The organism is Grimontia indica, from assembly GCF_000333895.2.
Classification (GTDB): Bacteria; Pseudomonadota; Gammaproteobacteria; order Enterobacterales; family Vibrionaceae; genus Enterovibrio; species Enterovibrio indicus.
Window position 1 is genome coordinate 1 of sequence record NZ_ANFM02000022.1, and the last position, 57,671, is coordinate 57,671.

Here is a 57,671-nt window from a genome sequence, read left to right on the forward strand (position 1 = left end):
AAATTTGATTGTAGAATAACTACTTATCGAAATTTTCCGCCTTGCTCTCGAGCATTTTCCCTGCGCTATTTCTGATCTGTGATTGGTATTACTTTCAGGTTTCACCGAAATAAAGAAAGGGATGCAAATGCATCCCTTTTTCGTTCTAGTGGTTATAGGTTCAGATTACTGGCAGCTTGCCGCGCCCAGTTCTTTCCAAACACCCCATTGGCCAGTTGTGCCAGGTTCTTCGTTGGTGGTCCACCACTTGGCAGAGTACTCAACACCTTTATGAGTCACAACGTCACCTGAGTTGTAAACAGTACCTTCCGCCCAAGCGTTAGGACAAGTCACTACAGGCTCATCTTTCGCGACGACAACCGATACGGTTGCAGAGTCGGTCAGTTTGCCATCTGATACGGTCACTGAGAATGTCAGAGTTGTATCTACTGAGTAGCTACCCGCAGTGAAAGTCAGTGAAGCGCCGTTTTGTGTTGCAGTCACACCCGCTGGAACATCCCAGGTATAAGTCAGTGCATCATTGTTTGCATCGCTCGAACCGCTAGCATCCACCAGAACCACATCACCTGCATTCGCTGTAGCTGGTGCTGTCAGCACTGCTACTGGTGCTTCGTTGACTGGATCAACAACTTTTGCTTTAGCAGTCACCACAACGGTATCGGTTGCGGTTGCGCCTTCATTGTCTGTTACAGTCAGTGAGAACACGAACTGGGTATCAGTAGTCACGGCTGGGATATCCGCAGATGCGGTTGCAGTGCTTGCGCCAGTCAGTGTAACTGAAGGGCCTGAAGTTTGTTTCCAGCTGTACGAAACAACTTGTCCGTCAGTATCTTTCGACGCTGAGCCATCAAGCGCTACAGTACCCGCTGCGTTAACGGTAACATCGGCGCCAGCATTGGCGACAGGTGCTTTGTTAACAGGGTCAACAGGGCCACCTTTAAGTGACTCTTGCATTGCGTTCAGGATATCACCGTTGTCTGCATCGATTTCCCAAGCAAACAGACCCGCGAAGTTGTTTTGGCGGACGTAGGCACCTTTAGCCATCACAGAGCGCTTGTTGTCGTAAGTGACAAGATCACCGTTTGATGGATCCCAGGCCCAAGGTGCTTCAGCTTGTTCATCATAACCAAGAACAACACCAGCTTTGTTCTCGTAGTCAGTCACGATATCTTTGTAATCGATAACACCCGCTTCCCAAGAACCCGCAATTTTGCCGTTACCTACACCCGTCATTGGGTTAGTTGGATCTGACATGCTTGCTTCAGTTACACCTGTCCAGCCACGGCCGTACATCGCTGCACCAATAACCAATTTTTCAGGTGGAACGCCTTTTTCAAGCAGCAGATTTACGCCGTTTTTCGTAGTGTATGCAGGGCCTTTACGTGGTTTACCTTCTGCATCGACACCTTTACCTGCACACTCGTCAGCAGACATATGGCTGCCACAATCCAGTGCTGCCTGGTGACCTACAACATTGTTCCAACCACCGTAGTAGTCATAAGTCATGGCGAAGATGTAATCCATATAAGGAACAGCATCTACATAGTTAACATTGGCAATCTTGTCGTAGCCAACACCAACCGCTGAGGTCAGTTCGTACGTGCGGCCAGTTTCAGCAGAAAGCTCGTCCAGCATTGCACGTAGTTCTTGCATCAGTACCGCGTAAGTGTCGCCATCTTTCGCCGGGTCGCCTAGGTTCGGGTTAGCACCCAGACCGCCTGGGTATTCCCAGTCGATGTCTACGCCGTCATAGAATTTCCAAGTTTGCAGGAATTTCTTCACCGAAGCCACAAACTTGTCACGCTTAGCTTTATCGCCAAACTCGTAGAATGGGTCAGACAGTGTCCAGCCGCCGATAGAAGGCAGGATTTTCAGATCAGGGTAACGCTGTTTCAGCGCCATGATCTGGCCATAGGTGCCTTTGTAAGAAGAAGAGTAGCTCTGGCCTGATTGCGGGTGAGGCATTTGAACTGCCGCCCAAGGGTCGTGAATAACGACTTCGTAATCTGGTAAGCCAGCACATGCTCGGTTCAATGCAGCCAGCGGGCCATCATCAAGAGAAGGGTTGTTACCACAAATTGGCACGAAGCCATAAATGATGTGAGTCAGATTTTGCGCTGGAATTTTGTCTACTGGGAATTTGCGACCGTAAACGCCCCACTCAACAAAGTATGCACCAACAACAGTGTTTACTGGCGTGGTGTAGTTACCATTGTTAGGGTCAACGTTCATTGGCAGTGGATCAAGGTGGCTGCCATCTGTGTCTGCAACAACAATCTGTTTTGGTGCACTTTGGGTACAAGCTTGCGCAGCACCAGTACCGCTACACAGCTCTACTACCATGTCATATTTGCCGCCTTTAGCGACCTGTACAATGGCAGATTCTTTCTGGCTGGCAGATGGAGTGACTGACGCTTCATGAGCAACTTGGCCGTTAAGGAGTACTCGCCAAGTATCACCTGGTTCACCGGACCAGCGATCCCATGAAACCGGTACTTCTGCGTAAGGTTTTACAGTTACCAAGTCTTTATAAGCCGTCGCCGCATCACTGACTTCGATAATCGCAAAGTTTGTTTCACCCCAAGCAATAATGGGTGCGCCAGGTGCCGCCATGACTGGCGCGGCGGTAGCACTGGCGATAGAGGCTGCAAGTAGCCCCTTTAGAAAAGCCCGTTTGTTCATCTTAATATCCCTCGAAAATTTATTGCGAGAATTATCTATTCATCGCATCAATATGAGCCAATCTGCGCTGACTCTGTCCTGATACTTGGTAAGAAACGGATTTAAAGCAAAATCAGAGGGTAAGGAATTAGAGGTGTGGAAGATAAAAAAGTAATGAGCTCGTTACATTGCGGATTGTTTTTGAACAGGTCATCACAAAAATCGCTCACTTTATCGTCTTGGCGAATTAAGTTTGCAGGAAAAAAATAACCTCTCAGTAGAGAGGTTATTCATTTACATAATGAACTGTGTATCAACGGGTGCCTTTTGCTTTTTCTTCGTTTGCCTGCTTTTTGGCAGAAGGAATAAAGCCATGTCGGACGCGAGAGCACAGAGGTCTAGATTGGGAACCGGCAGGTCTCATTTTCGTGATCGTCTCTTTGTTTAATTGTTGATTAATTCTGGTTGTTGCACCTCAGTGCCGATAAAACAAACTTTCATTACATCGGTACAGAGACATAGTGCGCAATATTTAAGACTTTCACAATTCAATCTGTGTCACATCTCAAATTAGAACGAATAAATTCTAACCAGCATTTTTTTTATTACCGTACGTTATTAAAGCATCATAATTTGTAGTGTTTTTCAGTACCTACGTGCTCGCATTCTCATTGTTTCAAATGTGGAGCGGGCGAGTGAGTAGGTTTTGCTACACTTTTATGGCTAGACCAGAGCACATGTCGTGTTTCTGGACTCACAAATATGCACCGCAGTAAGTGTGTCATAGTGGAATCAATCAGGAGGATCACAATGGGACATAGACGTATCAGCAACAAAAAGATGAAGCAGATGCTGCAGGAAGTTCTACCGGATGATGTTGATCAGGGAAAAACTGGAACTCTCGTTGAAGGCAAAGAACAGAAAAGTGCTAATCAGGATCCTCTTCAAACACAAGATCAGCAAAAATAGCCAATTTCCCAACTCACAAGGTCAACAGACCTCAATAAGCCAGTTGATTCCAGCTGGCTTATTTATTCCCTTCGCGAATGTGCGACACATTCCTTGGCAACTTTGTCCAATATTTACCCAATAACAACTTATGTTATGCGGCGAAAATAGTTCAATAACTTTTTAAATCAACGAGTTGAAATTGTGGTTCTGTAAGTTGTTGATCTTTTTTGCTGAAGATTTCGTCGCTGAGAGGGTGTTTTTATTTAATTTTATTCAAGATGAGTGAATGTTTAAGCGCTTGATTGTTTTTTAAACAAGCCTTATTAACGATTTTTGTTGTAAAGGATACCGATAAAACCAGACTTTAATGCTTAAAAAATATGCTTTTTAGGCGATATCTACAATATTTCACTTTGATTGCATCTGAAGGTGAAGCATATGTTCAATGTAGTGCAATGAAATAGTGATAGATGCTGATAATGCTCGTTATGTTAGATATATGTGACTTTTTTTGTCGTTTTTGTGGCAAATTGCTTTGATGCTTGGTAATGTTCCAAACAATTCTCCGTAAAGAACCTATATTTTGTGGCGGTAAGCAGCTTAATTCGCTTCCCGTTTTATGGTCGCGGAGAGTGTCATGGATGCAACTGAAGGATAAATTGGAGTATCTGCATGTATAAGAACAAAATCACTCAGGCGCTGTTGCTTAGCGCTGGTATGGCAGTAGCCGCCACCTCTTTCACTGCGACTGCAGCTGACGTACCTGCCGGTGTGAAACTGTCACCTAAGCAAGAGCTCGTTCGTGGTAACGGTACCGAAGTGGCGTCTCTTGACCCACATAAAGTAGAAGGTGTGCCTGAGTCTCATGTATTGCGTGACCTGATGGAAGGTCTGGTCATTCAGGATGCCGTTGGTAACACAATTCCAGGTGTTGCTGAGTCATGGAGCACTGAAGATAACAAGACGTTCACTTTCAAAATCCGTAAAGATGCGAAGTGGTCTAACGGTGACCCAATTACAGCGCATGATTTCGAATACAGCTTTAAGCGTGTCGTTGATCCAAACACCGCGTCTCCTTACGCTTGGTACATCGAAAAAACCCAGATGAAAGGCGCGAAAGACATTATCGCCGGGAAAAAATCGATTGAAGAGCTGGGTGTTAAAGCGATTGATGATCAAACCCTGGTTGTCGAAACTGACGTTCCTTTGCCTTACTTCGTTAAGATGATGGCTCACACCACCATGTACCCAGTTCACAAGGGCACGGTTGAGAAACACGGTGATTCTTGGACTAAGCCTGGTAACTTCGTGGGTAACGGTGCATTTGTTCTGTCTGATTGGGTGGTGAACGAGAAGATCGTTCTTGAGCGCAACGAAAACTACTGGGACAACAAAGACACTGTTCTTGATCAGGTAACTTTCCTGCCAATCGAAAACCAGAATGCGGAAATGAACCGCTTCCTGTCTGGCGAAATCGATATCACATATGAAGTGCCTAACGAGCAGTTCCGCCGCCTGGCTAAGCAATACCCAGACAATGTCGTCGTTTCTCCAAGCCTGTGTACTTACTACTACGGCTTCAATACCCAGAAACCACCTTTTGATGATGTACGTGTTCGTAAGGCACTGTCTTACACTATCGACCGTGACATCATCACTAAAGCGATTCTTGGCCAAGGCCAGAAACCTGCTTACGCTTTGACTCACAGCGGTATCACTGGTTTTGCTCCAGAAGCACCTGAGTACGCGAAGATGACGCAGAAAGAGCGCATCGCTGAGGCTCAGAAGCTGCTGGCAGATGCAGGCTTCGGTTCTGGTAACCCGCTGGATTTCACACTGCTTTATAACACCAGTGAAAACCACAAGAAGATTGCAGTAGCGATTCAGTCTATGTGGAAAAAATCTCTGGGTAATTTCGTTAACGTAACGCTTGAAAACCAAGAGTGGAAAACGTACCTGGATAGCAGCAAGCAAGGCAACTTTGATGTTCGTCGTGCAGGCTGGTGTGCGGATTACAACGAAGCGTCTACTTTCTTGGTTATCGCGATGACCGAGAACGGTTCAAATGACCAGAAATATTCAAGTGAAGTGTTTGATAAAGCGATGAGCGATGCTATCCGCGTAGCGAAAGATGAAGCTGAGCGTAATGGATACTACGCGATTGCTGAAGCGCAGCTGGCTCAAGATATGCCTATCGCACCTATCTACCAATACGTACAACCTCGCTTGGTTGGAACGCACGTAGGTGGCTACCCAGACCAGAACCCGCAAGACAATATCTACTCGAAAGATATGTTCATCATCGCAGAATAATAATAGCGCCACTCCATGCGTCTGTGGCCAAGCTACAGACGCATGTTTTTTCGAACATAAGTAGGATGCTTTATGTTTAGATTGATTTTGACTCGTACACTGGAAGCGATACCAACTCTCTTGGTATTGATTACGATTTCCTTCTTTTTAATGCGTTTCGCGCCCGGAAATCCCTTTTCTTCGGAAAAAACATTGCCGCAAGAGGTAATGCAAAACATTAATGCCAAATACGGACTGGATAAGCCGTTGTTTGAGCAATACACCACCTATCTTGGCAACGTGGTACTGCGTGGTGACTTTGGTCCTTCTTTTAAATACAAAGACTATACCGTCAACGAACTGATCGCCTCTGCTCTGCCTGTTTCTGCAAAAGTAGGTTTTTATGCATTTATCGTGACCGTCATCATCGGGGTCACTGTCGGTACCATCGCCGCCTTGCGGCAAAACAGTTGGGTGGACTACCTCATCATGTCCACGTCGATGTTTGGGGTTGTGTTGCCGTCTTTCGTTCTTGCCCCAGTATTGATCTATATCTTTTCCATCGGCCTGGGTTGGCTCCCTGCTGGTGGTTGGAATGGCGGTGCCATCCAGTACATGATTCTGCCGATTGTTGCCATGTCGTTCCTGTATATCGCAACGTTTGCCCGTATTACACGTGGCAGCATGATTGAAACCTTGAACAGCAACTTCATCCGAACCGCGAAAGCGAAAGGCCTGAGCATGAGATACATCGTTATCAAGCACGCTCTGCGTCCAGCGCTCCTGCCGGTGGTCTCTTACATGGGGCCAGCGTTCGTGGGCATCATCACTGGCTCGGTGGTTATCGAAACCATCTTTGGTTTGCCAGGGATCGGAAAACTGTTCGTTAACGCAGCGTTCAACCGTGATTACTCGCTGGTTTTGGGTGTCACTATCCTGATTGGTGCGCTGTTTATTATCTTCAACGCTATCGTCGATATTCTTCTGGCGTGGCTGGATCCGAAGATTCGTTATTGAGGTTTGAATCATGATTTTAAAAAGAGAAGAAAATAACGAAGCTATCGAAAATTTCTCGGCGAAGCTGGAAGTAGAAGGTCGAAGCCTTTGGCAAGATGCGCGTATCCGATTCATGCGCAACAAAGCGGCAATGACCAGTCTGTTCATCCTTATGTGTATCACGGCATGGGTCCTGATTGGCCCAATGTTTGCGACATATACTTTCGACGATACCGATTGGTATGCGATGCATGCAGCACCGTCTTTCGGCGAAGAAGGCCATGTTTTTGGCACTGATGCGCTGGGTCGTGACATCTATGTCCGTACGCTGGTTGGTGGCCAAATCTCATTGATGGTTGGCCTGATGGGGGCCTTGGTAGCAGTTGTTATCGGTACTATCTATGGTGCTACTTCAGGCTACATTGGTGGTCGTACTGACCGCGTGATGATGCGTATTCTGGAAATTCTGAATGCGATTCCGTTCATGTTCCTGGTTATCGTATTGGTGACCTTCTTTGGCCGTAACATCTTCCTGATTTTTGTGGCTATCGGTGCCATTGCCTGGCTGGATATGGCACGTATCGTACGCGGCCAGACACTCAGCTTGCGTAACAAGGAATTCATTGAAGCGGCCCACGTATGTGGTGTTAGCACCAAGAATATTATCCTCCGTCATATCGTACCGAACGTGCTGGGTATCGTAGCGGTTTACTCAACCCTGCTTATCCCAACTATGATTCTGATTGAGTCATTCCTGAGCTTCCTTGGCCTAGGTGTTCAAGAGCCAATGACAAGCTGGGGCGCGCTGCTGCAGGAAGGTTCCCAAACCATGGAACTGGCAATCTGGCAGTTGGCTTTCCCAACGCTGTTTATGGTCACCACACTGCTTTGCTTTAACTATGTGGGTGATGGTTTGCGTGACGCGCTGGATCCGAAGGATCGATAAGGAGGAAGTATGAGCCTGTTAGATGTAAAAGATCTGCGCGTAGAGTTTAAAACCCAGGATGGGTCTGTCACCGCAGTTAACGACCTGAACTTCTCACTCGACCGTGGCGAAACGCTGGGTATCGTAGGTGAGTCGGGTTCAGGTAAAAGCCAGACCGTGTTCTCTATCATGGGTTTGCTGGCGAAAAACGGCGTTGTTTCCGGCAGCGCAAAGTTTGAAGGCAACGAGATCCTGAACCTTCCTGAGAAGGAACTGAACAAAATCCGCGCGGAACAAATCGCGATGATTTTCCAGGATCCAATGACTTCGTTGAACCCGTTTATGAAAGTCAGCGACCAGCTGATGGAAGTTCTCATGCTCCATAAAGGTATGGGGAAAGCGGAAGCATTCGAAGAGTCTGTTCGTATGTTGGAAGCGGTAAAAATTCCTGAAGCGCGTAAGCGTATCACCATGTACCCGCATGAATTCTCTGGCGGTATGCGCCAGCGTGTGATGATTGCGATGGCGCTACTGTGCCGACCAAAGCTGCTGATTGCTGATGAACCAACCACTGCCCTTGATGTGACCGTACAGGCGCAGATCATGGAGCTGTTGAATGAGCTGAAATCAGAATTCAATACTGCCATCATCATGATCACCCACGATCTGGGTGTAGTCGCCGGCTCTTGTGACAAAGTGCTGGTCATGTACGCGGGCCGAACCATGGAATACGGTAAGGTCGATGAAATATTCTACAAGCCAAGCCACCCATACACAGAAGGGCTATTGAAGGCGATTCCACGGTTGGATACGGAAGGTGAAATTCTACCGACTATTCCGGGCAACCCGCCAAACCTTCTGAAACTGCCACCGGGCTGTCCATATCAGGACCGCTGCCATCGCGTTGGTGACCGTTGTAAGAGCGAGTCGCCTATCCTGACGCCTTTTGCTGATGGACGTCTGCGCGCATGTTTTTCTGATCAGGAGGCTTGGTAATGGGTGCAATGGATAAAAAACTGCTATTGGATATTGAAGACCTGAAAGTGCACTTCAATATTGCGTCCAAGTCAGTATGGCCTTGGGCAAAGCCAACGGCATTGAAGGCCGTTGATGGCGTAGACATCAAGTTATATGAGGGTGAAACCTTAGGTGTCGTGGGCGAGTCTGGCTGTGGTAAATCCACCTTTGCCCGCGCTGTGATTGGCTTGGTGCAGGCGACGGAAGGTCAGGTTGTCTGGTTGGGTCAGGATCTGACCAAGCTGGAAGGTAACGATCTGCGTGAAAAGCGCAAAGAAATCCAGATGATTTTCCAGGATCCACTGGCATCTCTGAACCCACGTATGACTGTGGGTGACATCATCGCTGAGCCGCTGAAAACCTTCTATCCAGAACTGTCTAAGGACGAAGTGAAACAGCAGGTACAGGCAATGATGACCCGTGTTGGTCTGCTGCCGAACGTGATTAACCGTTACCCGCACGAGTTCTCGGGCGGCCAGTGTCAGCGTATTGGTATTGCCCGTGCGCTTATCCTGAAACCTAAGCTGGTGATCTGTGATGAGCCGGTTTCTGCATTGGACGTGTCGATTCAGGCGCAGGTGGTGAACCTGTTGAAAGAGCTGCAAAAAGAAATGGGCCTGAGCCTGATCTTTATCGCGCACGATCTTTCAGTAGTGAAGCACATTTCTGATCGCGTTCTGGTGATGTATCTGGGTAACGCAGTGGAACTCGCGGAAGGCAAAGAGCTTTTCGACAACCCGCAACACCCGTATACCAAAGCCCTGATGTCTGCGGTTCCGGTACCGGATCCTGTGAAAGAGCGGAACAAAGAAATTCAACTGTTGGAAGGTGAGCTTCCTTCGCCGATGAACCCGCCTTCGGGTTGTGTATTCCGTACCCGTTGCCCCCAAGCGACAGACGCGTGTGCACAGACGAAACCAAGGCTGGCAGGGCCGGACCACCATTCCGTGTCCTGTCTGCAGGTTCATCTTTAACAGATACCTGATATGAAAAAGCCTTCCAAACGGAAGGCTTTTTTATTTCTATATTTCGGCGTATTAGGCTTGCGGGTACCACAATCCTTGATTGCAGAAATCAAGCAACAGTGCCAAAAGGGCAGGGTTGTTAGCGATTGCACCCAAATCTTCGCCCGAGAAGTATTCCATATCACAGAAGACCTTCGCCGCCGCTTCACAACCTTCTGGCAGTTCAATGGTTTCGCCGTTGATGAAAACCAGTGAAGGGTTGTCTTCGTGGTAAAGCGCTTTAAGACCAGACACTTTTTCCAGATATAAACCGTCTTCCATAAACTGCTGAAGCTCATCAGATTGCCATGGTGGATCCGCTGGCATGATGTCTAGCTCGTGGCGAGACTGGCTGAGTTGCTCACCCATCCATCGCGCTTTAGCGTCTTCATCGTTGATCAGCTTCATCAGCATGTCGTTCAGCGCATTGTATTCTGCTGTTGGGATCATGCCGTGCTCATCACGGGTTTGGATATTTGGATCGTAGAAGTGCTTGTCACCCAATTCATTGGTCAGCACAAAATCTGCAAAGCCGTTAAGAAGCTCTTGTTTCTTCGGCGAGCGATAACCAACTGAATAGCTGAGTGACACTTCAATAGTATTGCCTTCGTGCGGGAAGCCCGGTGGAATATACAGGATGTCACCTGGCTCAAGGATCTCGTCGATAATCGGGTCGAAGCCTTCAATCTGGCGGAGGCCAGTATGGTGATTGGCATCTTTGTATTCGCCTTTATCACCGACACGCCAGCGACGCTTACCCATGCCCTGGCAGATAAACACGTCATATTGGTCAATGTGCGGACCCACGCCGCCTTCCGGCATAGACAGACAAACCATCACATCATCGAACAGCCAGTTCGGCAGACCGCGGAAAGGCTCTGACAACGCACGCGGCCCTGGGTGCCAATGGTTGGCTGCCTGCACGATCAGCTGGGAATGCGTGTCTGGGAAGCTTTCAAAGCTCTCAAATGGCCCATGTTGAACTTCCCAGTTACCATCCAGATTGGATACAAAGCGGGAATCGATTTCTTCTTCCATCGCCAGACCCGCTACTTCATCCGGGCTGATAGGATCTTCAAAATCGATGAAACCGTTTTTAATCACAACAGGCTCTTTATGCCAGAAGCGGGTAAGGAAATCGTTCAGATCAAAATTTAACTGATACATAGTGGGATTGCTGTTTCTTGGGATTGGGGGCAATTATATACCCTTGGGTGTAGGAAGACAGACAAAATAAAAAGCCCGAATACTGGCGTATTCGGGCTTTCAGACTGAAGCGCTAAATTACAGCGCGTCAGTCAGCTTGATTGCATCACCGATGTAGTTTGCTGGGGTCATCTCTTTCAGACGCGCTTTTTCATGCTCTGGCAGATCCAGGCCATCGATGAATGCACGCATACCTTCACCGTCTACGCGCTTACCACGAGTCAGTTCTTTCAACTTCTCGTAAGGCTTCTCGATGCCGTAGCGACGCATCACGGTTTGTACAGGCTCTGCCAGTACTTCCCAGTTCTTGTCCAGCTCAGCTTCAAGTGCTTCACGGTTCACTTCCAGCTTGCTTATACCTTTCAGGGTAGAGGTGTAAGCGATGATCGCATAGCCTACGCCCACGCCCAAGTTACGCAGTACGGTTGAATCCGTCAGGTCACGCTGCCAGCGAGAGATTGGCAGTTTCTGTGCCAAGTGGCCGAATACTGCGTTCGCCAGGCCCAAGTTACCTTCTGAGTTTTCGAAGTCGATTGGGTTGACTTTGTGCGGCATGGTTGAAGAGCCGATTTCACCTGCAATAGTCTTCTGCTTGAAGTGACCCAGTGCGATGTAGCCCCATACGTCGCGGTCGAAGTCGATCAGAATGGTGTTGAAGCGAGCAATCGCATCGAACAGCTCAGCGATGTAATCGTGCGGTTCGATTTGCGTGGTGTACGGGTTCCAAGTGACGCCCAGAGATTCAGTGATGAACTCTTCGCTAAACTGGTGCCAGTCAACTTCTGGGTATGCAGACAGGTGCGCGTTGTAGTTACCTACGGCACCGTTGATTTTGCCCAGAATCTCAACACTTTCGATTTGCTTGTATTGACGTTCCATACGGTACGCCACGTTTGCCATTTCTTTACCCATAGTTGATGGAGAAGCTGGCTGGCCGTGGGTACGTGACAGAAGAGGAACATCGCGGTATTCAACAGCCAGTGCTTTAATCGCGTCAATCACGTTGCGGATTTCTGGCAGGATCACTTGCTCACGTGCTTCTTTCAGCATCAGGGCGTGAGAGGTGTTGTTAATGTCTTCTGAAGTACATGCAAAGTGAATGAACTCGTTAATCGCGTTCAATTCTGCATTATCGGCAACTTTTTCTTTCAGGAAATACTCAACCGCTTTTACGTCGTGGTTGGTGGTACGCTCAATCTCTTTGATGCGCTGTGCATCTTCTTCACTGAATTCTGCAGCGATTTTGTCGAGTAGTGCGTTTGCGTCTGCGCTGAATGCCGGTACTTCCTTGATGGCATCTGTTGCAGCCAGCTTCTGGAGCCAACGGGCTTCTACGATAGTACGGTACTTCAGCAGACCAAACTCACTGAAGATAGAACGTAACGCAATCGTTTTCGTCCCGTAGCGGCCATCAACCGGTGAAACAGCTGTCAATGCTGACAGTTCCATGGGCTTTCTCCTGAATTAAATATTACGAATTTCTGGCTAGGATGATTTTGGCTTGCTCGATCATTTGCTTACGGCCAAAGATGAGATGGCGACGTTTGCCACCTACCTGACGCCAAAGCACTGCGCCACGGATACCTGCAAGCAACAGCGCGCGTACTTTGTGCTGTACACCGGTTTGTTGCAGTTGGGCAGGGTTACCGGTTACCTGAATACGTGGGCCCAGCGGGCTGATGGTGTCGAGGTAAATACTGGCAAGGTTGCTGATCATTTGATCATCGAGCAGTTCAAAGTGTTGGACCTGACGCTGGACGGTTTCGATGCGATCCGAAAGTTGCGCAAGGCTGTCACGGCGACCGGACAGCTTGCGTTCCAACGCGAGGAGATTGATCAGATAACGGGTAAGCTCACTGCCACCTGGACTGTTATCTAATTCATTAATCAGTGTGTTCAAACCAATGGTGAGGTTTTCTTCATTGCCGAAAACCTCCAAAGTTGAAGACGGATTCGTGAGGATAATACTGTTCAAGCTGGCACTTAGAGCGTCGTAATCACAACTTCCCTTGCGTGCTATCTCCTGAACCAGTTTGACGGATTGACAGATACCTGCGAACGCGATGGTACGATCAAACAAAGTATTAGCCACAGATGAGTGCTCCTTAAATACGCTGTTCGATGATGCCGCCACCCAGGCAAACATCACCGCTATAGAATACCGCTGATTGACCAGGAGTCACCGCTGATTGCGGTTCATCAAAAATCACTTTGATCTGGTCACCATCAATGGGTTCGATGGTACATGATATGTCTTGCTGGCGGTATCGCGTTTTTACGGTGCACTTCAATGGTTCGGTAATCGTATCACGATCTACCCAGTGTAGTTGGCCTGCCACCAAGCCTTTTGAGAATAGGCGAGGGTGGTCGTGACCTTGAGCAACAATAAGTACGTTGCGTTCAACGTCTTTATCAACCACATACCAAGGCGCTTCGTTGCCGTTGCCACCTTTTTGGCCACCGATGTGAAGACCTTTGCGTTGACCCAAAGTGTGGTACATCAGGCCCTGGTGTTCACCAATCTCGTCGCCATCAACGGTTTCAATGATGCCTGGCTGCGCTGGCAGGTACTTCGACAGAAAGTCTGTGAACTTGCGCTCACCGATAAAGCAAATGCCAGTGGAATCCTTTTTCTTCGCGGTGATCAGATCTTGCTCTTCGGCAATGCGGCGAACTTCAGGCTTTTCCAAATCGCCAACCGGGAACAAGCTGCGCGCGACCTGATCGTGGCTCAGTGTGTATAGGAAGTAGCTTTGGTCTTTGTTGCTATCAAGACCACGAAGCATTTGTGCTTTTTCGCCTTCCTGAGTCGGGAAAGTGCGGCGCACGTAGTGACCCATCGCAATGTAGTCGGCTTCCAGCACTTCATCGGCGAACTCGAGGAAGGCTTTGAATTTAATTTCTTTGTTGCACAGGATATCCGGGTTCGGTGTGCGACCTGCTTTGTATTCGGTCAGGAAGTGCTCGAACACGTTGTCCCAGTACTCTGCGGCGAAGTTGATGGTGTGCAGGGTAATCCCCAGCTTGTCACACACGGCCTGTGCATCGGCCAGATCTTCCGCTGCCGAACAGTACTCGTCGTTATCATCTTCTTCCCAGTTTTTCATGAAAAGGCCTTCTACCTGATAGCCTTGTTGCTTCAGTAGGTAGGCGGACACTGAGGAGTCGACGCCGCCGGACATACCGACAATAACTTTTTTGCTGCTGTTATCTGACATGACGAAATTTCTAGCTCCAATAAAATCGGGGGCAGAGTTTAACAGAAACCTTTACGCGGTTACAGATGAGATGTGAGTCACAATTTAATTGCGTGCTGGTGGTGGCACTTCACGCCATTCACCGGGTTGCAAGTCATCGACGGTCCAGTTGCCCATTTTGTATCTCACCAGACGTAAGGTGGGGTGACCCACTGCAGCGGTCATTCGGCGAACCTGTCTGTTTCGGCCTTCTGTCAGCGTGATGGCTAGCCAGGTTGTCGGCACGGAAGGACGATGGCGAATAGGTGGATTGCGATCCCAAATAGCGGGTTCAGCCATGACTTCCACGCCAGCAGGGAGTGTCCAGCCGTCGTTAAGCTCCACACCATCACGAAGAGTCTTCAGCGATTCTTCGGAAGGCTCACCTTCTACCTGTACCCAGTAAGTTTTGGCGGACTTGGATTGTGGCTGGGTCAGGCGTGCCTGCAAAATGCCGTCGTTGGTTAACACCAACAAGCCTTCGCTATCTTTATCGAGGCGTCCAGCAGGATAAACGTCCTTCACTGGAATGAAGTCGGCCAAGGTCGAATCCCCCGGCTCGCCCGTGAACTGTGTCAGGGTGTTGAAAGGTTTATTGAATAGAATAACTTTCGTCGGCCCTTTCGGACGCGATGGTTTATCAGTGCGTCGGCGTGAAGTGCGTCGGAAATTCGGCTTTGAAGACGGCGGTTTAGTGCCTCTTTTAGGTGTGGTTTTAAACGTCATTAAGTCGTGTCAATCAGGTCTGGTAACAAATGAGACCTTGGTATTATACATGGAATTATGTGATTGGCGTGTTGCGGGAATTACAGTATTCTTTTGCCCGCATGTTATGCCCGTTGACCTTGGGTATGTACCAGACAGAACAATTAACTGACGTGCTACAAGGACTTAAAAGTGCGTCGAAGTGCGACAGAAAATTGTTCTGTTTGGTGAGCGCAAAATAACAAATGGACGCTAGGAGAATTAAATGGAAAGTAAAGTAGTCGTGCCAGCTGGTGAGAAAATTGCGGTAGAAAACGGCAAGCTGGTCGTTCCTAACAACCCAGTTATCCCTTACATCGAAGGTGATGGTATTGGTGTTGACGTTAGTCCTGCAATGCTCAAAGTTGTAGATGCGGCAGTAGAAAAAGCTTATGGCGGTGACCGTAAGATCTCCTGGATGGAAATCTACACTGGTGAGAAGTCGACTCAAGTCTACGGTGAAGACCAATGGCTGCCGACTGAAACACTGGATTTTATTCGTGAATACAAAGTTGCTATTAAAGGCCCTCTGACTACCCCTGTTGGCGGTGGTATCCGTTCTTTGAACGTTGCACTGCGTCAGGAACTGGATCTGTACATCTGTGCACGTCCAGTACGTTACTTCGATGGCGTGCCAAGCCCTCTGAAACAACCAGAACTGACTGACATGGTTATTTACCGCGAAAACTCGGAAGATATCTATGCGGGTGTTGAGTTTAAAGCTGGCACTGCAGAAGCAGACAAAGTCATCAAATTCCTTAAAGAAGAAATGGGTGCAACGAAAATCCGTTTCGACGAGGAGTGTGGTATTGGTATCAAGCCAGTATCTGAAGAAGGTACTAAGCGTCTGGTTCGTGCTGCTATCCAGTACACTATCGACAACGAGCGTGACTCGATGACTCTGGTGCACAAAGGTAACATCATGAAGTTTACCGAAGGTGCGTTTAAAGACTGGGGTTACGAAGTAGCGAAAGAAGAATTCGGTGCTGAGCTGCTGGACGGTGGTCCATGGATGACTCTGAAAAACCCTAACACGGGCAAAGAGATCATTATCAAAGACGTTATCGCGGACGCATTCCTGCAGCAAATCCTGCTGCGCCCAGCGGAGTACGATGTGATTGCAACCATGAACCTGAACGGTGACTACGTATCAGATGCGCTTGCTGCGCAAGTTGGTGGTATTGGTATTGCCCCTGGTGCAAACATCGGCGACGGCATCGCACTGTTCGAAGCAACTCACGGTACAGCACCTAAGTACGCGGGTCAGGACAAAGTGAACCCAGGTTCTCTGATCCTGTCTGCAGAAATGATGCTGCGTCACATGGGTTGGACTGAAGCCGCTGACCTGATCATCAGCTCAATGGAAAAAGCGATCAGCAACAAGACTGTGACCTATGACTTTGAGCGTCTGATGGACGGCGCAACCCTGCGTAAGTGTTCTGAGTTCGCACAAGACATGATCGACCAAATGTAATTTGGCTCTCGATTGATTGAAAACCCGGCTTATGCCGGGTTTTTTATTTTAAAGCGGGTTTAAATTGCTATCGACAGCGTGGACACGCAAGCCATCGGGGTCAATGTCGTCATCAACCAGCCAGGGCTCTAAGCATTCACGGTTTTGAGTGCAGGGGTCAGTGAGCGCTCGCAGGAAGGATGCTAAGTCGTTAATGTCGGTCGAACCGTAGAAATAAGGTGATTTGAGTTTACTCAGGCCCATCGCCTGTTGGAAGAACATGGTCCAAAGTGCTTCATAGGTATTTGCTCTACGATCTGCCTGCTGAATATTGGGCTGTGGGCCATCGTAGGTGTACAGTACGCCAGAATAAAATGGATCCATGTGATGCCGGATGACTCCCTCCAGCGTATTGAAAGCGCCGCTGTGGCCGTAAGGCGAAGTCATTTCTACATTCAGTAATGATGGCGTCCTGAAGGCATAAGCATCGCGGAAGAGTAAAGTTTCCCTATATCTGCCAAAATCATGGGTACCCGTTTCTCCATCGCCTTTTCCACGGCCAATTTGTGGCATGGCGATATTGTGGAATCCTTCGTCTGTCATTAAATCGCCTTGGTGGCATGACTGGCAATCGAACCCACCTTCAAAGCGGTCAGCGAAGAACTTTAATGCCCCTCGTTTTTCTTGTAGGGATAAGGCGGTCTTGTCGCCTTTGATATATTGATACCATCTATTGTCGACAAAAGACTGGGAGCGCATGTATTCGCCCAGAACTTCGCGAATAATTGCGCTGTTTATTACCTCTTCTAAAGGCGCATCCTGTTTGTTAAAAGTCTGCCGGAATAAGGTTGGCCATTGATTGATACTTAGTGGCTCAAGCTCTCCACGTAGTCTGGCAGCAATTAAGTCGCGGATTTCTTGATTGCTCTTGTCCTGTGCGAATGAAAACCCCCTCATTTCTTCTTGTGGTGTGATTGGAAAACCTGCTTGCGCATGGGAAAGATTGGCACCTGCATCACTGTCAGGATTACCTATTCCCGAGTCAGGCGTGCTGATAGGGCCAATCGCCCCATGCTGAAACGGCACAGGGAGAAGTGCTTCAACTCGCCCGTCATGAAATAGGTGGCGGTCCCAGAATCCCAGATTGAAAGAGGTGGGCACATTACGCGGCATAGTAGGTCCACCATCATAGTTCACAGCCGTTGAGCGATGCTGTCGACCTGGCCCCAGTAAGTCTGGGTTGACTGAGTCTACACCTATAGCTATCGATAAGGCATCTGCACCCCCGAGCGTGGGATGATGACAGCTGACACAAGCTGTATCGAAGTTGCCGCTTTGGATTTTGCTAAAGAACAGCAGTTTCCCGAGCTGCGCTTTTGGTGTGTTAATTGAAGGGGTGGTGCGATGCTTACTAGGATCGCCAGTCAGTGAGTATTGGGCGATCTTATTCGTCAGGGCATTGTCTACCCATTGCTCGCTCTGAAAGTCGATAAAGGAAGCATGGGTGATGGATGAAAAGAGTAAGATCAGGGTTAGTACAGTTGAATAGATTTTTGTCTTCATAGGTCCTCCAACAAACATCATGTTGTGCTCTTACGGCACTAGAATGACGCTATCTCAATGTACTCGTATATCTGCACAGCAATGAGTTCCACAGTTGGGAATAGTTTTAATTTTTCAGGGATTTAACAGTCATGTTATCGACTCTGAGGCATGAGGGCAGTCGAACGGATGAAACCGGGTAGCGAAAGAGCTGGAGTATTGTAATAAAGGGGAGTGGGTGAGGGTTTCAAGGGTATGATCAGCGCAAATAAAAAAGAGCGAACGTAACGTTCGCTCTTTCAATTCTCGACCTTCCGGCAGCGAAAAAGTTTATAGCAACACTATTATTTTAAAGCTTCGTTCTCGACAGGAACGATTTGGCTGGCGTGGTAACCTTTCGGACCTTCCTGTACCTCGTAGTTCACAGTCTGACCCGCTTTTAGCGTGCGGTAGCCGTCCATTTGTATTGTGGAGTAGTGCGCGAAAATATCGCCATCACCTTCGTCAGGGCAAATGAACCCAAACCCTTTAGCGTTGTTAAACCATTTAACTGTACCAGTTGCCATGCGAAACATCCCTCTTGCATTCAAATTGCATAACTATGAGTAAAACCAACCAGTGCAATCACGTTACTCAGAAGTAATTGATGCAGTATGTTTTTACTTCAATTCCCACTCTAGTAGAAAGATTTAGACAGTCAAGCCTGCTTGCCCCCATATAACAACATTTTAATAAAAATGGCTATTGTTCTGACAGAAGGATGATGGGGGTATCATTTTTGTAAACTGAGTTGCATTAATGAAACGAAAGTTTATTCATTAAGAGGTTGATTGGTGGGCTTAATTTACAACTCCATCAACGAGAACCCTTATTGTGGCTCAACGGGGTGGTCATACCAACAGGAATATTGTGAGTAAAACTAGGGTGTTGCCAGTAGTATCACCCCTTGCGAATTAATATGTTAATACACCTATTATTCGATATTTCCAAACGCAATATGAAATCCTGAAATATTCATCTAGCAAATTAAGTTTTGATACTTCGAGACACCTTGATAAAAATGAGACCAAATAATTTTGAATTTTTATGTATGGAAAAACTGACATTGCGATTTTGCTAAATGCCAGATATTGAAGTGAAATTGAGTGACTATGATGGCGGTCTGATAGTAGATAGGGGGGTGAGCGTGATTTATGTGGTGATTTGCAGGCGAAAATCAGCGCGCCGTAGCAATGAAACGGTTGCTGGAATACAATCTGTGGATTACGTTTTAAATAGTGGTAGAGATTCTTGTGTTAAATGTCTCAATCTATGATTCTGACGTATAAATAGTTGTTTTATAAGAAACACTTGAGCTACCTTAAAGATTGTAATCCCTTATGAGTAAAAAGTACGAATGGATAGTTCCGGATTCCGATGTAAAGGAAGCGGAAGAAACCAAGGTAAAACCGCCATCATTATACAAAGTGGTATTGAATAATGATGATTACACCCCCATGGAGTTTGTAGTGGAGGTGTTGCAGCGGTTCTTTTCTATGGATATAGAGAAAGCAACACAGCTGATGCTTACGGTGCATTACGAAGGTAAAGCTGTTTGTGGCGTATTCACTGCGGAAGTTGCCGAGATGAAAGTCGCACAAGTAATGATGCATGCGAAAGAACATCAACACCCACTGTTGTGCACAATGGAGAAGGCCTAAGTCGCAAACCCGGTTTTTCTCCGGCACACCATAATGTGGTATTTGAGGGAGGTGCCTTATGCTAAACAAAGAACTCGAAGCAAGCCTTAATGGGGCATTTGCAAGAGCACGTGAAAAACGTCATGAGTTCATGACAGTTGAACATCTGCTACTGGCGCTTCTGGAAAACGTCGCGGCTCGAGAAGCTTTACTCGCCTGCCGCGCGGATCTCGATGCTCTGCGTAAAGAGCTGGAAGCATTCATTGAACAAACCACTCCACTTATCCCTGTCGACGATGATAACCGTGAAACACAGCCAACCCTGAGTTTCCAGCGTGTGCTTCAACGTGCCGTTTTCCACGTTCAGTCTTCAGGTCGTAGCGAAGTTAGTGGTGCTAATGTACTGGTCGCGATTTTCAGCGAACAGGAATCGCATGCTGCTTACCTTCTCAAGAAAAATGACATCAGCCGTCTGGATGTCGTTAATTACATTTCACACGGTACAACCAAGTCTTCCAGCAGCGATGAAGAATTACCGGGTGCGGATTTGTCGTCGGATGAAGCGGCGGTTGAAGGTGGTGGCGAAGAACGTCTCGAGAACTTTGCTACAAACCTTAACCAGCTAGCCCGTGTGGGTGGCATCGACCCACTGATTGGCCGGGACAAAGAACTTGAGCGCACCATTCAGGTGCTATGTCGTCGCCGTAAGAATAATCCACTGCTAGTGGGTGAAGCTGGTGTCGGTAAAACAGCCATTGCCGAAGGTCTTGCATGGCGTATCGTTGAAGGTCAGGTGCCGGAAATCATTCAGGACTGTGTGATCTATTCACTGGATATTGGCTCATTGCTTGCCGGTACCAAGTACCGCGGTGATTTCGAAAAGCGCTTCAAGAGCATTTTGAAACAGCTAGAGAAAGAAGATCACGCGGTGCTTTTCATTGATGAAATCCACACCATCATCGGCGCTGGTGCAGCGTCCGGTGGTCAGGTCGATGCTGCCAACCTGATTAAACCACTGCTGTCCAGCGGTAAGCTTCGCTGTATCGGTTCAACGACTTATCAGGAATACAGCAGCATTTTCGAAAAAGAGCGTGCGTTGGCGCGTCGTTTCCAGAAGATCGATGTGGTTGAACCATCATTGGATGACACGACTAAGATCCTGATGGGCCTGAAACCTAAATATGAAGCTCACCACGAAGTTCGTTACACCAACAAAGCGATTCGTGCCGCGGTTGAGCTTTCTGCGAAATACATTAATGAGCGTCATCTACCAGATAAAGCCATTGATGTGATTGATGAAGCGGGCGCACGTTGTCGTCTGGCGCCAGCCAGCAAGCGTAAGAAGACCGTGGGTGTGGGTGACATTGAGGCGATGATCGCCAAGATGGCGCGTATCCCAGAAAAATCGGTTTCTTCTACTGACCGCGACGTACTCCAGTCACTTGAGCAGAAGCTTAAAATGCTGGTCTTCGGACAGGATGATGCAATCAGCGCACTGTGTGAAGCGATCAAATTGAGCCGAGCGGGATTAGGCGCAGAGAACAAGCCAGTGGGCTCATTCCTTTTCGCAGGCCCTACTGGTGTTGGTAAGACAGAAGTGACGGTTCAGCTCGCACGCGCCATGGGTATCGAACTTCAGCGCTTTGATATGTCTGAGTACATGGAGCGTCACACCGTTAGTCGTCTGATTGGTGCGCCTCCAGGTTACGTGGGCTACGATCAGGGCGGTTTGTTGACTGACGCTGTGATTAAGCATCCGCATTGTGTGGTGCTGCTGGATGAGATTGAAAAAGCTCACCCGGATGTATTTAACCTCCTATTGCAGGTAATGGATAACGGCACACTGACTGACAATAACGGTCGCAAAGCTGACTTCCGTAATGTGATTCTGGTAATGACGACCAATGCTGGTGTGACCGAAACGGTGCGCAAGTCTATTGGCCTGATCCAACAAGACCACAGCCATGATGCAATGTCGGAAATCAAGAAGGTATTCTCACCTGAATTCCGTAACCGCCTCGATAACATCATTTGGTTCAACCATCTTGATAAGAGCATTATTCTTCAGGTGGTGGACAAGTTCATCGTGGAACTACAGGCTCAATTGGATGCCCGTGGCGTGTCACTAGAAGTCACAGACAAAGCCAAGCTTTGGTTGTCAGAGAAAGGCTATGACAAGTCGATGGGTGCGCGTCCGATGGCGCGAGTCATGCAGGATCATGTGAAGAAGAATCTGGCCAATGAACTGCTGTTTGGCTGTTTGGTCAATGGCGGAACGGTTAAGGTTGGCGTGAAGAACGACAAACTGACGTTCAGCTTCAGCGATGAAATGGAACCTGCCTAAATAGAAAACCGGACGCATAAGCGTCCGGTTTTTCAAAACGACAAAAACCCGGCATTGCCGGGTTTTTTGTATTCGCGAGACGTGAGGATTAGCGCGCGCGGAAGATGATGCGACCTTTAGACAGGTCGTAAGGCGTCATCTCAACGGTAACTTTGTCACCGGTCAGGATACGGATGTAGTTTTTGCGCATCTTACCAGAGATGTGAGCAGTGACTACGTGGCCGTTCTCTAGTTCTACGCGAAACATGGTGTTTGGCAGGGTATCCAGAACGGTACCTTGCATTTCAATTACGTCTTCTTTTGCCATTTAATCCTCTTGGGCTACCGATCAGCCAAATTTTGACCGGCAGATAATGCCTTGATTGATTGAGTCTGTAAAGTTTAGGGGCGGAATTTTACCCCTTTGCATCCGTACTGACCAGCAAAAATCAGCTATCGGTTAAGGTTTGGTCTCTTTTCTGCCGGTTGGCTTAAAGAAAACCGAGAGGTAAGCACGCAAGGGACTGTTGTCTAAAACTGGTCGCCATCTTTCCAACTGCCTGCCACATAACGCTGGTGAGGTTTGAACTTCTGTTTGTAGTTCATGGCACTGCAGGCATCGATTTGAAAACCTAAGTATAACCAGGGGATGTCGTTTGTCCGTGCCTGTTTGATTTGAGCAAGAACACACAGTGAACCCAGAGACCATGGGTGCTCCGGTTCAAAAAAGCTGTAGATGGCGCTATAACCATTCTCGAGAACATCCGTGACCGCAATGGCAATCAGCGTCCCATTCTCATAAAGATGCAGATACTTAGAGGTCTGCCAGTCGCTTTGCACAAATGAACTGAAATCCTGCTTGCTGGCAGGATACATGGAGCCATTTCTATGCCGGGCAGAGATATAGCGCTCATAGAGATCAAACCATTCAGTGTCCATCTTATCCTTAAGCTCAACTTTAAGGCGCTTCAGTTGGCTCAAATGACGTTTTTGGCTGCGGGATGGTATGAATCCAAACGTATCAACGCGAAGGGAGTGACACGCCGTACAGGCGCGACAATAGGGGCGGTATATATTGTTTCCACTGCGACGAAAACCACTTTGCACCAGAAACCCATAGCCACGGTCAGTATGAAGCTCTGGATTAAGCACCACGGCAACAGATTCTTCCTGCTCTGCCAGATAGCTGCAGGAAGACGGTGCCATTACGCCGATACGTATTGATTGGCTAGCCATGATTGACGTGAATCCATTGCGAACGGAAGAGAGAAGCATCGGTGATCTGGTGCTTCAGTTCACTGAGTAGTTGAGTAAAATCATGCCTCTGAACAGGTTCAGCGCCTAACGAAGCGAGGTGATCTGTCATCATCTGACAATCAATCAACTTGCCCCCGTGGTGTCGGAAATGTTCACAGAAATACCAAAGCGCAGTTTTTGATGCGTTGGTTTTCAACGAGAACATGGATTCACCGCAGAAGAGTGAACCGACATTGACGCCGTACAAACCCCCAATCAACTCATCTTCCTGCCATACCTCGACACTATGAGCCGAACCAAGTTGGTGGAGACGGATATAAGCTTCGCGCATTTCAGGTGTAATCCACACCTGATTTTCGCCTCGGATTAGCGCGCAATGCTGAATGACCTGTTCAAACGCCCGGTTGATGGAAACCCGGTAGCCTTGTTTGCGCACATACTTTTTGAGGCTCCGGCTTGGCACAAAAGCGATGGGGTCAATCACTGCCCGTTCCGCTGGTGACCACCAGAGCAATGGTTCATCTTCACCAAACCAAGGGAAGATGCCTTTTGAATACGCTACACGCAATCGTTCTGGCGATAGATCTCCGCCAATAGCCAACAAGCCATCGGGTTCTTCCAGAGCCGATGAAACGGGAGGAAAAAAGTCGGGGTTGTTGTCATCCAATGGCGGCAGGTAGATGGTCATATCACTTCTTTAAGGTCAAAAAAGGGAGCTAAGCTCCCTTTAGTTTATACCCAAACGCCAGTCAAAATCGCTGAATCCAGCATCTTCAGTTTGTTTGGGTATTGAGAGATTATTGAATTCGTTGAAGCAGTTGGCTGTATCGACCGCCTGCTTCTTTCAGGGTTTGGTGAGAGCCCTGTTCGATAATTCGCCCTTCATCCATTAAACACACCTTGTCCATTTCGGTCAGTCCCACCAGACGGTGTGTAATAAACAATACGGTTTTGTCTTTGGCATGGTCGAGCAGCAAAGACAGAATTTGTCGCTCTGTTTTCACATCCAAACCTTCCGTAGGCTCATCCAGCAGAAGGATAGGCGCGTCTCGCAGCAGGGCTCTTGCTATGCCAAGACGACGCCTCTCACCACCGGATAGCTGGCGTCCGCCATCTCCCAGCCAAGTGTCTAAGCCCGGACCTTCCAGTAAAGCAGATAGACCCACTTGTTCGATGACGGATGTTAGCTCTTCATCCGAGGCGTTGGGCTTTGCCATGGAGAGGTTATGACGCACTGCGCCATTGAACACGTCTACGCGCTGGCTGACGACAGCAATTGAGCTTCTCAGAGCAGACTCACGCCAAGTATCCAACGCGACACCATCAATAAAGATGCTGCCTGATGATGGATCCCACGCGCGGGTGATCAACTGTAGCAGGGTAGATTTACCGCAACCAGTTCGACCCAATAGTGCCACTTTTTCTCCGGCTTTCACGGACAGTGAAATACCATTCACCGCGGGTTGTTCGGCTCCGTGGTATGAGAAGGTCACATCACTGAAAGTGATATCTCCTTTGGCTGTGTTGTTGTGGCCCATCGGATTAAACGGCGTTTCCGGCTCTGCCTCAATGATTTCGTTAAGGCGCTTCGCTGATGTCATTGTCTGGCTCAGGTACTGGAATGCTCCGGCTACAGGCATCATCAATTCGAAGCTTGCCATCGTGGCAAATGCAACCATGGCGACATAAGGATTAGGCAGTTCGCCACCAATGCCATCAGCGGCCAACCAAAGCATAAACACCAGTGTCAGGCCATTGGCTGCCAGCAATACGCCATTTGCCAGGCCTGTGATACGCGCCATTTGTCTTTGTGATGACAAAAGACGTTGCTCTGCTTCTACTGCTGCGTCGCGATAACGATCAGCGGCGCCGAAGATTTGCAGTTCGGCATGACCCTGTAGCCAGTCGAGCAACGAAATACGCAGTTGCGACTTGGATTGAGTGATTTCAATGCCATGTGACCTACCAAGGTGGTAGAACACCACAGGCAGCACCAACATCAGCGACAGCAAGATGGCACCAAGCGTGAGACCGATAACTGGATCAAACCAATACAGGAAACCACTAATACTCAAAATGCCCAGCACTCCGACAATCAGCGGGCTGACCAGACGAAGATAAACATGATCCATTGCATCCACATCCGCCACCAGACGGTTAAGGATATCGGCATCGCGCAGGTTTCCGACTTTACCTGGGATAAGTGGCGTCAGTTTCTCAAAGAAGAAGATGCGAAGGTCTGCCAGCAGTTTAAATGTGGCGTTGTGACTGACAACGCGCTCGCCCCAACGGCTAGCCGTTCTTGCGATAGAAAAACCGCGCACGCCGGCAGCGGGTAGCATGTAATTGAAGTTTGCTGTCGCCAGCAGGCCCGCTACTGCAGAAGCAGCGATGAACCAACCTGACAGGGTAAGCAAACCAATTGCAGCAGCCAGTGTCGCGAAAGACAACAGCATGCCAAGCGACAAGCCGAACCAGTGCTTTTTGTAAAGTTTCAGTAAAGGAATCAAATCACGCATCGAGATCGCTCCTGTCGACAGCCTGGATCATCTCGGCGAAGACCCCTTCATGTTTCAGTTGTTCGAAATTGCCTTGTTGTATCAATTTGCCTTGTTGCATCACCAGAATATTGTCACATTCGCCCAATTGGTCGATGCGGTGGCTCACCAGCAGTGTGGTGGTATCTTTGGTGGCATGGTCGAGGCTTTCCATTACCAATCTTTCGCTGGAAGCATCCAGGCTCGCGGTGGGTTCATCAAGCACCCAGAAGCGGCCTTCCTGAAGCAAAGCTCTGGCAACTGCGATACGTTGCGCCTGACCGACGGACAACCCAGATGCACGATCACCGACTGAGTGTTCCAGACCCTTCTCGAGTCGCTGGATAAACTCGTCAGCATAAGCTGCTTTGGTCACGCGTTGAATTTGCTCATTGGTTGCCATAGGAGCGGCGAGGCAAACATTGTCTTTCACTGAACCATGGAACAACTGCGGATTTTGGCCTACCCAGCTCACCTGCTTGCGCCAGTAAGCCAAATCGGCGTTCTTCAGTTCCAGACCGTTGATAGACAGGCTGCCACGATAAGGCAAAAATCCAAGGATTGCGTTAATCAGACTGGTTTTACCTGCGCCACTTTGGCCAACGAGCGCGACCTTTTGACCTTGTCGAATTTCAAAGCTGATAGGACCGGCGAGAACAGCACCATCAGGGCTAAGCACTTCGAGATCGGTAGCCTTGATACTGACCGCTTCATCAGACACTTTTGCACTGCCTGATGCTTGATGTTCTGGCGTCGAGTCGAGGAAGTTAACGATGGATTCCGCAGCACCAATCGCTTGTGCTTTCGCGTGATAGAAAGTACCCAGATCGCGCAGTGGTTGGTAAAACTCAGGTGCCAGTACCAGAACAAAAATACCAATGAAAAGGGTAATGCCTATACCGTAATGGCCGAAGTTTAGTTCCCCAATGTAACTGAAACCGAAATACACCGCAGTGACCGCAATAGATAGCGCGGTGAAAAACTCCAGCACGGCGGACGAGAGGAATGCCAGTCGCAGCACTTCCATGGTGCGTTTGCGGAAGTCTTCTGAAGCGACGCGAAGGTGATTGCTTTCGGCTTCTGCCTGATCGAACAGGCGAATGGTAGAAAGGCCACGTAGGCGATCGTAGAAGTGACCGGAAAGTCGCTGTAACGCTTTAAAATTGCGTCGGTTGGCATCAGCTGCACCCATTCCCACCAATGCCATGAAAAATGGTACGAGCGGTGCAGTCACCAGAAATATCAGACCCGCTGCCCAGTTCAAGGGGAATACAGCAATCAGAATGATAAAGGGAATCAGAACAGCAATGGCCATTTGTGGCAGGTAGCGGGCAAAAAAGTCCTGCATTTCCTCTACCTGTTCGAGTATCAAGCTTGCCCATGTGCCTGCCGGTCTGCCCTGAATCGTGGCAGGACCCAGTTCATGGAGCTTATCGAGGATCAGTTTGCGGATATGAAGACGCACGGCTTCGCCTGCTCGGTAGCCGGCTTGCTCTTTACCCCAACTGCAGAGGGCACGAATACACACAACGATACCGAGTGCGACAAAAGAGAGCCAAAGTTCGGATTTGTCGGCTTTCTCAATGATTAAGTCGTGGAGAATATTGGCGAGCAAAGCTGCTTGGGCAACAAGGAAAAGACCGGACAAGAAAGCGAGTCCGATGGCTGCCATCAGCCAGGTTTTGCCAAGCTTGCTTTGCCCTTTGAGCCACTGGGCGAGCGAGCGCTGTTTCTTTTTATCCATAGTACTTCGTTGGTATTTTTATGTGACCGATACGATTGAACCTAAAGGAGAGATCTCCGCGGTTTACATCGGTCTTTGGAAGGCTGAAATGGCAAAATGATAGGCCCGCATAAAAACGGGCCTAACAGAAGTGGATTACTGGGTTTTAGCTTGTGCGTCTAGGAAACGCTCAGCGTCCAGTGCAGCCATACAGCCAGTACCGGCAGAAGTGATTGCCTGACGGTAGATGTGGTCCATGACGTCACCAGCTGCGAACACACCTTCTACGCTGGTTTGTGTCGCGTTGCCTTCAAGGCCTGATTGCACTTTGATGTAGCCGTTGTGCATTTCAAGCTGGCCTTCGAAAATACCTGTATTGGGCTTGTGGCCGATAGCAACGAAGAGACCCATCACATCCAGTTCTTCAGTATTGTCAGACTGCGTGTCTTTAATACGAACACCAGTCACACCCATGTCGTCGCCCAGTACTTCATCCAGAACACGGTCAGTGTGCAGAACGATGTTACCGTTTTCGACTTTATCCATCAGGCGGTTAACCAGAATTTTCTCCGCACGGAAGCTGTCACGACGGTGGATCAGGTGAACTTCTGAAGCGATGTTAGACAGGTAAAGTGCTTCTTCAACAGCCGTGTTACCACCGCCAATGACTGCCACTTTTTGGTTACGGTAGAAGAAACCGTCACAGGTCGCACAAGCTGATACGCCGCGGCCTTTAAAGTTTTCCTCTGATTCCATGCCCAAGTACTGAGCAGATGCACCCGTTGCAATGATTAGTGCATCACAGGTGTATTCGCCATTGTCGCCTTTCAGGCGGAAAGGACGCTGGGTCAGATCTGTTTCGTTGATGTGATCGAAGAGGATTTCAGTATCGAACTTCTCAGCGTGCTCTTTCATGCGCTCCATCAGTGCTGGGCCAGTTAGACCTTCAGCGTCACCCGGCCAGTTCTCAACCTCTGTCGTGGTCGTTAGCTGACCGCCCTGTTGCAGACCAGTTACCATCACTGGGTTCAGGTTAGCGCGCGCCGCGTAAACTGCAGCGGTGTAACCAGCAGGGCCAGAACCTAAGATAAGAAGGCTTGCATGCTTTACGTTGCTCATTATTTCTCCGGGTGGATTTAGTGTTATGCAATGGAACCGATTGTAGGGAAATTGTAGAGCTAAAGAAAGGGCACCATGCGGTGCCCTTTATCGAAAAATGTTATCTGTTATTACGCTTGAGTTAGGCCAGTGTCGCCTTTGCGTCGACGTATTCCAGATCAAATGCTTCCGCCACTTCACGGATGGTGACTTTGCCGTCGATGACATTCAGGCCATTCAGCAGGTTCTGATCAGAAAGCAGCGCGTCACGGTAACCGAGATTCGCCAGCTTCACGATATAAGGGAGAGTGGCGTTATTCAGTGCAAATGTAGAAGTGCGGGCCACTGCGCCTGGCATGTTTGCCACACAGTAGTGAACCACGTCGTCGACAATATACGTTGGGTCGGCATGTGTTGTTGCTTTCGAGGTTTCGAAACAGCCACCTTGGTCGATAGCAACATCGACGACTGCTGCGCCTGGTTTCATGCGTTTGATGTGGTCGGCATTTACCAATTTTGGTGCTGCTGCACCTGGGATAAGCACTGCTCCGATGACCAAATCTGCGGCGAGAACGTGTTTTTCAAGAATTTCTTCTGTTGAATATAAAACTTTTGCGCGTCCCTGAAACTCTTCGTCCAAAGCACGAAGTGTGTCGATGTTGCGGTCTAAAATTGTGACATCTGCCCGCATTCCAACAGCCATTCGAGCTGCATTTGAGCCGACCACGCCGCCGCCTAACACCACTATTTTAGCGGGTTCAACGCCTGGAACACCACCTAGCAGCATACCTGCGCCGCCGCGCGATTTTTCCAACGCCTGAGCACCTGCTTGAATAGACATTCGTCCTGCGACCTCTGACATCGGCGCCAAAAGTGGCAATCTACCCTTAGAATCTGTTACGGTTTCATAGGCTATACAGACAGCTTTGCTCTTGATAAGGTCTTGTGTCTGTGGAAAATCTGGTGCAAGGTGCAAATAGGTAAACAATATTTGCCCTTCGCGAAGCATGGCACGTTCAACTGCCTGTGGCTCTTTAACTTTGACAATCATTTCAGCAGCTGCGAAGACATCTTCTGCAGTTGGAAGAATAGAAGCACCAGCCTTGATGTAGTCATCATCGCTGAAGCCGATACCCGCACCCGCCTGGGACTGGACGTGAACAGTGTGGCCATGGGATATCAGCTCGCGAACGCTGGCAGGGACCATACCGACACGGTACTCGTGGTTTTTGATTTCTTTAGGTACACCAATGATCATCCTGAAACCTCGCTTCTTTGTAGAGTTATTGGCTGTTGTTTTGTAGTATTGTTGTATTTAGAGCTAGTATAGTTCGCCAAAAGCCGGATTTGATGCTAAATATATAAAATATGTTAGAAAAAATGGCATTTAACATTGCAAGGAAGTAAAAAGGTGGAATAAAAAATGGTTGAAGCCAAAAAGAAACCCTCCAAGGAATTGGGCCGTATTGACAGAAATATTCTTAATGAACTTCAGAAGGATGGACGTGTTTCTAACGTCGAACTTTCTAAGCGAGTAGGACTGTCGCCAACCCCATGTCTTGAGCGTGTTCGTCGTCTTGAACGACAAGGGTATATCTCTGGGTATACTGCGTTATTGAACCCTCAATTTCTTGATGCGTCGCTTCTGGTATTTGTAGAAATTACCCTGAACCGTGGTGCTCCTGATGTGTTCGAACAGTTTAACAAGGCCGTTCAACAACTCGAAGATATTCAGGAATGTCATCTTGTTTCCGGTGATTTTGACTATCTGTTGAAAACGCGCGTATCGGATATGTCTGCATACCGTAAGCTGTTGGGTGAAACCCTGCTGCGCCTTCCAGGTGTTAATGACACCCGAACCTACGTGGTAATGGAAGAAGTGAAACAGACCAATCATCTGGTGATCAAAACGCGTTAACATGCTCACAGCCCTCGGACAAACAGGGCTGAGATTAGTGTTATATTCTACAAACCGAGTAGCTTGCTGCTCGGTTTGTTTTTTTGTTTGGTGTACACTTTTGCAAAAGCATGGGTATTAACCCAGTATTTGCCCGTTATTGAAGCGTTTTTCGTCAAATGGGCATAGGCAATCATAATGAATAATAAAGCCGCTCTAATCAGCCTTAGTGCTGATGGGGTACGAAACGATTTCAGGGCTTAAAGTTAGAAAGATAGGTGATAATGGAGTTCTTCTTGCGTCAGGAGCAGAAACAGACAGACACCTCACGTCGATTAAACGGAAAACAACGTTTGAAAGAGAGCGCACTGATTATAGCGCTGCTGTCTGCTGTCTTCATCCTCGTATCTCTGCTCAGTTACGATTCATCCGACCCATCCTGGTCCCAAACTGCTTGGGATGGCCCAGTACAAAATGCTGCTGGCAACGCAGGTGCCTGGGTGGCTGATACCCTGTTTTTTACATTGGGTACCTTAGCTTATCCGCTTCCTTTTCTTTTGCTTCTCGGTGGCTGGGTTTTCTTCCGCCGTCGGGGAGAATCTGAGCCACTAAATTACACTATCCTAGCGACCCGAATCCTTGGTGTTGTTCTATTGCTATTGACCAGTTGCGGGTTGGCTGACCTGAACTTTGATGACTTCTGGTTCTTTTCATCCGGTGGTGTCGTCGGCGATGTACTGACAGAGCTTTCAATGCCCTTGTTCAACCTCTTGGGTACCACACTGGTCTTTATGTTCGTCTGGGCGGCTGGCTTTACGTTGTTTACGGGTATTTCCTGGCTGACGATTGTCGATACGTTAGGTGAAAAAACACTGTCGGCCATCACTTGGTTGGTGAACCGTGCCCGTGGTGACAAACCACAGATGATTGGCTCAACCGTTGATACCTCTGAGCTGGCCGATGACATCGATGAATCGGATCCGTTGTTCGCCAAGCCGGTTGCAAAAACGCGTGAGTTGGCAGATGTCTCGCTGCTCAACAAAGCACAGCGCGTTGGTGACGACGAAAAAGATACGCCAGTTTCCGTTCCGCCAGTGATCCACGCTGCAATTGCTGCCGCTGCGGAGCGCAAAGAGCCAGTGATGACGTTAGAGCCAGAATGGGATGAGCCAGTTATCGCGCCGGAGCCAAAACCCGTCTTTAACAGCGCCAATCAAGAGACGGACTTTGATGATGAGATCAACGCTCTTGATGAGCCAGAATTGGACCGCACTGACTCAGTCTCGATTGAGGAGCCTGTTTCAGAAACGGTTTCAGAAGAGACGTCAGAAGATATCAATGATGCTCCCTGGGATGACGATGTGAACTTTGGCTCAACGGAGTCTGTCGTGATTGAAGAAGCACGAGAAGACATCGTTATAGGTAACACTGATGGGTTGTCAGAACTTGACCGCGCACAGGCAGAATCGGTGATTCCAGACGAAGAAGAGGATCCTTTCCTCGAAACCATTCGTGAAGCACAGAAAAATGCCGCTGGTGCAGTGCATCCGTTCCTTGTCAAAGATGAACCGAACCTGCCGAAGCCGAAAGAGCCGCTGCCAACTATTGATCTTCTTGACCCTCCGCGCAATACAGCAACCCGCGCATCGGATGAAGAGCTGCAGTATCAGGCCCGCTTGATTGAAACGCGCCTTGAAGAATACAAAATCAAAGTCACTGTGAAGGGGATTTTCCCTGGGCCGGTTATTACACGCTTTGAACTTGAGCTGGCACCGGGTGTGAAAGTCAGTCGCATCATGAGTTTGTCAAAAGACATTGCCCGTTCGCTTTCAACCAGCGCTGTTCGTGTTGTTGATGTCATTCCGGGTAAACCTTATATCGGCCTCGAATTACCAAATACCAGCCGCGAAACCGTGTTCATGTCTGAAGTGGTAGCGAGTGAACGCTTCCAGTCTTCGAAATCACCGCTTTCAGTGGTTTTGGGTAAAGACATCGCTGGTGAAGCGATTGTGACGGACCTTGCCAAAGCACCGCACATGCTGGTGGCGGGTACAACAGGCTCCGGTAAATCTGTTGGTGTGAACGTGATGATCGTCAGTATGCTCTACAAAGCTGGGCCAGAAGATGTTCGCTTCATCATGATTGACCCGAAAATGTTGGAACTTTCCGTCTACGAAGGTATCCCACATTTGTTGACCGAAGTGGTCACTGACATGAAAGACGCCGCCAATGCGCTTCGCTGGAGCGTGGCGGAGATGGAACGTCGTTACAAACTCATGTCTGCATTGGGTGTTCGAAATATTGCTGGCTACAACGACAAAATCCGCGAAGCGGCAGAAGCCGACCACCCGATCCCTGACCCGCTATGGAAGCCGGGCGACAGTATGGATGAAACCGCACCTGTGCTGGAGAAACTACCTTACATCGTGGTGATCGTCGACGAATTTGCAGACCTGATGATGGTAGTGGGTAAGAAAGTAGAAGAGCTGATTGCACGTCTTGCCCAGAAAGCACGTGCTGCAGGTATTCACCTTGTGCTGGCTACGCAGCGTCCATCGGTGGACGTGATTACAGGTTTGATTAAAGCAAACATTCCGACACGCATGGCGTTTACGGTATCAACCAAAACAGACTCGCGAACCATTCTGGATCAGGGTGGGGCAGAATCCCTGCTGGGTATGGGTGACATGCTGTTTATGCCCAATGGTTCAAACCATCCGGCGCGCGTGCATGGTGCCTTCGTTAACGATGATGAAGTTCACCGCGTGGTCAGCAACTGGAAGGCGCGTGGCAAGCCTCAGTACATTTCAGAAATTACCAGCGGTGATCAGGGTAGCGATGGTTTGTTGCCGGGTGAAGCTCCAGAGGGCGGGGACGGCGAAGAGCTGGATCAGTTGTTTGACCAAGTGGTTGAGTTTGTGACCGAATCTCGTCGCGCGTCAGTCTCAGGAGTACAGCGCCGCTTTAAAATCGGTTATAACCGTGCCGCGCGAATTGTTGAACAGTTGGAAGCGCAGGGCATTGTCAGCCCGCCAGGCCATAACTCGAATCGTGAGGTGTTGGCACCGCCACCACCGCCAAGAGATTGATTGGAATAAGAATGAAAAAAATGTTGTTCTCTTTGCTGCTGGTTGCACCTGCAGTGTTTGCAAATCCGCAGCAAGAGCTGAATTCTCGCTTGTCAAAACTCAACAGCTTTACAGCAAATTTTGAACAGACAGTAACCAGCCCAGAAGGGGATGTAATCAGCGAAGGCGAAGGCAGTCTCGCTATGAAGCGCCCAAACCTGTTCAATTGGGAAACGGTGACGCCAGATGAAAATTACCTGATTTCAGATGGTGAAACACTGTGGTACTACAGCCCTTTCATTGAACAAGTCACTGCTATGCGGTTGGACGATGCCACTTCACAGACGCCTTTTGTTTTGCTGACCCGCAATAACCCGAGTGACTGGGCAAACTACGACGTGGAGCAGGATGGCGATACTTTCACTTTGTCTCCAAAAGAAGCCTCAAATTTGGGTGAGTTTGTTGTTAGTGTGAAACCTGACGGCAAAATTACCGAATTTGCCGTGGTGGAGCAGGACGGACAGCAAAGTCGCTTTGCACTGGATGACGTGAAGAATGTCACTCCGAAAGCGTCACTGTTCAGCTTTACTGTTCCGGAAGGTGTTGAGCTGGATGACCAGCGACAGTAATCAGAGAAAGCTAATTTGAGTAACCTCAGTCTGGATTTTGCGGACGACTTTCGCCCCTTGGCCGCGCGTATGCGGCCAACTAACCTCGCCGAATACATAGGCCAAAAACACCTCCTTGATGAAGGAAAACCTCTGCGCCGGGCTCTCGAAAGCGGGCAGCTGCATTCGATGATCCTTTGGGGGCCGCCTGGAACAGGTAAAACCACGCTGGCAGAAGTCGCCGCAGGTTATGCCAACGCAGAAATTGAACGGGTATCTGCTGTTACATCCGGTGTAAAAGATATTCGTCTTGCGATTGATAAAGCCAAAGAAAACCAATTGGTCGGCAGACGGACGATTCTGTTTGTTGACGAGGTGCATCGCTTCAACAAAAGCCAGCAGGATGCCTTTCTGCCGCATATTGAAGATGGCACCATCACCTTTATCGGTGCAACGACGGAAAACCCGTCATTCGAGCTGAACAACGCACTGCTCTCAAGAGCGCGAGTTTACAAGCTCAAATCTCTCGATACTGACGATGTGTTGGAAGTGATCGATCAGGCACTGTCTGACAACGAGCGTGGACTGGGTGCAGAAAAACTGGAATTCGCTGAGGGTGTCAAAGCGCAATTGGCTGATTTTACCTCTGGTGATGCGCGAATGACGCTGAACTATCTGGAACTCTTGTCTGACATGGTAGAACCAGACGCCAGCGGTAAGAAGCTAATCACCTTGCCGTTGCTCGCCGAAGTAGCCGGAGAGAAGATTGCACGCTTTGATAACAAGGGTGATCTTTGGTACGACCTGATTTCCGCCTTTCACAAGTCGGTCCGTGGTTCTGATCCAGATGCTGCCTTGTACTGGTACGCCAGAATCATCACTGCTGGTGGTGACCCGCTCTATGTTGCCCGTCGTCTGCTCGCCATTGCCTCTGAAGACATTGGCAATGCGGATCCGCGTGCAATGGAAATAGCCATTAACGCCTGGGATTGTTTTACCCGGGTCGGACCGGCAGAAGGCGAGCGTGCCATTGCGCAGGCAACGGTTTACATGGCATGTGCAGCAAAAAGTAATTCAGTTTATGTCGCATGGAAAGCGGCTTTGCGTGATGCCAAAATGCACCCTGATTATGAAGTGCCAAACCACCTTCGCAATGCGCCAACGACTCTGATGAAAGAAATGGGGTATGGCGATGGGTATCGATATGCCCATGATGAGCCAAATGCGTATGCCGCAGGAGAGAGCTATTTCCCTGAAGAAATGAAAGGCACGCGTTACTACCAGCCAGTGAATCGGGGGATGGAAATCAAAATTGCAGAAAAGCTGGCGTTTCTTGAGCAGTTGAATGCAAATAGCCCTCGAAAACGCTAGGAAATAAAGGTCAATTTGGGTATTGTTTTACCCAATAAATGTGGTGGTTAAAGTTACCCATCTCAGGAAGAAAAATCCTTTCAATTTGACGTTGCCATAATAGTGCGTGGCAGCGTCAACTTCTTTTAAGGCACTGTTTAACGATTCACAGGATTAACATGCTGGATTCAAAACTACTTCGTACCGAGCTGGACGCAACAGCTGAAAAACTGGCACGTCGTGGCTTCAAGCTTGACGTTGACACTCTCCGCAATCTGGAAGAAAAGCGCAAATCGCTGCAAGTACGCACCGAGGAGCTGCAAGCTGAGCGTAATGCACGATCCAAGTCCATCGGTCAGGCGAAGGCGAAAGGTGAAGATATCCAGCCACTGCTGGCAGCGGTAGAAAACCTGGGCGACGAGCTGAACAAAGCGAAAGCGGAACTGGCTGAGCTTCAGGACCAATTGAATGACATCACTATGGGTGTGCCAAACATCGCTGATGATGCAGTGCCAGTAGGTAAAGATGAATCTGAAAACGTAGAAATCTCTGTTTGGGGTGAGCCGAAAACTTACGATTTTGAAGTGAAAGACCACGTTGATCTGGGCGAGCTGACTGGCGGTCTGGATTTTGCGAGCGCAGTGAAACTGTCTGGCTCACGTTTCATCGTAATGAAAGGCCAAATGGCGCGCCTGCACCGTGCAATTGCCCAGTTCATGCTGGATCTTCACACCACTGAGCACGGTTACACCGAAATGTACGTGCCTTATTTGGTGAATGCAGACAGTCTGTTTGGTACTGGTCAACTGCCAAAATTCGGTGAAGACCTGTTCCACACTCAACCTGCGACCGAAGAAGGCGTGGGCATGTCTCTGATCCCAACCGCTGAAGTGCCGCTGACCAACATGGTTCGTGACACCATCGTGGAAGAAGCCGAGCTGCCTATCCGAATGACCGCTCACACGCCGTGTTTCCGTTCAGAAGCTGGCTCATACGGTCGTGATACCCGTGGCCTTATCCGTATGCACCAGTTCGATAAAGTCGAGTTGGTACAAATCGTTAAGCCAGAAGATTCAATGGCGGCCCTGGAAGAACTGACTGGTCACGCTGAGAAAGTTCTACAACTGCTGAATCTGCCTTACCGTAAGGTGATTCTGTGTACCGGTGACATGGGCTTCGGCTCAACAAAGACTTACGATCTGGAAGTGTGGGTACCTGCTCAAGGTACTTACCGTGAAATTTCATCTTGTTCTAACATGGGTGATTTCCAGGCACGTCGTATGCAGGCGCGCTTCCGTCGTAAGGCTGAGAAGAAACCGGAATTGCTGCACACACTTAACGGCTCAGGACTGGCGGTTGGTCGCACCATGGTAGCAATCCTTGAAAACTACCAGTTGGAAGATGGTCGCATTGAAGTGCCAGAAGTACTTCGTCCTTACATGGGTGGCCTGACTCACATCGGTTAATACAATCGAAATCTTAAAAAAAAACCGGCCTCCGCGGCCGGTTTTTTATTGAAAACAGAAAATTACCCTTTTTTCATTGCCTAGTTTTTAATGCATTAAGTTTGAAAGTGTACACTTAATGAGCAACATATTAATACACCTTAATGTTGATGAAACTATTTTCATATTTTCGAGAAACAATCATGTAAATCAGAAAGTTAATAAAGTATTAATCAATTTGTGGTTATTTGTTTGCAACCTTATCATTTCCTTCCTGTTTATTCGTCTACTATTACTTATTAGAAATCGTCGCAACTAAGAAAGGGTAGTGTCGTATGCGAGTCAATAATCCTGTAACGGATAAAGAAATAAAGTTCCCCACCGATTACAATTTGCTCTCAACAACCGATCCACGCGGTATCGTTAAGTACGCGAGTAAGGATTTTTGCGAAGTGGCGGGCTACACGTTAGACGAAATTGTGGGTCAACCACACAACCTTGTTCGTCACCCCAGCATGCCGCCTGCAGCATTCCAGAACATGTGGGACTTTATCAAAGCCGGTAACAACTGGATGGGCTTGGTAAAGAACCGCACTAAAGACGGCGATTACTACTGGGTGAATGCGTTCGCTTCTCCTATCAAACAAAACGGTCAGATTGTTGAATTTCAGTCTGTTCGAACCACGCCTGACCGCAAAGCGGTAGAGCGTGCTGAAAAACTGTATCCACAGTTGCTGGCTGGTAAAACACCATCGGCTCTCAAGATGCCGCGCACTCGTATGTGGCAACGAGCAGCAATGTGGTTTATACCAGGCGCAATATTGGCGGGTGCTGCTGGCTTCTTTGCCGGGTTTGCTGCAGCCATCGCCGTGCAGTTTGTTTTCTCTATCTTGGCAATGTTTATGCTGACTCGCCGCTTAGAAAACGTGACTAAACTGGCGAAAGAAGCCTACGACAACCCATTGATGGAATATCTCTACAATGGTGCGATCGATGATGTTTCTGAAATTGAGTTGGCACTGAAAATGCGCGCTGCCGAAATAAACGCGGTTGTTGGTCGAATACTCGATGGTAGCGATCAAGTGTTGAATGCAGCAGCCAATGCTAAGGCAAATGGTGAAAGAACCGCCAGTAATCTTGAAAATCAAAATGCTGAAACCGAACAGATTGCTGCGGCAATTAATGAAATGTCGGCGACAGCAAACGATATGTCAGGCAACACACAAAGTGCTTCGGATGCTGCTACTGAAGCTCAGGATGCCACCCTCACTGGTATGGAAACAGTTGGCCAGACGGTTGATGCTATCCAGAACCTCGCTAAACAGCTTAGTGACGCATCAAGCGTGATTTCCGAGCTGGAAGAGCACGGCAAGCGCATTGGCTCCGTATCTGACGTCATCCAAGGTATCGCAGAGCAAACCAATTTGTTGGCACTTAACGCAGCTATTGAGGCAGCACGAGCCGGTGAACAAGGCCGAGGCTTCGCGGTGGTTGCAGACGAAGTTCGCGCACTTGCACAACGCACACAAGAGTCGACTTCTGAAATCCAAGACGTCATTTCATTGATTCAGAACGGTACGCAACAAGCGGTTGATGCCATGGAACGAGGTACCACCTTATCAGGTGAGTGTGTGACCAGCGCTGAGAAAGCGGGTGATGCGCTTCGTCGTTCGCAGGAGTTGGTGTCTGATATCAACGATCGTAACCATCAGGTGGCGACTGCGGTTGAAGAGCAGGCGGCGGTATCTAATGAGATGAACGGTAATATTCAGTCTGTTTCTGAGCTCTCACATCAGTCTCTGAATATTGCGAAAGAGACAGTTCAGGAAGCTCAAGGATTGGTTGAAGCCTTGTCTGCCCAGAAACAACTTGTGGGTCAGTTCCGACGAGTCGGCTAGCAAAACCAGATACAAAAAAGGTCAGCCACTGGGCTGACCTTTTTTATGTGTTTATTTTCTGAAGGGCACTCATCCTGTTTTTAAAGGAAGCGCTTTGATGTCTTCTGAAGCTGCAGTGACTGTCTCGTTTTCTGCAGTACGAACAATCAATTCGCGGTCAAAAAGGTGCAGTAAGATGACGCTTAAATCCTGACTGATTTTAATCAGAGAAGATGCTGGAATTTCTTCTTCCGTTGAGCGAATAACGGAATCAAAGCGATTATCTACGCGATCAAAAGCCAAAGTCGCATCTCCGCTCGACATCAATGAAAGTTGATGCATCCGCTTTTGTAAGATTCGGCTTTGCAAGTTCACGGACTGCCACGCGGCTGTTTTACCTTCCATCAACCGCATCACGGCTTGTTCGTAACGAAGCTGCGCTTCTTTAGTATCAATCCAGGTTTGCCAGAACGCTTGATATTCTTCATAGGTCGCATCGAGTGTTCCTTCTGCCAGATAGGAGCGTGTCACTTCATCGATGATGTAAATGAGATGATCTGACGCTCTATGGTGTATCGCGTACCAGCCTGCTTTAGATTGATTTGGAAGTGACGACAACACCTGTTCCATCCGAGACTTCAATACACGGAACAAAGGGCGTTGAGGGTTGTTACACTCGATCAGTAATTGATCGCAGTACTCCGCAATCTCTTTGCGAGCTTTGCTGGCCTGAGGTGATTGTGGGCAGCGGATGTAGCGGGTGTTGTGGTCATGCAGCATCCAAAGCAATGAACGAAGATCGCTGATTTGCGAACGGTAGTGGTCGCGTCGGGATTTCTGTGAGCTCGACAGACCTTTCGTCATGCGAACTAGCCAGTTTGGAGTGATGATTGATAACAGTGCCATAACTTGTTCCTCTTTCCTGAGTGCCTGAACAAGTAGTGCAGTGTGTATGCCAATTTATAATGCATTTAAAAACAATGGGTTCTGTTTTTATGCCGGATTTTCTGACCAGCAATGGCGCAGAATCTAACCAATTTGGTGCAAAAGTGTGATGAGGGTCGATAAAATATTCCCCTGGATGCACAAACAAAAAAGGAGCCATCAGGCTCCTTTTCGATTTCTGCGTCGTGATTACATCACACGCATACCTGCTTGTGCCCCTTCGTGAGGTTCAAGCAGCCACAGATCTTTGCCACCTGGGCCAGCGGCCAGAATCATGCCTTCTGACATACCGAACTTCATCTTACGCGGTTTCAGGTTAGCGACCACTACTGTGTATTTGCCAACCAGATCTTCAGGATTGTACGCAGACTTGATACCAGAGAACACCTGACGGGTCTCACCGCCGATATCCAGCTGGAACTTCAGCAGTTTGTCAGCTTTTGGCACTGATTCACAAGAAATGATCTTTGCGATACGCAGGTCCACTTTCGCAAAGTCACCGAACTCGATTTCATCTGCAATAGGCTCTTCTTCCAAAGGACCTTTGACTTTTTCAGCCACCGCTTTCTCTGCTGCTGCATCTTCTTTAGATGCTTCAACCATCTCTTCAACTTTCTTCGGATCGATGCGGCTGAAGAGCGCTTTGAACGCTTCAACTTTATGAGCAGTCAGCGGCGTTGCAATACCATCCCAGCTCAGGGTTTCGTTCAGGAATGCTTCTGAACGCTCTGCCAGTTCTGGCATCACTGGCTTCAGGTAAGTCATCAGTACACGGAACAGGTTGATACCCATGGTACAGATTCCTTGAAGCTCAGCATCTTTGCCTTCTTCTTTGGCGACGACCCAAGGTGCTTTCTCGTCAACGTATTGGTTTGCTTTGTCAGCCAGTGCCATGATTTCACGGATAGCACGGCTGAACTCGCGGTTTTCAAACAGTTCGCCAATACGGCTAGCTGCAGAAGTGAACTCTTCATAAAGTGCTGGCTCTGCACATTCAGCAGACAGCATGCCGTCGAAGCGTTTCGCGATGAAGCCTGCGTTACGAGATGCAAGGTTAACCACTTTGTTTACGATGTCAGAGTTAACACGCTGAACGAAGTCTTCCAGATTCAGATCAAGATCGTCGATGCGGTTGTTCAGTTTGGCTGCGTAGTAGTAGCGCAGACACTCTGGATCCAGGTGTTTCAGGTAAGTGCTCGCCTTAATGAAAGTGCCTTTCGACTTCGACATCTTCGCGCCATTAACGGTCACATAGCCGTGAACGAACACGTTGTTTGGCTTGCGGAAGCCTGCGCCTTCCAGCATGGCTGGCCAGAACAGGCTGTGGAAGTAAACGATGTCTTTGCCAATGAAGTGGTAAAGTTCAGCGTCGCTGTCTTTGTTCCAGTATTCGTCGAAATCGACATTGCCATTCTTATTACAGAAGTTCTTGAATGAACCCATGTATCCGATTGGCGCGTCCAGCCATACATAGAAGTATTTACCTGGCTCACCCGGGATTTCAAAACCGAAGTAAGGCGCGTCACGAGAAATGTCCCACTGCTGCAGGCCAGACTCGAACCACTCGTTCATTTTGTTCGCCATTTCTTCCTGCAGCGCACCAGATTTGGTCCATGCTTTCAGCATGTCTTCGAACTGTGGCAGGTCAAAGAAGAAGTGAACAGAATCTTTCAGTACTGGGGTTGCGCCACTCACTGCTGATTTAGGGTTAATCAATTCAGTTGGGCTGTAGGTTTCACCACAGTTATCGCAGTTGTCACCATACTGATCTTCAGACTTACATTTCGGGCAAGTGCCTTTAACGAAACGGTCTGGAAGGAACATTTCTTTCTCAGGGTCAAACAGCTGAGAAATCGTACGGCTATTGATATAGCCCTTGTTCTTCAGTTGGGTGTAGATGTAAGACGCCAGCTCACGGTTTTCTTCACTGTGGGTGCTGTGGTAGTTGTCAAAGCTGATGTCAAAGCCCGCGAAGTCTGCTTCGTGTTCTTTCTGCATTTCAGCGATCATGGCTTCAGGCTCGATACCCAATTGCTGAGCTTTCAGCATGATTGGCGTACCGTGTGCGTCGTCTGCACAGATAAAGTTTACAGTGTTGCCACGCAGGCGCTGATAACGCACCCACACGTCTGCCTGAATATGCTCGAGCATATGACCCAAATGGATAGAGCCATTCGCGTAAGGCAGGGCACAGGTAACCAGAATTTTACGTTGGTTTGCAGCCATAATTTAGATAGTTCGCTTTTGACAATTGAATCGAATGAATGGCGCAAATCTTACCTGATCAGGCCCAGAAAACATAGTTTGAAGCGCTTGAGAGACAGAGAAAATGGTCATTAGCGACAGTATCGAATAACCCTTCTGCCTAAAGGGTGTGAAATCGTAAAAAATTCATTAGGCTAGAAGAATCATTACTGAAGAGTGCATGTCCTATGTTTTTCGGCCGCAATAAGAATTCACAACCTGACTTAGATACCGTGAAAACGTTCCTTAATCAATTTACCCATGCTTCGCTTGTTGAAGGTTGGGCAGATAAACAAGGCATGGTGACTCAAGCAAAAAGCGGTGAGTTAAAAGTCTCGTTCCCCTTTGCTGCATCTTCTTTGATCCAAGCGTTAAAGGACTGGATTGAAACGCAGAAAACAGCGGGTGAGGATGTCCCTGCGCTAGTCATTGAGCAGAAAGTTGCACCACTCAAAGCGGGCGAAAAACCGCTTATCAAAGGGGTGAAGAATGTCATTGTCGTGAGTTCTGCAAAAGGCGGCGTAGGTAAATCGACAACATCAGTGAACCTTGCGCTAGCCCTCCGCGCTCAAGGGGCCAAAGTCGGTATCCTTGATGCAGACATCTATGGCCCCTCACTGCCAATCATGCTGGGTACCAAAGGCAAACAGCCGACGACATTGGACGGCAAAACCATGGAGCCAGTTGAAGCGCATGGTCTTTTCAGCAATTCCATCGGCTATTTAGTACCGGATGAGAATGCCATGGTGTGGCGCGGCCCAATGGCATCAAAGGCCTTCGCGCAACTCGTCAACGAAACACATTGGCAGGATGTGGATTATCTGGTGGTGGATATGCCACCGGGCACAGGTGATATCCAATTGAGTCTGGCGCAGCAATTTCCCGTCACGGCCGCTGTCGTGGTCACCACGCCTCAGGATCTCGCTTTAGCGGATGCCATCAAAGGTGTGGCCATGTTTGAGAAGGTCGCGGTTCCGGTCCTCGGGGTGGTAGAGAACATGAGCTACCATATCTGCAGTCAGTGTGGTCACCATGAGCCTATCTTTGGTCAAGGCGGCGCGGTGAAAATGGCCAATGACTATGGCTTGTCGCTGTTAGCTCAAGTTCCCCTTCACATCAGTATTCGAGAAGATATTGACGCTGGCGCACCTACTGTAGCCAGCAAGCCAGAAAGTGAACATGCCGACGTTTATCTCGCACTGGCAGAGAAAGTCGCGAGTCAGTTGTTCTGGCATGGAGAGCGTGTGGCAGATCAAATATCCATCACCACAGTGAGTGAATAGCAAGTACATTACTGACAAGTTTCATATTGAGAGCGAGAATTGGTGCGCAATTCGTGTGCACAGTGATGAAACAATATGCATCTTGCTTTTATTTGAGATCTTAATCACACATTTAGATGGCGTGAGGGAGTTCAACTCCCTATAATCAGGCGGTTTATTTATCGCCAACTCTCCGGGTATTCATTTATGAGTGACAACAACCAATGTGTCATTATCGGTATTGCAGGCGCATCTGCATCCGGTAAAAGTCTGATCGCTAGTACTATTTATCAAGAACTAAAAGAAAAAGTTGGCGATCATCAGATCGGTGTTATCACGGAAGACCGCTATTATCGCGACCAAGGTCACCTCAGCATGGAAGAGCGTGTCAAAACCAACTACGACCATCCTCAAGCCTTGGACCATGATCTGCTGTGCAAGCACCTTCAAGACCTGATGGAAGGCAAAGCGGTTGAAGTCCCTCAATACAGTTACGCTGAACACACCCGCATGGAAGAGACCACCACATTGACGCCTAAGAAGGTGATCATTCTGGAAGGTATTCTTCTACTGACTGACCCACGTCTTCGTGACCTGATGCATGCGAGCATCTTTATGGATACCCCACTGGACATCTGTCTGCTTCGCCGTGTGAAACGTGATGTGGCTGAGCGTGGCCGCACCATGGAATCAGTACTTCAGCAGTATCAGCAAACAGTTCGTCCAATGTTCATGCAATTTATCGAGCCATCAAAACAGTATGCGGACATCATCGTTCCGCGCGGTGGTAAGAACCGAATAGCGATTGATGTACTCAAAGCACACATCGCCAAATTGCTGAAAGCATAAAAGAAAAGCCGGTTGAGACCGGCTTTTTTTATACCTGAAGTTGGTTAAAAATAAACAAAGGCCATTATTCGAAGGACCGTGCGATGAGATTAAGTGACAGACACATCAAAGAATATCTCGATGATGGCAAGATCGTCATTGAACCTAGACCTTCTGACGATGCTATCTCTGGTGTCACAGCAGATGTGACCTTAGACAACAAGTTTCGTGTCTTTAGTGAGCATGGCGCGCCGTTTATTGATTTATCCGGTCCAAGGGAAGAAGTCTCCGCACAGCTTGAAAAGGTGATGAGCGATGAAATCGAAATCGCGGAAGGCGAGGCATTCTTTCTTCATCCGGGGCAATTAGCACTGGCGGTAACTCATGAAGTCGTGACGTTGCCAGACGATATCGTGGGCTGGTTGGACGGACGCTCTTCCCTTGCGAGGCTTGGGTTGATGGTGCATGTCACAGCCCATCGCATAGATCCTGGTTGGCAAGGCAAGATTGTGCTGGAGTTCTACAACAGCGGACGGCTGCCTCTGGCACTTCGACCTGGTATGCCAATTGGTGCGCTAAGCTTTGAAACCATGACCAGCCCAGCGGAGCGCCCTTATCATAAACGGCAGAATGCTAAGTATAAAAATCAACAGGGTGCGGTGGCATCACGGATTGATGAGGACCAGAAATGACTGAAATTGCTGAACTTAGAGCAGAAATTTTTGTCCATTTTGGTTAACCTCAACCGCATCTCAAAAGGAAATGTGCATCATCATGAAAAAGCTTCTCTACATTCTACTCGGACTGGTGCTGTTGGTGGTCGTGGCCATTGGCGCCATCGTTGCATTCATCAACCCCAATGATTTCAAACCGCTGATCACTGACGAAGTGAAAAAAGCGACGGGACGTGAGCTGGTTATCGATGGCGATATCAGTTGGCGTTTCTGGCCGAGCTTGGGCCTGTCTGTTGAGCAACTGGCGTTCAAAAACCCACAAGGCTTTGCTGAGCCTGACATGTTGAAACTGAACAAGGCGGAGATGTCAGTTGCTGTCATGCCGCTACTGTCAGATACGTTGGATATCGGTCTTGTCAGCTTGCATGGTACTCACGTATTTATTCAGACCCTGCCAAATGGGGTGAGCAACCTCGATGGTCTGAGCGGTGAGCAAAGCACAGAGGCAGCCCCGTCAGAGAGCAATACTCAGTCGGACTCTGAGTCTGCATCCGCTGGTGAACCAGCAAAAGCGTGGACGATTTCTATCGGCGGTCTGGAGTTGCTGGATGCCAGCGCCACCGTGCGGGATGACAAAACGCATACCAGCAGTGAAATCAGCTCGCTGAACCTGACTATCGGCAAACTTGAAACCGGTATTTGGGTGCCAATCGAATTTGATGTGGTGGGCAAACAGAACGCTTTGGCTTTCTCCGCCAAGGGTGACGCTGAAGCCATGATCGACAAAGAGATCATGAAATCTCAGCTTCGCACTCTCACATTGGAAGCCAGCGCCAATGATGCGGCGACAAAACTGGAAAATTTCACGCTGAAAGCAGATCGCCTCGGTCTTGCGATTCCTATGGTGTTTGATTTTGCGGCCAAGGGTAATGCCAGCGACATGTCGTTTGACGCACAAGGTAAAACCACGGTGCAAGTCGACGAAGCGATTTCTCTGATCACCGCAAAAGCACTGGAGCTGAATACGACAGTCGCAGGCAAGTCATTGCCTCGTCCTGAAATGAAAATCAGTATGGGCGGTGACGTGGCCTTCGATAACAAGGCGCAGAAACTGTCTCTGGAAAATCTGAGAGCGGCAGTCGACGAACTGAATTTTGATGGTAAAGCGTCAGTTGCACTGGCAGATATTCCGGCCATTCGATTTGACGTTCACAGCCCTAAAATCAACCTGGATACTTTTCCTGGTGGTAACGCGGCCGCAGCAGAAGATAAGCCAGCAACATCGGGTGGCTCGCAAGGCGGGTCTGCTGAAAAGCCAGCGGAGAAGAAACCGCTTAGTGATGTTGAACCTGACCTCTCTGCTCTGAAAGGGTTGGATATAGCAGGTAAAATCGTTATTGATGACTTCGTTGCGAGCAACGTGGAAGTGACTGATGTGATTGCCAACTTTGCCGTTAATCGTGGCAAGGTTGATGTCAAACAGTTCGATGCCAAGTTATACGGTGGGACAATCAAAGTGGAAGGCAAGCTTGACGCGACCACTTCTCCTGCCCGTTATCAGGTGAAAAAAGACATCAAGAATGTCAATGTTCTCCCACTTCTGCAGGCGGCAGCAAATCAGGATATGTTGGCGGGTAAAGGCAGCATTGACGCAAACGTCAGTGGCGTTGGCCTGTCTGAAAAGCGCTTGCGTACAGGCATTACCGGCACGGTAGCGATTAACTTTGCGGACGGTGCCATCAACGGCATCAACATTCCTGAAATGATCCGTGAAGCGAAAGCAACGCTGAAAGGCCAGCGTGCAGAGTATGTGGAAGAAACCCGTAAGACAGACTTCAGCGCACTGACAGCGACATTCAACCTCGGCAAAGGTATCGCTTCTACCCGTAATATGAAGATGGAAGCGCCAGCGCTGCGCGTTCGTAGCGAAGGCCAAACCAATCTGGTGAAAGAAGACCTCGACTTTGAAGTGTTTGTCTCTGTGGTAGGCACCAGTAAAGGTCAGGGTGGTAAAGATATCGATGAACTCAAGGATGTCACGATTCCTGTGAAGATTGGCGGTACGTGGACAGCGCCTAGCTATAACCTCGATGTAAAAGCATTGCTGACCTCTAACAAAGTGCTGGAAGAAAAAGCGCGCAAAGAAGCGGAGCGCGGTTTGAAAAAGCTGTTGGGTGATAAAGCAGAGGACGACAAAGTGAAGGATGCGGCCAACAAGCTACTTCAAGGTTTGTTCAACTAACGCTGACGTTATATTGATAAAGCTCATGAATGCAGAAAGCCGCGTAATGCGGCTTTCTTTTTGTAAAGGTCAACAGCCCTAGGGGCTGTTGACCTTTGGTGATGATTTTTGCAGCAGTTTGTGGGGATTTTATGCAAGGCAGAGGCTTCGATGTGTAGCTGGCCTACATGAGAAGCTGATAACGCAGCAGAAATTCCCCACAAACGCTGCCCAAAGGGTTCTGCTCTAAGCGTTTTATGCTTTGTTGAGGTGTATTTGCTTAGACCACTAGGCGGCACACACCTCGCCGCGCCTAAAACGCTTATAGCTAGAACAAAATTTAACCACCAAAGATCAACAGCCCCTAAGCACGAAGCTTTTTCTGACTCTTTTCGCGCTGAAGCATATCTTGTAATGCGCCGAGCAAGTCGACGGCAGACAAAATACCGACCAGTGTCTCTGTTTTGTCCAGAACTGGCAGGGCACCGACATTGTGATCGAGTAGCTTCTGGTTCGCTTTGGAAAGGGTTTCGTAGGTGTGACAGGAAATCACATCTGTCACCATTACATCACCCACATTGAGGTCATCTGAAAGCAGATAAGGGTGTTCGATGTCAGGCGCTTCATCGGCCCAGTTGGGACGACGCAGTTGTCGGTCACTGATGATCCCAACCAATTCGTCGTTTTCTACGACAGGAAGGTGGCGAATGTCTTTGTCCCTCATGAGGAAATACGCTTCACGCACTCCCATGTTTGGGCTGATGGTCACCAGTTTACGTGTCATGTAATCGGAAACTTTTCCTGGCATCGTGTAGACCTCTCCTCATTGTTTGGATTGACTCCTTTAAACCTACAAAAAGTAAGGACGTAATGTTGGGAGGCATCGCCCAGAAATCCAGTAGGAACAGATCTGCGCCAACACAGTTATTCGTTTCAATTTGTGTATACCCAAACAACCTGAAGATACAGGATTCAGCGAGATTGACTGGCGTTGTGATTGCGGCGTTCCTTTGCAGGTGTAGTCATCTCCATCAAAAAGGAACAACAAAGAGCACGGCGTCAGTCAACTCGCCCAAAGGGAGGCCATCAATGCGCCCACTTCTTCGTTAAACTCCACGGAAATAGAGTGACTATTCCTCGCGGAATTTACCTCGAATTGAACGCATTGATGACCTCTGAATTCAAGTATCTTCAGGTCGTTTGGGTATATTTGCTTCACCCAGTCAGAATGTGCGCTAGAATCAGCCACCTGAACAAGAAAAAGAAATGCCTTCAGCTTTAAAGGAAAACGAACGTTCATGGACTCTATTTCTCAGGCAGCCCTTGGTGCTGCAGTCGCCGGTTTAGTCGCCGGTAAGCGTTGCTCTCCAAAAGTGCTTCTTGCCGGCGCCGCACTCGGCACACTACCCGATCTGGACGTGGTGCTGGATTATGGCGACCCGATTTCCAATATGATTAAACACCGTGGGTTTAGTCATTCCCTGTTTGTTCTGTTCCCGTTTGCTGCCGTATTGGCGGTTTTCTGGCAGCGATTTTTCGCCAAAGAATGGCCGCTATGGCAACTCTGGGCGCTGTTTACTGCAGTGTTGGTGACGCATCCGATTCTGGATTCTTTCACGACTTATGGCACCCAACTGTTTTGGCCATTAGATACGCCACCTGTGGCTATCTCCAGCATCTTTATTATTGACCCGCTGTACACCATTCCACTGCTTATTCCAGTGTTGGCCGCATTTATCTGGCGTAGTCGTGCTGCCAAACTCTGTGGCGTGGGGCTGGCGATTTCTACGCTTTATCTCGCCTGGTCACTTGTAGCGATTGGCGTGGTTAAAGACCGGGTGGAAGAAAATGTGGCAGGAACGCACCTTGAAGGACAGCCCGTGTTTATTGGACCGACACCTTTCAACACCGTGCTTTGGCGCGTAGTGGTGTTGGATGACGATAAATACTGGGAAGGCCTGACATCTTTGCTGGATGAAGATCCAACCATCGATTGGATGCCAATGGTACGAGGCGATTGGGCATTCCCGAGCAAGCCGGAACTACTCACAGACTTTGAAAACTTCACCCGTGGCTTTGTGCGTTACGAGCAAGATGGTGATGCGTTAACCGCGACGGATTTGCGCCTTGGTATGGCCATGTATCACCCGTTTAGCTTTGTGGTGGCAGAGCAGGGTGAGAATCAGGTTTGGCAATTGGTGCCGCCAGTGCAATTGGATCCAGGCCCAGTGTTGCCTCGACAAATCCCTGCACTGTGGATGCGCCTGCTGGGCTGGCAAAGTATTGATGCCATGCTTTGCAATGAACATGATTGCTTCCGTGATGAATTGTCATCCAACTGATAGTGATACCAATCGTAGTAAGTATCTACTCATCTACCTACTGTGATTGGTATAAAAAGCCCAGCAATGCTGGGCTTTCTTCTATCTAGTGTCACGGAAAGTGCTAATTACCAATCAATGCCTTTGCGTACCTTGATGCCAGAATCAAAAGCATGCTTCACATTGCGAACTTCAGAGACAGTATCTGCCATCTCAGTCAGTGTGCGGTGGGCAGCGCGGCCAGTGATGATCACTGACTGCTCGCTTGGACGGTTTTCCAGCGCTTCTACCACTTCGTCCAACTCGATGTAGCCGTAGGTGACCATGTAGGTCATTTCGTCCAGTAGCACGACGTTGTAGCTTGGGTCTGCCAGCATGCGTTTACATTCCTGCCAGACTTCCTGTGCGGCTTGGGTGTCAGCTGCTTTGTCTTGTGTGTCCCAGGTAAAGCCGGTTGCCATAACGTGGAATTCAACACCGCATTTTTCCAGCAGATTACGCTCGCCACATTCCCAAGTGCCCTTGATGAATTGGGCTACACCGCACTTCTGACCGTGACCGGTCGCGCGGGTGATCATGCCGAACCCTGAAGTCGATTTCCCTTTGCCGTTTCCGGTAATCACCAACAGCAAACCCTTTTCAATCTGTGCAGCGGCAACGCGCTCGTCGACCTGTTCTTTGACTTTTTGTTGTCGGGCTTTGTAGCGCTCATCGCTCATTAGATTTTCTTCCTTTCAAAATTATTTGGCTGAAGCAGTATGGGTGGCCAGCAATCGTGGATCACAACATACCAAAACCCACTTGTATTGGAAGAGTGTAAATCTGAGTAAATCGCTCTGGTATTGGCGTTCGTACAGAAATTGGTCAACTACAATCAGTCAGAATATACCCAAACAATCTTAAGTTGCAGGATTCAGCGAGCATCTTCAGGTCGTTTGGGTATGAAACCACGAGGGATAACAGATGAAAAAGTTAGGATGGCTGTTGATGGCCCTGCCTTTAAGCGGAATGGCAGGGGAAGTGGTCGATTACAGTGCCAATGGTATGGCTTTAGAGGGGTATTACGCGCCTGCTGATGGTGACGTTAAAGGCTCAGTGATTTTAATCCATGACTGGGATGGACTGACTGGCTATGAGCAAAAGCGCGCCGATATGCTGTCTTCGATGGGCTACAACGCCTTTGCGGTTGACCTATATGGCAAAGGCAACCGTCCTGTTGATACCAATGCCAAGAAAGCGGAAACAGGAAAGCTTTATAAAGATCGGGAGAAAATGCGAACCCTGATTCTGGCGGGTTTAGATAAAGCTAGAGAAATGGGTGTAGAAGATGTGGTAGTTGCAGGTTATTGCTTTGGCGGCGCGGCAACGCTAGAGCTTGCTCGCTCTGGCAAAGGCAGTGGTATCAATGGTTATGCCACTTTCCACGGTGGACTGGCGACACCAAGCGATCAGAGTTATGCCAAAGACACGGCACCGATTTTCATCTCCCATGGCGGTGCAGACAGTGCAATTCCAATGAGCGATGTGGCGGATCTCTCTGAAGAGCTGGAAGCAGCCAGTATACCCTATCTGATTGAAGTCTATTCCGGTGCACCTCATGCTTTCACAGTGTTTGAGTCTCCTCGTTATCGTGAAGTGGCGGATAAGCGCTCTTGGGCGACCTTCACTGGCTTCCTGGAAGAAAATCTGTAGGGCCTCTCAAACACCGGTCTCAGTGGTTTTGCTCTCCGTTCCTTGATTCGATACAGTGTTCGTAATGAATGGGGAACGGAGTGCCAATGTCTAATAACAAACCGAAAATTCTCGTTGTCTGTATGGGTAACATTTGTCGTTCGCCTACCGGAGAAGCAATACTCCGTGCTAAAGCCAAGGCGCGCGGTTTGGATGTTGAAATCGATTCGGCAGGCACCATCGGTTATCACTCAGGCGCTAAGCCTGATGAAAGAGCAAGGAAAGCCGGAGAAGCCAGAGGCTATGATTTCACGGGCATTTACTCGCGTCAGGTTGAAGATGATGACTTTGAAAAATTCGACATGATTCTGGCTTCAGACAAAGCGAACCTTGCTGACCTGCTGGACCGCTGCCCTGACCATCTTCGTGACAGAGTCTCTTTGTTTTTGAGCCATGGCAACTCATCGCTGGCTGAAATTCCAGACCCATACTACGGAGGCTCAAAAGGTTTTGAGCTGGTGTTGGATCTTATCGAAGAAGCCAGCGACAGTGTGCTGGATGAAGTGATGGCGAAATAAACCTCTGAGTCTTGCTGAAGCCCGCTGACAGCGGGCTTTTTTGTATTTAACGGAACAATGTTCGCAGCAACCAGCAAATTCCCACCTTAGTGCTTGTTTAAACTTGATCGCTCTTATAAATTTAAGATCTATAGCTGATAGCTTTTTGTGAGGTAAGGGATTGAAACTTCAGCAGCTTAAATATCTAAAAGCGATAAAGGACAACAATTTAAACGTGTCCGCGGCCTCCCAGTCACTTTTTACGACCCAGCCAGGTGTAAGTAAACAGGTTGGATTACTGGAAAAAGAACTGGGTGTGAGGATTTTTGAACGTCGTGGTAAGAACCTCAGCGGTATTACCCCGATCGGTGAACGAATCCTTGAGCAGGTTGAACGCATGCTGGCGCTGGAGCAAAAAATCAAAGCGTTAGCAAACGAGCATCTGGATCCGAGTGTAGGTACGTTGAATATCTATACCACGCATACCATTGCCCGTTATCTGCTGCCAAACAGCGTGTCCTACTTCACCAAGAAATACCCGAACATCAATTTCCACCTGCATCCAACGCTGCCGTTGCAAACCAAGGGCGTTATAAGCAAAGGGCATTCTGACTTTTCTATCGTGGCCCACGATATTGGTGCAGACAACGATTTAATCCAGCTGCCTGCGTACCTTTGGACGATGGGATTGGTGGTGCCGGAAGGCCACCCGCTGGCAGATGTTCGCAAGCCAACGCTCAAGCAATTGTCTGAATACCCGATTCTGAGTTACGAGCCGGGTTCAACTGGCCGTCAGGTTCAGGATGAAGCCTTCAGACGCGCGGGTATCAATCCAAACTACTTTATGACTGTTATGGATGCTGACGTGATCAAACGTTATGTCCAGCTCGGGTTCGGTATTGGCATTATCTCTACCTTGGCAGCACGCGACATTGAAAACACGGGTTTGACTTACATTAACCTCGATCACTTGTTTGAGCCGTGTAACGCTTGGATATGTTTCTCGAAAGATATCCTGCTGCAAAATTACATGTACGACTTCCTGATGTCGTTCTCGCCTCATCTGACCAAAACGCTGATGGAAAGTGTGTTGATGCAAAACAGCAGCGAGAAAGTCGACAAGCTTTTCGAAGGGCTTGAGCTCCCCGTGTACTAACCTGAAAGAAGAGTGAAGAACGCCAGCGAATATGCTGGCGTTTTTACGTTCAATTGTCGGAGGTCTCCCCACTTTCAGGCGGTGGTGTCCGAATGACTCTACCCTGATTGTTGTTGAGCTCAGGATGATCCACTAACAGGTGCTTGCGGATCGCGGGAGGTTCAGGTTCATTTTCCGGATGGTTCTGATGGAAGATGGGGGTTTTCGGCCGATAGACATGATGCGGCCTACCATCTTCCAGCACACTGTCGGGAATGCGTTTGCCAATGATGATTTCTATTGCTGTCATGGCATCATCCGTAGGGAGCGTCACGGTTTCTGATTCTTCAACCACCACTTCCTCGGCAGCGTGCAGTGCAAGTGGTGAAATCGCGATAACCGCGCCTACCAACAGGGAAATCGCCAGTTTCTTCATTGCTTGGGCTTCAATGTCTGACATATTTCCTCCTAAGCGGGCGTGCCGTCATTTCTGTCGCGGGCTGCGACGAATCCATAGAAGATGTAGCCGAACATGGTGAGGATCGAGCCCCAGAACACTGCAGATTGACCACAGGCATACACGCCGTAAATGCTGTAAATCACGGCGAATGTCCCGATCGTAGCTGCCGTTTTATACTCTTTTGGGCTGACATTCTGCTTGCGGAGAATGACTTCGAGACCGGTCAACGACAGTATGTATGGGACCATATTGATGAATACCGCGAGGTTAAGCAGCACATTGAACTGTTTGACCAAGTTTGGCGAAATCGTCATCACAGCCAGCAACAACTCGAGACCCAGCATGATCAACATGCCTTTGATGGGCGCATTGTTTTTATTCACTTCACCAAACACTTTCGGGAACAGACGAATGTCCGCTGCGGCTTTGGATACCTGCGCATTGGTAAACTGCCAACCAAGTAAGGAACCGATACAGGCTATCACTGCCAGAGCGGTGATGATGCTACCGACAGTTTCGTTAAACATGTAGGTATAAACCAACCCGAAAGGCGCATCGGATTTAGCCAGTTCGGCGTTCGGGATAATCCCCTGAATCACCGAAGTCGATGTGATGTAAACGATGGCGGTGAAGCTGGTGGCGAGCATACAGGCCAAAGGAACGTTCTTTTCGGGGTTTTCTACGGCCCCCGAGTTGGCTCCGGCTGACTCTATCCCCAAAAAAGCCCAGAGGGTTAATGCGATGCCTGATGACACCGCGGTGATGGTCGTGTCCTGATGGGGATTCCACGCTTCGGCGAAAACATCAGGCTTGAACCAGAACCAACCGGCAACGGATAAGCCAACCACGGGAATGATGATGCCCCAGACCGTAATGGCTGAGATTTGCCCGGTGATTTTTGGCCCCCAGAAGTTGGCTACCATGGTGACAACCAAAATGGCGACCACAGCAATAAAGGTGTGAATTGGGGTGGTTTTAATCCAAGGGAAGAAGGGCACCAAATAACCAGCCGCAGACACGGCAATTGCCACCGCACTGATCACCAGACAGACATAATAGGTATACGAAGCAATAAAAAACGATGATTTCCCGTGTGCTTCGTTGGCATAGGCCGACATGCCGCCGTCTTTGTTACAGTACATACCGCACTTGGCGAAGGCATAGGCAATACACATTGCGCCTAATGCTGTCACAACCCATGAAAGCAGCGAAATTGCCCCGGTTTGAGCCAAGCTTGCTGGCAGCATGATGATGCCAGAGCCCATCATGTTTACAGTCACTATGGTGGTTAATCCCACCAGTCCCATTTTATTTTGTTCTGACGCCATACTGATTCTCCACTGCATTATTTGGGCAAGAAATGCAGGTATTCAGCCTTGCTGCATACACGTTCGATAGACGATCTCCCGCCGCTGCATCGAAACAAGTGAAAAGGCTTTGCCTGTCGAATTGAAAGTAGAAGTGGAGAGGTGAGGTGTTTGGTTCTTTTACAAGACAAAAGCACAGTTCGTCCTAATGAAACTCATTACACACATTTCTGTAAGCCAATAAAAATAGGGGATTGATGATGCGCTCTGTCGGCAATGCATCAACTTTCACTTTGGTTTTTTCTTCAAATTTGTCTTTTTTGCGACTTTGTCTGCCAGAGGGCTCTTCTATGGTGAATGAGACTCAAACAAAACACTTCTCCTCATTCAGTGTCGGAGCTGGCTATGAAAACCTACGGAAAGAAATTTAATGTTCTGATTTTGGAAGAAGCCCATAAAGAAGGTGTAGTGGGTAATGCGATTGAAAGGCTGATTGCAGAGCTGGAAAGCAGCGGCGCAAGAGTCATGGTGGCGACAAGCTTTGATGATTGTTATTCGGTGATTTTTTCGAATACTGCGCTTGATTGTCTGATGCTTACATCAGCCATGAGCGGGTCCCAAAGCGAAGAAAATGAGCGCTTTTATGTGCTGATAGAAAAGCTCAACCGTCGCCAGCAAAATGTCCCTGTGTTCCTGCTGGCTGAGCGAAAGAAAATCACCCTTCACGTTACTCGTGAAATGATGGAAAAAGTCGATGAGTTCGCCTGGATTCTGGAAGACACGCCAGATTTCATCGCAGGCCGCGCCGTCGCCGCAATGAACCGCTACCGTAAGCAGCTACTGCCTCCACTCATGTCCGCATTGATGAGGTATGACGATATTCATGAGTATTCGTGGGCAGCACCGGGCCACCAAGGTGGGGTAGGCTTTACTAAGACCCCAGCCGGGCAGCGCTTTTACAACTACTACGGTGAGGGACTGTTCCGCACCGACATGGGGATCGAACGTGGCAGCTTAGGTTCATTGCTCGACCACACAGGCTACTTTGGTGACAGTGAGCGCTATGCAGCCAAGGTCTTTGGCGCTGACCAATCTTACTCGCTGGTGACGGGTACATCAGGCTCCAACCGCACTATTATGTCCGCCTGTATGAACGAGAATGATCTGGTGATTTGCGACCGCAACTGTCACAAGTCGATAGAGCAGGGACTGATGCTCTCTGGTGCGCGGCCTGTTTACCTGCTGCCAACACGCAACCGCTACGGCATTATCGGCCCCATCTATCCTGACCAGCTCTCCAAGCCGGTGCTCGATCAGCGTGCCAAAGATTACTCACTCACCAAAGATTACGCCGACCAACGTGCGGTTTATGCTGTGCTGACAAACTGTACCTATGACGGTCTTTGCTATAACGCTGAAAGGGCGCAGGACATTCTGGCTGAGAGCAGTGACCGTATTCACTTCGATGAAGCTTGGTACGGTTATGCACGCTTTAACCCTATCTACGAAAAACACTATGCGATGCGCGGCGAGCCAACCGAAGATCCGGATGCGCCAACCGTGTTTGCAACTCACTCTACCCACAAACTGCTGAATGCCTTGTCGCAAGCGTCTTGGCTGCATGTGAGAAATGGTAAAGGCGCTATCAGCTTTGAACGCTTCAATCAGGCGTACATGATGCATGCGACTACTTCTCCGCTGTATGCGATTTGTGCATCGAATGATATTGCCGTATCGCAGATGGCCGGTAACAGAGGTCATTCGTTGACGCTGGAAGTGATTCGCGAAGCGGTGGATTTCCGTCAGGCGATGGGGCGGCTGAATCGTGAATACACAGAAAATGGTGATTGGTTCTTCACGCCGTGGAATGCGGACACCGTCAAAGACCCACAAACCGGGGAAACGTACGCCTTCGAAGATGCGCCTGCAGACTTGCTATGCGAGAGTCAGGATGCCTGGGTGATGCACCCTGGCGATAACTGGCATGGCTTCAAAGACATGCCTGCAGACTGGTGTATGCTCGACCCAATCAAGGTCAGTATTCTCGCGCCGGGTATGGGCGATGATGGCAAACTGCTTGATAAAGGTGTGCCAGCCGCATTGGTCACACTCTACCTCGGACGCTTCGGGATAGTGCCGACCCGTACTACGGATTTTCAGGTGATGTTCCTCTTCTCCATGGGTATCACCAAAGGTAAGTGGGCGACACTGGTCAATACGCTGATGGGCTTCAAGCGTCACTACGACAACAACACACCGCTGGTGGATTCACTGCCTGACTTGGCATCAGATTTCCCCGATGTCTATGGCGACATGGGGCTTAAGGATTTGGGCGATAAGATTTTCAGTTACCTGAAACAGCACAATCCGGGTGAAGTATTGAACGCAGCTTATGAAACCTTGCCAGAAGCCGTGATGACACCACGTGCCGCCTATCAGGCTATCGTCGCTGATAACGTTGAAATGGTGCCTTCACATCAACTCGTTGGGCGTGTTGCCGCCAATGCGGTTATCCCATATCCACCGGGCATTCCGATGTTAATGTCCGGAGAGAGCTTCGGTGACGAGAACAGTCCGCAAATCAAGTACCTCAAGAGCCTAGAAGTGTGGGATGAAGAATTCCCGGGCTTTGAAAAAGAAACCGAAGGGACAGAGATGCATGATGGTATCTATCATGTGATGTGCGTGAAATCGGTTTAAACGCCAAAGAAAAAGAAAAGGGGAGGCCATTGGCTTCCCCTCACTTGTCTCGTTTCACTAGGTTTACTTAACGACGGTGAATTGCCCCATCATCCCCATATCCTCGTGCTCCAGAATATGGCAGTGGTACATATATGGCCATTGCTCGGGAGCCTCATATTCGAACTTCAGCAGAATTTCGGCCTCACCATTTGGATAGATGGTGTCTTTCCAACCTTGATCTTCTGGCGCTGGCGGGTTTCCGTTCATCGACAAAATCAAAAAAGACGTGCCGTGCATGTGGAAAGGATGCCTACCTGAATTGATTGTCCACTTTTCCAGCTGTCCTAACTTGGATTCATGGTTAATGACTTTCATGTCCATTTGCTGGCCGTTGATGGACATATCATCAAGCTCAAAAACGCGCTCGACCTCTACGTCTTTTTCAAGGTAAGGGGTAATGGTATTGAGTTGTTTG

At 48.7% G+C, this 57,671-nt stretch carries 46 protein-coding genes (1 of these 46 running past the window's edge); 24 read left to right on the forward strand and 22 right to left on the reverse strand.

Annotation, left to right across the window (positions count from 1 at the left end; translation table 11 throughout):
* Positions 1-165 precede the first annotated feature (165 nt).
* Positions 166-2,682 (reverse strand): glycosyl hydrolase family 18 protein, encoded by a 2,517-nt coding sequence (locus D515_RS13080; RefSeq protein WP_002539134.1) that lies wholly within the window; start codon positions 2,680-2,682, stop codon positions 166-168.
* 789 nt (positions 2,683-3,471) lie between these two features.
* Between D515_RS13080 and D515_RS26020 the strand changes: the two genes are divergently transcribed.
* From D515_RS26020 to oppF, 6 genes are all read left to right on the forward strand, one after another.
* Complete coding sequence (locus D515_RS26020) at positions 3,472-3,630, forward strand: hypothetical protein (RefSeq protein ID WP_002539135.1); 159 nt, start codon at positions 3,472-3,474, stop codon at positions 3,628-3,630.
* A 654-nt stretch (positions 3,631-4,284) separates the two neighbouring features.
* Positions 4,285-5,925, forward strand: a complete 1,641-nt coding sequence (locus D515_RS13085; protein WP_002539136.1) for an ABC transporter substrate-binding protein — start codon at positions 4,285-4,287, stop codon at positions 5,923-5,925.
* A gap of 72 nt (positions 5,926-5,997) precedes the next feature.
* On the forward strand, positions 5,998-6,921 hold the full coding sequence (gene oppB, locus D515_RS13090) for an oligopeptide ABC transporter permease OppB (protein WP_002539138.1): 924 nt from the start codon (positions 5,998-6,000) through the stop codon (positions 6,919-6,921).
* A gap of 13 nt (positions 6,922-6,934) precedes the next feature.
* Positions 6,935-7,846 (forward strand): oligopeptide ABC transporter permease OppC, encoded by a 912-nt coding sequence (oppC, locus tag D515_RS13095; RefSeq protein WP_152442376.1) that lies wholly within the window; start codon positions 6,935-6,937, stop codon positions 7,844-7,846.
* Between the two features lie 9 nt (positions 7,847-7,855).
* Positions 7,856-8,821: an ABC transporter ATP-binding protein gene (gene oppD, locus D515_RS13100; protein WP_002539140.1), complete on the forward strand. Its 966-nt coding sequence runs from the start codon at positions 7,856-7,858 to the stop codon at positions 8,819-8,821.
* Positions 8,821-9,816, forward strand: a complete 996-nt coding sequence (oppF, locus tag D515_RS13105) for a murein tripeptide/oligopeptide ABC transporter ATP binding protein OppF (protein WP_002539141.1) — start codon at positions 8,821-8,823, stop codon at positions 9,814-9,816. The genes oppD and oppF overlap by 1 nt, the downstream gene beginning before the upstream one ends.
* 63 nt (positions 9,817-9,879) lie before the next feature.
* On the opposite strand, the gene D515_RS13110 is transcribed toward oppF, so the two are convergent.
* The 5 genes from D515_RS13110 to D515_RS13130 all read right to left on the reverse strand — a co-directional run bounded on the left by D515_RS13110 (position 9,880) and on the right by D515_RS13130 (position 15,014).
* Positions 9,880-11,013: a ribosomal protein uL16 3-hydroxylase gene (locus tag D515_RS13110; protein WP_002539142.1), complete on the reverse strand. Its 1,134-nt coding sequence runs from the start codon at positions 11,011-11,013 to the stop codon at positions 9,880-9,882.
* 117 nt (positions 11,014-11,130) lie between these two features.
* On the reverse strand, positions 11,131-12,501 hold the full coding sequence (gene purB / locus D515_RS13115; protein WP_002539143.1) for an adenylosuccinate lyase: 1,371 nt from the start codon (positions 12,499-12,501) through the stop codon (positions 11,131-11,133).
* Positions 12,502-12,523: 22 nt separating this feature from the next.
* A complete protein-coding gene (hflD, locus tag D515_RS13120; protein ID WP_002539144.1) occupies positions 12,524-13,144 on the reverse strand; it encodes a high frequency lysogenization protein HflD in 621 nt (206 codons plus the stop codon).
* 13 nt (positions 13,145-13,157) lie between these two features.
* Positions 13,158-14,270 carry a tRNA 2-thiouridine(34) synthase MnmA gene (gene mnmA / locus D515_RS13125; RefSeq protein ID WP_002539146.1) on the reverse strand — a complete coding sequence of 371 codons (1,113 nt, stop codon included), beginning with the start codon at positions 14,268-14,270 and terminating at the stop codon, positions 13,158-13,160.
* A gap of 84 nt (positions 14,271-14,354) precedes the next feature.
* Positions 14,355-15,014, reverse strand: coding sequence for a pseudouridine synthase (locus tag D515_RS13130; RefSeq protein WP_002539147.1), 660 nt, complete (start codon positions 15,012-15,014; stop codon positions 14,355-14,357).
* Positions 15,015-15,258: 244 nt separating this feature from the next.
* Between D515_RS13130 and icd the strand changes: the two genes are divergently transcribed.
* Positions 15,259-16,506, forward strand: a complete 1,248-nt coding sequence (gene icd / locus D515_RS13135; protein ID WP_002539149.1) for an NADP-dependent isocitrate dehydrogenase — start codon at positions 15,259-15,261, stop codon at positions 16,504-16,506.
* 48 nt (positions 16,507-16,554) lie between these two features.
* On the opposite strand, the gene D515_RS13140 is transcribed toward icd, so the two are convergent.
* Together D515_RS13140 and cspD are read right to left on the reverse strand one after the other, a co-directional pair.
* Positions 16,555-18,048 (reverse strand): cytochrome-c peroxidase, encoded by a 1,494-nt coding sequence (locus tag D515_RS13140; protein ID WP_002539150.1) that lies wholly within the window; start codon positions 18,046-18,048, stop codon positions 16,555-16,557.
* Positions 18,049-18,371: 323 nt separating this feature from the next.
* The gene (gene cspD, locus D515_RS13145) at positions 18,372-18,593 is read right to left on the reverse strand and encodes a cold shock domain-containing protein CspD (RefSeq protein WP_002539152.1); all 222 of its coding nucleotides are present in this window, start codon (positions 18,591-18,593) and stop codon (positions 18,372-18,374) included.
* Positions 18,594-19,406: 813 nt separating this feature from the next.
* Between cspD and clpS the strand changes: the two genes are divergently transcribed.
* Positions 19,407-19,727, forward strand: coding sequence for an ATP-dependent Clp protease adapter ClpS (clpS, locus tag D515_RS13150; RefSeq protein WP_002539153.1), 321 nt, complete (start codon positions 19,407-19,409; stop codon positions 19,725-19,727).
* A 58-nt stretch (positions 19,728-19,785) separates the two neighbouring features.
* A complete protein-coding gene (gene clpA / locus D515_RS13155) occupies positions 19,786-22,050 on the forward strand; it encodes an ATP-dependent Clp protease ATP-binding subunit ClpA (RefSeq protein WP_002539155.1) in 2,265 nt (754 codons plus the stop codon).
* Positions 22,051-22,138: 88 nt separating this feature from the next.
* Here clpA and infA read toward each other — a convergent pair whose 3' ends face one another.
* From infA to ald, 7 genes are all read right to left on the reverse strand, one after another.
* Positions 22,139-22,357, reverse strand: a complete 219-nt coding sequence (gene infA / locus D515_RS13160; protein WP_002539157.1) for a translation initiation factor IF-1 — start codon at positions 22,355-22,357, stop codon at positions 22,139-22,141.
* Positions 22,358-22,560: 203 nt separating this feature from the next.
* Positions 22,561-23,265, reverse strand: a complete 705-nt coding sequence (locus D515_RS13165; protein WP_002539159.1) for an arginyltransferase — start codon at positions 23,263-23,265, stop codon at positions 22,561-22,563.
* Positions 23,258-23,974 carry a leucyl/phenylalanyl-tRNA--protein transferase gene (aat, locus tag D515_RS13170; protein ID WP_039850090.1) on the reverse strand — a complete coding sequence of 239 codons (717 nt, stop codon included), beginning with the start codon at positions 23,972-23,974 and terminating at the stop codon, positions 23,258-23,260. The genes D515_RS13165 and aat overlap by 8 nt, the downstream gene beginning before the upstream one ends.
* Positions 23,975-24,083: 109 nt before the next feature.
* Positions 24,084-25,805 (reverse strand): heme ABC transporter ATP-binding protein/permease CydC, encoded by a 1,722-nt coding sequence (gene cydC / locus D515_RS13175; RefSeq protein WP_002539160.1) that lies wholly within the window; start codon positions 25,803-25,805, stop codon positions 24,084-24,086.
* Entirely contained in the window at positions 25,798-27,567 is a 1,770-nt protein-coding gene (gene cydD, locus D515_RS13180) for a heme ABC transporter permease/ATP-binding protein CydD (protein ID WP_002539161.1), read from the reverse strand. Before cydD ends, cydC begins: the two co-directional genes overlap by 8 nt.
* A gap of 135 nt (positions 27,568-27,702) precedes the next feature.
* Complete coding sequence (gene trxB, locus D515_RS13185) at positions 27,703-28,665, reverse strand: thioredoxin-disulfide reductase (protein WP_002539163.1); 963 nt, start codon at positions 28,663-28,665, stop codon at positions 27,703-27,705.
* Positions 28,666-28,786: 121 nt separating this feature from the next.
* The gene (gene ald, locus D515_RS13190) at positions 28,787-29,902 is read right to left on the reverse strand and encodes an alanine dehydrogenase (RefSeq protein WP_002539164.1); all 1,116 of its coding nucleotides are present in this window, start codon (positions 29,900-29,902) and stop codon (positions 28,787-28,789) included.
* Positions 29,903-30,067: 165 nt separating this feature from the next.
* On the opposite strand from ald, the gene lrp reads away from it, so the two are divergent.
* The 6 genes from lrp (at position 30,068) to D515_RS13220 (ending at position 38,910) form a co-directional block, all read left to right on the forward strand.
* Positions 30,068-30,562: a leucine-responsive transcriptional regulator Lrp gene (lrp, locus tag D515_RS13195; RefSeq protein ID WP_002539165.1), complete on the forward strand. Its 495-nt coding sequence runs from the start codon at positions 30,068-30,070 to the stop codon at positions 30,560-30,562.
* A 263-nt stretch (positions 30,563-30,825) separates the two neighbouring features.
* Positions 30,826-33,630, forward strand: a complete 2,805-nt coding sequence (locus tag D515_RS13200) for a DNA translocase FtsK (protein WP_002539167.1) — start codon at positions 30,826-30,828, stop codon at positions 33,628-33,630.
* 11 nt (positions 33,631-33,641) lie between these two features.
* Positions 33,642-34,238: an outer membrane lipoprotein periplasmic chaperone LolA gene (gene lolA, locus D515_RS13205; protein ID WP_002539169.1), complete on the forward strand. Its 597-nt coding sequence runs from the start codon at positions 33,642-33,644 to the stop codon at positions 34,236-34,238.
* 15 nt (positions 34,239-34,253) lie between these two features.
* The gene (locus D515_RS13210; RefSeq protein WP_002539170.1) at positions 34,254-35,588 is read left to right on the forward strand and encodes a replication-associated recombination protein A; all 1,335 of its coding nucleotides are present in this window, start codon (positions 34,254-34,256) and stop codon (positions 35,586-35,588) included.
* A gap of 158 nt (positions 35,589-35,746) precedes the next feature.
* A complete protein-coding gene (serS, locus tag D515_RS13215) occupies positions 35,747-37,033 on the forward strand; it encodes a serine--tRNA ligase (protein ID WP_002539172.1) in 1,287 nt (428 codons plus the stop codon).
* Between the two features lie 314 nt (positions 37,034-37,347).
* Positions 37,348-38,910 carry a methyl-accepting chemotaxis protein gene (locus D515_RS13220; protein WP_039850091.1) on the forward strand — a complete coding sequence of 521 codons (1,563 nt, stop codon included), beginning with the start codon at positions 37,348-37,350 and terminating at the stop codon, positions 38,908-38,910.
* 69 nt (positions 38,911-38,979) lie between these two features.
* On the opposite strand, the gene D515_RS13225 is transcribed toward D515_RS13220, so the two are convergent.
* Together D515_RS13225 and metG are read right to left on the reverse strand one after the other, a co-directional pair.
* Positions 38,980-39,795, reverse strand: coding sequence for a hypothetical protein (locus D515_RS13225; RefSeq protein WP_002539176.1), 816 nt, complete (start codon positions 39,793-39,795; stop codon positions 38,980-38,982).
* Between the two features lie 228 nt (positions 39,796-40,023).
* Positions 40,024-42,060 (reverse strand): methionine--tRNA ligase, encoded by a 2,037-nt coding sequence (metG, locus tag D515_RS13230; protein ID WP_002539178.1) that lies wholly within the window; start codon positions 42,058-42,060, stop codon positions 40,024-40,026.
* Positions 42,061-42,266: 206 nt separating this feature from the next.
* Here metG and apbC point away from each other — a divergent pair, with 206 nt between their 5' ends.
* From apbC to D515_RS13250, 4 genes are all read left to right on the forward strand, one after another.
* Complete coding sequence (gene apbC, locus D515_RS13235) at positions 42,267-43,361, forward strand: iron-sulfur cluster carrier protein ApbC (RefSeq protein ID WP_002539179.1); 1,095 nt, start codon at positions 42,267-42,269, stop codon at positions 43,359-43,361.
* A 186-nt stretch (positions 43,362-43,547) separates the two neighbouring features.
* On the forward strand, positions 43,548-44,189 hold the full coding sequence (udk, locus tag D515_RS13240) for a uridine kinase (protein WP_002539180.1): 642 nt from the start codon (positions 43,548-43,550) through the stop codon (positions 44,187-44,189).
* An 83-nt stretch (positions 44,190-44,272) separates the two neighbouring features.
* Positions 44,273-44,860, forward strand: a complete 588-nt coding sequence (dcd, locus tag D515_RS13245; protein ID WP_002539182.1) for a dCTP deaminase — start codon at positions 44,273-44,275, stop codon at positions 44,858-44,860.
* 82 nt (positions 44,861-44,942) lie between these two features.
* The gene (locus tag D515_RS13250) at positions 44,943-47,084 is read left to right on the forward strand and encodes an AsmA family protein (protein ID WP_002539184.1); all 2,142 of its coding nucleotides are present in this window, start codon (positions 44,943-44,945) and stop codon (positions 47,082-47,084) included.
* 343 nt (positions 47,085-47,427) lie between these two features.
* Here the strand turns inward: D515_RS13250 and D515_RS13255 are convergent, their stop codons facing one another.
* Entirely contained in the window at positions 47,428-47,871 is a 444-nt protein-coding gene (locus D515_RS13255) for a CBS domain-containing protein (protein ID WP_002539185.1), read from the reverse strand.
* Between the two features lie 490 nt (positions 47,872-48,361).
* On the opposite strand from D515_RS13255, the gene D515_RS13265 reads away from it, so the two are divergent.
* The gene (locus D515_RS13265) at positions 48,362-49,405 is read left to right on the forward strand and encodes a metal-dependent hydrolase (protein WP_002539186.1); all 1,044 of its coding nucleotides are present in this window, start codon (positions 48,362-48,364) and stop codon (positions 49,403-49,405) included.
* Between the two features lie 107 nt (positions 49,406-49,512).
* Here the strand turns inward: D515_RS13265 and cobO are convergent, their stop codons facing one another.
* On the reverse strand, positions 49,513-50,103 hold the full coding sequence (gene cobO, locus D515_RS13270; protein WP_002539188.1) for a cob(I)yrinic acid a,c-diamide adenosyltransferase: 591 nt from the start codon (positions 50,101-50,103) through the stop codon (positions 49,513-49,515).
* A 244-nt stretch (positions 50,104-50,347) separates the two neighbouring features.
* Here cobO and D515_RS13275 point away from each other — a divergent pair, with 244 nt between their 5' ends.
* From D515_RS13275 to D515_RS13285, 3 genes are all read left to right on the forward strand, one after another.
* Positions 50,348-51,076: a dienelactone hydrolase family protein gene (locus D515_RS13275; protein ID WP_039850094.1), complete on the forward strand. Its 729-nt coding sequence runs from the start codon at positions 50,348-50,350 to the stop codon at positions 51,074-51,076.
* 86 nt (positions 51,077-51,162) lie between these two features.
* Positions 51,163-51,633 carry a low molecular weight protein-tyrosine-phosphatase gene (locus tag D515_RS13280; RefSeq protein WP_002539190.1) on the forward strand — a complete coding sequence of 157 codons (471 nt, stop codon included), beginning with the start codon at positions 51,163-51,165 and terminating at the stop codon, positions 51,631-51,633.
* Positions 51,634-51,793: 160 nt separating this feature from the next.
* Positions 51,794-52,768, forward strand: a complete 975-nt coding sequence (locus D515_RS13285) for a LysR substrate-binding domain-containing protein (protein WP_002539191.1) — start codon at positions 51,794-51,796, stop codon at positions 52,766-52,768.
* Positions 52,769-52,817: 49 nt separating this feature from the next.
* Here D515_RS13285 and D515_RS13290 read toward each other — a convergent pair whose 3' ends face one another.
* Together D515_RS13290 and potE are read right to left on the reverse strand one after the other, a co-directional pair.
* Positions 52,818-53,207, reverse strand: a complete 390-nt coding sequence (locus D515_RS13290; protein ID WP_002539193.1) for a hypothetical protein — start codon at positions 53,205-53,207, stop codon at positions 52,818-52,820.
* An 8-nt stretch (positions 53,208-53,215) separates the two neighbouring features.
* On the reverse strand, positions 53,216-54,535 hold the full coding sequence (gene potE, locus D515_RS13295; RefSeq protein WP_002539194.1) for a putrescine-ornithine antiporter: 1,320 nt from the start codon (positions 54,533-54,535) through the stop codon (positions 53,216-53,218).
* A 384-nt stretch (positions 54,536-54,919) separates the two neighbouring features.
* Between potE and adiA the strand changes: the two genes are divergently transcribed.
* The gene (gene adiA / locus D515_RS13300) at positions 54,920-57,214 is read left to right on the forward strand and encodes an arginine decarboxylase (RefSeq protein ID WP_002539196.1); all 2,295 of its coding nucleotides are present in this window, start codon (positions 54,920-54,922) and stop codon (positions 57,212-57,214) included.
* Between the two features lie 63 nt (positions 57,215-57,277).
* Here the strand turns inward: adiA and D515_RS13305 are convergent, their stop codons facing one another.
* Positions 57,278-57,671: the final stretch of a multicopper oxidase domain-containing protein gene (locus D515_RS13305; protein ID WP_002539197.1), read on the reverse strand. It continues 1,076 nt past the right edge of the window; 394 of the gene's 1,470 nt are visible here — the last part of the coding sequence; the start codon falls outside the window, past its right edge — the gene reads right to left on this strand; it ends in the stop codon at positions 57,278-57,280.

Bases quoted from the DNA above. Each gene is read 5' to 3' on its own strand.
- D515_RS13080 (WP_002539134.1), bottom strand. From the start codon at position 2,682: ATGAACAAACGGGCTTTTCTAAAGGGGCTACTTGCAGCCTCTATCGCC.
- D515_RS26020 (WP_002539135.1), top strand. From the start codon at position 3,472: ATGGGACATAGACGTATCAGCAACAAAAAGATGAAGCAGATGCTGCAG.
- D515_RS13085 (WP_002539136.1), top strand. From the start codon at position 4,285: ATGTATAAGAACAAAATCACTCAGGCGCTGTTGCTTAGCGCTGGTATG.
- oppB (WP_002539138.1), top strand. From the start codon at position 5,998: ATGTTTAGATTGATTTTGACTCGTACACTGGAAGCGATACCAACTCTC.
- oppD (WP_002539140.1), top strand. From the start codon at position 7,856: ATGAGCCTGTTAGATGTAAAAGATCTGCGCGTAGAGTTTAAAACCCAG.
- oppF (WP_002539141.1), top strand. From the start codon at position 8,821: ATGGGTGCAATGGATAAAAAACTGCTATTGGATATTGAAGACCTGAAA.
- D515_RS13110 (WP_002539142.1), bottom strand. From the start codon at position 11,013: ATGTATCAGTTAAATTTTGATCTGAACGATTTCCTTACCCGCTTCTGG.
- purB (WP_002539143.1), bottom strand. From the start codon at position 12,501: ATGGAACTGTCAGCATTGACAGCTGTTTCACCGGTTGATGGCCGCTAC.
- mnmA (WP_002539146.1), bottom strand. From the start codon at position 14,270: ATGTCAGATAACAGCAGCAAAAAAGTTATTGTCGGTATGTCCGGCGGC.
- D515_RS13130 (WP_002539147.1), bottom strand. From the start codon at position 15,014: ATGACGTTTAAAACCACACCTAAAAGAGGCACTAAACCGCCGTCTTCA.
- icd (WP_002539149.1), top strand. From the start codon at position 15,259: ATGGAAAGTAAAGTAGTCGTGCCAGCTGGTGAGAAAATTGCGGTAGAA.
- D515_RS13140 (WP_002539150.1), bottom strand. From the start codon at position 18,048: ATGAAGACAAAAATCTATTCAACTGTACTAACCCTGATCTTACTCTTT.
- cspD (WP_002539152.1), bottom strand. From the start codon at position 18,593: ATGGCAACTGGTACAGTTAAATGGTTTAACAACGCTAAAGGGTTTGGG.
- clpS (WP_002539153.1), top strand. From the start codon at position 19,407: ATGAGTAAAAAGTACGAATGGATAGTTCCGGATTCCGATGTAAAGGAA.
- clpA (WP_002539155.1), top strand. From the start codon at position 19,786: ATGCTAAACAAAGAACTCGAAGCAAGCCTTAATGGGGCATTTGCAAGA.
- infA (WP_002539157.1), bottom strand. From the start codon at position 22,357: ATGGCAAAAGAAGACGTAATTGAAATGCAAGGTACCGTTCTGGATACC.
- D515_RS13165 (WP_002539159.1), bottom strand. From the start codon at position 23,265: ATGGCTAGCCAATCAATACGTATCGGCGTAATGGCACCGTCTTCCTGC.
- aat (WP_039850090.1), bottom strand. From the start codon at position 23,974: ATGACCATCTACCTGCCGCCATTGGATGACAACAACCCCGACTTTTTT.
- cydC (WP_002539160.1), bottom strand. From the start codon at position 25,805: ATGCGTGATTTGATTCCTTTACTGAAACTTTACAAAAAGCACTGGTTC.
- cydD (WP_002539161.1), bottom strand. From the start codon at position 27,567: ATGGATAAAAAGAAACAGCGCTCGCTCGCCCAGTGGCTCAAAGGGCAA.
- trxB (WP_002539163.1), bottom strand. From the start codon at position 28,665: ATGAGCAACGTAAAGCATGCAAGCCTTCTTATCTTAGGTTCTGGCCCT.
- ald (WP_002539164.1), bottom strand. From the start codon at position 29,902: ATGATCATTGGTGTACCTAAAGAAATCAAAAACCACGAGTACCGTGTC.
- lrp (WP_002539165.1), top strand. From the start codon at position 30,068: ATGGTTGAAGCCAAAAAGAAACCCTCCAAGGAATTGGGCCGTATTGAC.
- D515_RS13200 (WP_002539167.1), top strand. From the start codon at position 30,826: ATGGAGTTCTTCTTGCGTCAGGAGCAGAAACAGACAGACACCTCACGT.
- lolA (WP_002539169.1), top strand. From the start codon at position 33,642: ATGAAAAAAATGTTGTTCTCTTTGCTGCTGGTTGCACCTGCAGTGTTT.
- serS (WP_002539172.1), top strand. From the start codon at position 35,747: ATGCTGGATTCAAAACTACTTCGTACCGAGCTGGACGCAACAGCTGAA.
- D515_RS13220 (WP_039850091.1), top strand. From the start codon at position 37,348: ATGCGAGTCAATAATCCTGTAACGGATAAAGAAATAAAGTTCCCCACC.
- D515_RS13225 (WP_002539176.1), bottom strand. From the start codon at position 39,795: ATGGCACTGTTATCAATCATCACTCCAAACTGGCTAGTTCGCATGACG.
- metG (WP_002539178.1), bottom strand. From the start codon at position 42,060: ATGGCTGCAAACCAACGTAAAATTCTGGTTACCTGTGCCCTGCCTTAC.
- apbC (WP_002539179.1), top strand. From the start codon at position 42,267: ATGTTTTTCGGCCGCAATAAGAATTCACAACCTGACTTAGATACCGTG.
- udk (WP_002539180.1), top strand. From the start codon at position 43,548: ATGAGTGACAACAACCAATGTGTCATTATCGGTATTGCAGGCGCATCT.
- dcd (WP_002539182.1), top strand. From the start codon at position 44,273: ATGAGATTAAGTGACAGACACATCAAAGAATATCTCGATGATGGCAAG.
- D515_RS13250 (WP_002539184.1), top strand. From the start codon at position 44,943: ATGAAAAAGCTTCTCTACATTCTACTCGGACTGGTGCTGTTGGTGGTC.
- D515_RS13255 (WP_002539185.1), bottom strand. From the start codon at position 47,871: ATGCCAGGAAAAGTTTCCGATTACATGACACGTAAACTGGTGACCATC.
- D515_RS13265 (WP_002539186.1), top strand. From the start codon at position 48,362: ATGGACTCTATTTCTCAGGCAGCCCTTGGTGCTGCAGTCGCCGGTTTA.
- cobO (WP_002539188.1), bottom strand. From the start codon at position 50,103: ATGAGCGATGAGCGCTACAAAGCCCGACAACAAAAAGTCAAAGAACAG.
- D515_RS13275 (WP_039850094.1), top strand. From the start codon at position 50,348: ATGAAAAAGTTAGGATGGCTGTTGATGGCCCTGCCTTTAAGCGGAATG.
- D515_RS13280 (WP_002539190.1), top strand. From the start codon at position 51,163: ATGTCTAATAACAAACCGAAAATTCTCGTTGTCTGTATGGGTAACATT.
- D515_RS13290 (WP_002539193.1), bottom strand. From the start codon at position 53,207: ATGTCAGACATTGAAGCCCAAGCAATGAAGAAACTGGCGATTTCCCTG.
- potE (WP_002539194.1), bottom strand. From the start codon at position 54,535: ATGGCGTCAGAACAAAATAAAATGGGACTGGTGGGATTAACCACCATA.
- adiA (WP_002539196.1), top strand. From the start codon at position 54,920: ATGAAAACCTACGGAAAGAAATTTAATGTTCTGATTTTGGAAGAAGCC.